The following is a 42,854-nucleotide window of genomic DNA, read 5'->3' on the forward strand; positions in this document are numbered from 1 at the left end:
ACCACTATAATGGAGAGGCTCTATATCCGGTGGAGAGTAAGGCTCGCGCCATCATTGATCAGTGGATCGACTGGCAGGCCTCTACGCTGAACCCCTCCTGGAGCTATGCCTTCCAAGCGCTGGTTAGACGGTTATCCAGCCATCAGGATCCAGAACAAATCAGCCAGAGTCATCGCCAATGGTCAGCATGTATGGCCATACTTGACGCCCAGCTTCAGAAAACCCAGGGTTATGTAGCAGGTGAAGTCTTTTCGCTTGCGGACATTCCGATCGGTCTTTCTGTGAGCCGATGGTTCGAAACGCCTGTAACACATCCCCACCTACCCGCCTTGAACACTTATTATGATCGGCTGGCTGAGCGCTCCGGTTTTCTGGTCTATGGTAGGAATGGCATTCCGTAATACAGCACGGACCTCATAACTGTAATGTCCAATCTGCTGCGTTCTGTATATGGTTGTCTCTGGAGGCATACCGTTAAGGTTACGTTGATTCTCTGACGGAGCCTTGCGCATGTACCTTCCGCCCCCTTTCAAGGAAACGGACCCAGCCGTTCTGCATCGCTTCGTCAAGGAGCACCCGTTGGGTGCCTTGGTTATACAGGGAAGTCATGGTTTGTCTGCCGAACATCTTCCTTTTTTGCTGGAAAGCGAGGAGACGGGTCTAGGCATTCTCAAGGCTCATGTGGCGCGTGCCAGCCAGCTCTGGCAGGAAGCGCTTAATGGTCATGACGAAACGCTTGTCATCTTCCAGGGGCCAAGCGCCTATATTTCACCTTCCTGGTATGCCAGTAAACTTGAAACGCACCGGGTCGTGCCGACTTATAACTATGCCACCGTACATGCCTACGGACGGATCAAGGTCAGAGACGATGCCCAATGGGTCAGAGGCCTTGTGGCTCGCCTGACCCGTGCACATGAGGCTACTCAGGACACGTCTTGGAGAATGACCGATGCGCCAGCCGACTTCATTGACGAGCAATTGTCTCGAATTGTCGGTATAGAAATCCACGTTTCCCGCTTGGAAGGAAAATGGAAGATGAGCCAGAACCGCAGCGAAGCGGACCGTAAAGGCATACTTCAAGGCCTACACCGTGAATCTACACCTCAGGCCACCGAAGCAGCAACCGAAATGCTCCGCACTTCACCAGAATAAGCCTAAACCCTCCCCCTAAAAAGCGGCAGGTTACGTCTGCGGACGATACCCCTTTAGAAAGAAGGCTACCGCCCTTTGCACGGCGGGGCCGATCAGGCTCGGGTCAATGCCGGGCTCTAACGCCAGCATAGCCTGCTCATGGAACTCGGCCTCCAGCAAAGCCTTGAGATGTAGCGCCGCTACCCAAGGATCAGAAGGTTCCAATACACCGTTATCCATGGCGTTACGGAGCACCTCTGCCATTCGAGACCAGCCAATCTTGGGTCCGTTCTCATAGTAGATAAGCCCTACCTGGCTGTTTCCGGCACTCGATTGCACCAGGCGTCGGCCCTGCATGATTTCGGGTCGAATAATGGTCTGGACATATTCATTACCAAACCGCTCCAGCATCTCGGGCAAATCGTCGTCTAGCGGAAGGTGCGCAAATATTGGCTCAAAATGCTTGGCAGCATTGGCGCGGATACATTCGGCAAACAGCTCTTCCTTGGAACTGAAATAGTTGTAGAGCGTCGCTTTTGAACCGCCTACGCGGCTGGCAATTTCAGACATGGATGTCTGATCAAAACCCAACTCCATAAAAACCTTCGAGGCAACGTCCACTATTTCGCGGCGTTTGCTTGGGCTTTTCGTTCTCATCCTGTGTCCATGATCACCATCATAATCCTGCCATGCTAAGGCAGATCGTCACACCAGGAAACTTAATAGCGTTTTAATACTCATAGGCCACCATATAAAAGCAAAGTAATAGCGCCTTGCTTTCAAAAGTGTGAACTTGTCCAATAACTAAACTGAACAGTACGGTTATTTTAAGCGCCCTTCATTTTCCAAATGAGATCAGCCTCACGCTGATTACGTAAATCCTAGGATGGACCCCACCAACATGCAGAAACCTACTCGTGTTTTTCCTGTGGCCAGCAGATCCTTGCTAGCCGTAGCCTTGGCAAGTGCCAGCTGCGCCTGGGCTGCCCCCCTCAAGCAAGGTCCGGAAGTCGAAAGCAGAGTCGAGTCGATCCTGTCCCAGATGTCCCTGTCGGACAAAATCAGCTACATCAATATCGATAACGGCTACATGATGCGTGCCATGCCGAAGTTTGGCTTGCCGGGCACTCTAGCCCGCGATTCCTCTCTTGGCGTAACCGTTGAAGGCACCATGTTCGGGGTGCAGTACCCTGCCCAGTCCGCGCTGGCAGCAACCTGGAACGTGGACCTGGCTAAAACCTACGGTCTAGCTATTGGCTACGACACTCGCGCATCGGGCGGACAGCAACTGCTCTCTCCCGGCCTCAACATGTACCGTACGCCTTACAATGGCCGCTCTGCTGAGCACCTGACCGGCGAAGATCCCTTCCTGGGTGCCGTGCTAGCTCCAGCTGTCGCCAATGGCATCGAAGCTCAAGGTATCTGGACAGGTGCCAAGCATTTTGTCGCGAACGAGCAGGAGGCCAACCGCCATTACCTGAATGTGAAGGTCGACAATCGCACCCTGCGTGAAATCTACCTGCCCGGCTTCGAGTCTCTGGTCAAGAATGCCAACCCTGCGTCGATCATGTGCGGTTTCAACAAGATCAACGGCGATTATGCCTGCGAAAGCCACAGCATGATCGCTGACATGCTCAAGGGCGAATGGGGTTTCAAAGGTTTCGTTGTTAGCGACTTCAACTCCATCCAGAACGGCTACAAGGCGGCGATGGCTGGTGCTGATCTGGACATGCCCAGCGGCCTACAGATGAACGAATCCGTTCTGATGCCGTACGTGTGGAGTGGTCAGTTACCGGTGTCAGTGATCGACGAGAAGGTCCGTCGTAACCTGCGCGCCATGATTGGCTTTGGCTTTGACAAAGGCCTGCCGACCGCATCTCACATAGGCAACGATCCGCGCAGCCTGAGCACGTCCCTTGATATGGCCCGGCAGGGCATCGTTCTGCTACAGAACGAGAAAGCAAAAGGCTCTTCCAATAACCTGCTGCCGCTGCCAAAAACCGCACGCATTGCTGTGATTGGTGATATCGCCAAGCAGCGCCCACCCTACCCCTTCGGTACCGGTTGGTCTGCCGCCAATACCTATACCACCGAGCTGCAAGGCCTGCAGCAACTGGCTCAGGATCAAAGCCAGATCACCTATATCCAGGCGCTGTCTCTCGACCCGCAAACGTCGGAATGGTATACCTCCAGTGATAGCACCGGCTCCACCGAGACCGTAGCAGGTCTGACAGCTGAATACTTCAACAATCCAAACTTCTCGGGCGAGCCCGCCGTCAAGCGTATTGAACCCGGTATAAACTGGGATTTCCTGAAGGCACAGAACGTCACGGCCAATGGCGTCACTACCATTGATGGCTTCAGCCCGGACCAGGATAATTTCTCGGCCCGCTTTACCGGCAAAATCAAACCGACCGTCAATGGCGACCAGGTATTCAAGGTACGTGGTGATGGCGCTTATAAGCTATGGGTAGACAACAAGCTGGTCATCGACTTCGATGGCAAGCCATTGTCCAACGACCTGGCGGACTCAATCTCTCACTCGGGCAAGGCATATAACCTCAAAGCCGGCCAGACCTACGACATCAAGCTCGAATATAGCCGCGTCAACGATCACTATATTCCAACGTCGGGTAGCCTGTATGGTCTGCAGATGAGCTGGGCGTCGCTGGCTGCGCCTAAAGACCTGAGCCAATATGACGCTGTCATGGTAGCCGTAGGCTTCAACAGCGAGTACGAAGGCGAAGCATCGGATCATGGATTCGATCTGCCTGAGTACCAGAGCGATCTTATCCAGAATGTCATCAAGGCCAACCGCAACACTATCGTTGTGCTGCATGGCGGTGGCGGCATGAACCTTGAGCCCTGGGTGAAGAAGTCCAAGGCCGTATTACATGCCTGGTATCCTGGTCAGTTGGGCGGTCAGGCCCTGGCGGAAATCTTGTTTGGCGATACCAACCCCTCTGCCAAGCTGCCGATCTCGATCGAAAAGCGTATCCAGGATAACCCTGCCTATGCCAGTTACCCGAATCCGGATTTGTACGTGGGTGACAATGCCCAGACCGAGATGACATATTCGGAAGGTGTATACATGGGATATCGTGGGTTGGATAAGCAGCGTACCAAGCCACTCTTCCCGTTTGGTTTCGGTCTGTCATATACCACGTTCAGCTTCTCTGACCTGAAGATTGGTCCGAAGTCGCTGACACCTGGTTCAACCATCGACGTCACCTTTACCGTCACCAACACCGGCAATAAGGATGGCTATGAAACAGCCCAGGTTTATGTCAGCCCCAAAAAGGCAATGATCGACCGTCCGAAGAAAGAGCTAAAAGGCTTTACTAAAGTGTTCCTGAAAGCCGGCCAGTCCAAGCAGGTCACCGTTCAGCTGGACGCGCGTTCGCTGGCCTACTTCGATGTGAACACATGGAATTGGCTTGCTGATGCTGGTCGTTACATGATCTCTGTAGGCGACTCTTCGGATAACCTGCCGTTGGACGGTATGCTGACCAACCTGTACCAACAGTCGCTGCCAACCAATACTAGCAACCCGCTGCCACCGAAGATGCAGAAGGCCGTACAGGTCGATACCTCACAGGCGTATTGAGTTAATCCCGCAACAGGAAAAAGGCGCCGCACAGGCGCCTTTTTTTGTTGAGGATGGAAGCTTGATCAGAAATTCCATCGCTAAAAATCAAGATGGTCGGCCTCAAGAAACCAATAACGTTCCAGGTAGCCTACCTGCTGTCATGAACGCTCAAGGATTGCCCAAGAATGCCGATCTGCTTATTAGGTAGTAGCCGCTGCCAATATCGCAGACCCAATCCTTGAGTCGTACCCATCATGACCACACACGTTATCAATTTCACTGGCCCCATCAACTCAACTACGTGTGGTCAGCTGATCGAGAAATGCTCCGTTGCCCTGCAGCAGGACGCCTCTAGCCTGCTCATAAAGATTGCGACCATGGGTGGCGACTGCAGCTACGGCTTCTCAATGTACAATTTCCTGGTATCGCTTCCGATTCCGGTCCATACGCACAACCTCGGGACCGTCGAGTCCATGGGTAACATTCTGTTCCTGGCGGGACGCCACCGCACAGCCTGTCGCCACAGCAAGTTTCTGATTCATCCATTTCACTGGAGCTTGCATGGGGCAATTGACCATGCGCGGATGTCTGAATATGCCATGAGTCTGGATTATGACCTGGACCTCTATGCTGACATCGTCATGGAGCGCACTGCGGGTGCGAGCGAGCGAATGGACATTCGTAATTATCTGAAGGCTTCTCCCCGTATCCTTAACCCTGAAGCAGCGTTGGCTACAGGCATGATCCACGCCATGGATGACGTCGCCATGCCTGTTGAAGCCGTGCACAGCTGTATTCATCTATAAGAGGTTTCACTGCATGCAACCAGGCGCGGTTCAATAGATCGCTCCTGGTTACCACAAGAGGGCGATCAGACACGTTTTTTGCGCTTTTCGTTAGTGGAACAGAACAGGGCCAGCGTCTCGCATGAAGATTTCCAACGTCTTTGGCCCGACGCCCTTGAAGGCTAGCAGGCGCTTTTCGAAATCCGAACGACTTCCGCTTTTATTTTTGATATCCATGATGCTACCGCCGTATTCAGCTTGAAGTTTCTGGCATACCTCCAGTAGTCGCGTGGCGGTAGACTCGTCATAGCGCGTGTAACGCCCCTCCCGTAACAGCCTTACCAAGCCGTGCCAACCACACGCCAATACTTTTAGCGGCGTATCATGGCCGTGAGACTTGAACATCAAACGCCATGTCTGAGCGGCAATCGTTTGCGAAATACGCTTGCCAAACAGATAACTGGCCAGAAACCAGCCAAACAGCGCTTTCTCATCTCCACTATATAGATCCAGTCCCAGCTCCTTAGCTGAAATCTCGCTTTTCATCTCGACGCCTTCTTCAGCCTTACCTTCTTGCGACTGGCATCAGACAGGTACGGTCCATCATGGAGGCCTTATACGGTCAATATCGAGACACGTTTTTACAAGTGTTTGCATGGATCTGCTTGGGATTGGGAACAACTCGATTGGGATGTCAGTCACAACCAGTAGGCTATATAAGCCCAGCATCATCGGAGATGAGACTAATTGCTAGTGCTGCCTCGCCAGGCACACCAAGCGATCCGGTGTTTTTTAAAGCTAGATCAGGAGAATCACCATGAGCCCAGCACTGCCTAAAAAATTTGCCTTCACGTGCGCCCTTTTGCTGTCAATGGGCACGGCGACTGCCTTTGCCCAAAACGCTACCCATGCTGATAGCACACACGGCACCTCCGGCCATGCACAGTCGGCTGATACCAAGAAAGCTGAGGCCATGTCGCCTGAAGATTTCGTAGACGATGCTTCGGCCAAAGGCATTGCTGAGATTGAAACAGCCAAGCTGGCGCTTGAAAAGAGCCAGTCCCAAGACGTCAAGACCTTTGCTCAGTCAATGATCGATGATCATACCAAGATGAATGAGCAACTCCAGCAACTGGCCCAACAGAAGAAACTGGAAGTCGCTGATAACGCCAAACTGATGGATATGGCCAAGAAAATGATCCTTCAGGTACGCGATGAGTCGTTTGACGCTGCCTATGCCAACAATCAGGTCGTCGCCCACGAGCAGACTATCGAAATCTTCCGTAACGAAGCCAATACCAGCAAGGATCCGGAGCTGAAGGCGCTGGCGCAGGCTGCACTGCCTAAACTGGAAGCGCACCTTGAGCATGCCAAAACGCTACAGAGCAAATATGCCGAAAAGAAATAATGGCATACGCTAACAAAAGGCAGCCCTAGGGCTGCCTTTTTTATTCTTGAGCATGTCCCATAACTGTTTGCTACAACACCGATTCTCTGAGGAATGTAATTGTGCAGCCCGGCTGGTCTTCTTAAAACGATGTGAATACACAATCAGGAAACATTTCTGTAAAGGGCTTCTCAGTACCATAGGTAACCATCTTTTTAGCCTGCGACAGCAATGCAGAGCAAAACGTATCAGGTAAATATGATAGCTGTTAGCAAAGCGCTTCTAATGCAGCGCCAGGACAATGCCACGGAAGAAGGGATTCTACTTAAGGTGTTATGGATAACCAGGAGCGCATGCAGGCCAAACATGCATTTAAGGAAGGCGCTCTGAATAGCGCGAAGACAACATCAATAAAGACGCAAAGGCCAGTCTACTAGGCTTGCATAGCTGCAATCAGGCGCGAGGTCTTACGGATTACACAGGCCCTTCGTGATCAGATCAACTCGCCTAGCGCCTCCTTCAATAAGGCAATGCTCGCCTCGTTACGCTTGTAGTATGTCCAAGGACCTATACGCTGAGAGGTAACCAGCTGGGCGCGCTGCAAGGTGCTCAAGTACAGCGAAACCGTAGGTTGGGAAAGCCCAGCTTTGTCCTGGATAATACTTACACATACCCCAGTGGTTTCAGGATCAACTTCCTGGCTTGGAAAGTGCCGGCGAGGCTCTTTCAGCCAATTCAGGATCTTGAGACGGGTAGGATTATCGAGCGCTTTAAGCGCCAAGCTGACATCGATACTCATTGCTGGTATCCGGTAACGGTTCCTTTATAGTAAACAGCCAGTCAATGTTATCACAGCGGAACCCCTTGGCATTTTTACCAAGGGGTATTTGAACAATTTCTCAGGACTCGTATCGAGAATAGTCTATGTAGCCGACCTCTGTGCCCCCATACATCGTGGCAGGATCCACTGGAGTCCACGGCCAATCATTGGCAATCCGTTCAGGCAGATCGGGGTTGGCAATAAAAGGACGGCCAAACGCAATCAGATCGCCCCACCCGGCCTTTAATACTCGCTCCGCACGCTCCAACGTATAGCGTCCCGCATAGATGATACGGCCCTTAAACGTGTTGCGGACCGCCTTGCGGAAATCATCGGGAAGCTCTGGTGCGTTATCCCAGTCTGCCTCGGCAATTGACAGGTAGGCTACTCCTACATCTTGAAGCACTTTAATGGCTTCCAGGTAGGTTTCCTGAGGATTTTCCTCAACCAGCCCCAGATACACCCGCGCCTCATCCGTTGTCTCAAAGAGCGGAGCAAAACGCACGCCCATTCGATCCTTGCCAACCACTGCAGCAACTGCTTCGGTAACTTCCCGCAGGAAACGCAAACGATTGTGCAGCGAACCGCCATACTCATCGGTACGCTGGTTACTGTGCGCCGAGATAAACTGATTGATCAGATATCCATTGGCGGCGTGTATTTCAATTCCGTCGAAACCAGCGTCCAATGCATTACGGGCTGCCTGCGCGTAAAACTGGACCAGCTCTTTTACCTCAGCCGTACTGAGCTCACGAGGCGTTGAAGGTGCACTGAGGACTCCAGTCCCAGGGCCGGTTTCGATGAATACGCTGACGTTCTCAGCGGCTATGGCTGAGGGCGCAACAGGCGCGGCCCCTTCTGGCTGCAACGATGTATGCGATACACGGCCTACATGCCAGAGCTGAGCGAAGATAATACCGCCTGCCTTATGCACCGCGTCGGTTACCAGTCGCCATCCCTCGATCTGCTCAGGTGAGTATATGCCCGGCGTCCAGGCATAACCTTGGCCACGAGGCTCGATCTGTGTTCCCTCAGTGACCATGAACCCTGCGCTAGCCCGCTGCTGGTAATAGGTTGCCATTAGCGTGTTGGGTATGTTGCCTGGCTGGGTGCTACGCGAACGAGTCAATGGCGGTAATACAATGCGACTCTTAAGTGTATAAGGGCCTAGCGTGGTAGTTTGCAGTATGGATTTGCTCATTTAAATACTTCAATATCAACGAATAAATGTGACGCTTCGTCAAAAGCCTAAGCTCACGGCTGCCCAAGTGAATCTACAGAATGGCAACCATGAGCAGATGAAGTAACTACTTTACGCATCGTATTTATAAATTTCAATATCAGGATGTCTAGTGCGCTGGCTTTACTCCTTGAATAACTACTCTAGGCTCTATACGAAAAGTACCTGCGCTCGGTGATGCTTGATTAAAAAACCGATTTGGAATGCTCATTTACAACACGTAAACTCCGCCTCCTTACCGATTCCTGCCTCGCCTGACCTTCGCTCGAAGCCTTTTCGTACAGAGCTTAGCGCCTTAACCTGCTTACTATACTAACGATGAAAAGCCCCGCGCCAATGACACAACGCGGGGTGGTCCATAAACCTTTCCTAAAGCTGAGCCTCTTGAGTCCAGCCTTATGTTGATGCGCTATTTTTGACAGTTGGCTCGGGCTGCTGACTGTTGCATTGTTCATTGAACAGTTTTTGTAGCTTCAACATACAAGCCTGCGCATCCTGGGCGCTGTCACAAAGCTTTGCTACCTGAGGTGCAGAATGCATGACGCACTGCTCCACCGCACTGGATGAAACAGGTACCTTTTGATTTGGGGATGATTCGCGTGTAGCAAGGCCTACAAGACCGCCCATAACAATAAAGGCAGCAGTAATCAGGATCAGTCGAATGACTTTAGAAAAATCGTTGCGTCGCCAGTAAGCAACCAGCGCATCGAATGGGGTACTCCCGGCTGGCAGGCGTACAAAGCAGGCGCAAGTTACTAGCCCCATGATTCCAAGTGCAATAAGCCCGGCCTTTTGCCCCATAAATAAGGCCATAACGGCTAGGGGAATACCGTTGCGTAGCAGCGTCCAGCGCGAGACTTCTGGGTTGAATAACCGCCCAGGTAGCACCTTATAAGTGAGGATCAAATCGAGCGGTTCTAGCCATTTGGCTACCGGTCGCCACAAGCGCGTGAGTAGTTTGGTTACCCATACGGCAACAAGCGGCCAAAGCGTCAAGGAATAGAACAAGGTAAATATGTCAAGACGCCCTTCCTGCCACCGCTGTGGCAAGGTATAAAGAAGTGCAAATAGAGCAGCGCCTGCCCATACCCAGCCATACGAAAGTGGCTTGCCTTCTTTAGGTTCTATCTTGACAAACGCATCGAGTCGCGCATCTGGAAAACGCTGCTTCAAACCAGGGTAGCGATGATTCAGACTATCCCTTAGGGTCTCACGCGCCGCTCTGTCTTCTGGCTTGAAAGCCTTGGCGAGACGAATCTGCTCGGAATGAGAGATAGGCCCCAGCAACAGATGAGCAGCCCTTCCTTCAGGGGTTGTCGGCTCTGCATTGAGGAGCTGTTGCAGGCGGAGGGCATAAGCCTCCTGCTCACAGCGCTCTACCAGGGCACACCATGTCTCGTACGGCGCAGGTACAATGCCCTTCCGGTCATCCCAGCCAAACAGGCAACATACGCCCTCGAACAATGAAGGGGTAAGATAGTCGGCCTCGTCCAGCATCTCCAGCACCCAACCCTGCAGTTGTTGCTGTCTGTCGAATGAACTCGCCCAAGGTTGCTTGCTCAGTACCCTGAGCTGCGCTAGAAAGCCTAGCTCGTTACCTGCTTCGCCAAGGTCATCGAGATGCTCACGCTGATGTCCCAGAAGCTCTGCAGTCAGATAGGCTTCCTGACCGGCGCTGAGCACGACACTCTGCCAGGGTGTCAGCCACTGCAGCAGTTCAACCGCAGCAAGCAGAAGCGCGGTTTCATCGTGCCTAAGACAGCGTTCGAGCAGTCCCGCCTGGAATGGAGCTGCGCAGCTCAACTCCTGTGCCTGAGCCCATTGCTGACGTAGGTTCTCGGCAACGGTTTCCTCCAGCAGACGCCTGGCATGATGTCCGGCCAAGGCCTCGGCATTCAGAGCCGGTTCGGGATAATCAGGCGCTGGGCGAGGCCGAGGTGCATCACCTGGAAAGAATGCCGGCTCTTCAACCTCGTCCGAGCCATAAGCCTGGGTTGCTTGTAGCCAGACACTATTGTCTTCAGGCAGCACGGGCTCAACGGCCGCATCGGAAAAGGTTTCTGGCGTGCGTATGGAGGGCCAAGGGGCATCCTCGACCTCCTCGACGGTTCGCTCTCTGGCCCAGCTCAGGGCTTCCTCATAAGCTTCGCGCAGCCGCTGAAACGCCTCGGCATCATCATCGGGGCGATGCACCTTGAGCAGCTTGGCGTACTGCCGCTTGATAGTACGCTCATCGGCCTCATCATCGAGACCCAGAATTTCCCAGCAGTCCATAGGGCTTACCATGTCCCCCGCTCAAGCCTGTCGAGCTGCTCTGCAATCTGCTTGCGCACTTCACTGATCTTGCGCTCGTCCTGCGTTTCCAGGATCTGTTGAAACTGGGTAGCCAGATACCCCGCGGTCTCGCGCTCGTCGCCCAACAACTCTTGGTACAGACGTTCCAGACGCGCCACCATATGGGTATTTACCTGCTGGTCGCGCGGGTGAATCTTGAGTTTTTCCAGGGCTTTGAGACGCTCCTGAATCTCATCGTGGCTCAGAACGCCGGGGTTGTTTTCAATGACCAGCCGATGGTTGGCACCCGTCAACGGAATGGTGACATCGGTTTCCAGAATACCGTTGTTATCGTAGGTAAAACGCACGTCAATGCTGACCTCGCCTGCCTTGCGAGGAGGAACATCAATCTCGAGTTCGCCCAACTTGATATTGTCCTTCACCAGTCGGCTCTCGCCCTGAAAGATCTTGAACAGGACCTTGCTCTGGTTGTCATGGAGCGTTTGTACCGACCTGACACGGCTGACAGGCACTACGCTGTTGCGCTCGATAATCGGCAGGTAATGCCCGCTTTCACTCTGCTGACCAAACGTGATTGAGGTTTCGATGCCAAGCGTATAAGGGCAGACATCGGTCAGGACAACCTCCTCAAGGGCTGCGTCACGACTTTTGAGGGCCGCCTGAACGGCTGCTCCCTGAGCAACGACCTCATCAGGGTTGAGGCTGATGGAGGGGAAACGGCCAAACAGCCCTGCTGCCAGCTTGCGTACCAAGGGCATGCGGGTCGTACCGCCGACCAGCAGCACTTCATCAAGGTCAGCCACACGGATTCGCGCATCCCGCAGTGCACGCTCAATCGGGCCCCGCAGGCGCTCCAGCAGCGGAGCGAAGAGTTCGGCAAGCTGTGCCTGAGTAAACGTCTGGCGCCACTCCTGCTCGTTATACCGCAGGACAAATTCGCTACTGGATTCCTGCGCCAAGGTTTTACGTACGCGCTCCGCCTCACGGCGCAGCGGCTGGCGGACCTGCTCCAGAGTAGGAAAGCCGCTCTGCTGGCCTTGAAGCGCGACGAAACGTTCCATGAGCATGAGATCGAAGTCTTCTCCACCCAGGAAGTTATCGCCTGCACTGGCGCGTACTTCCATGACTCCGTCGTATAACTCAAGAATGGAGACATCAAAGGTGCCGCCGCCGAGGTCAAAGATCAGAAATGAGGTTTCGCTATCTTTCTGGTGAAGCCCATACGCCAAGGCCGCAGCTGTCGGCTCGTTGATCAACTTTTCGACCTTGAGTCCTGCCAGCTCGCCCGCGATGCGGGTAGCCTTGCGCTGTGCATCGCTGAAATAGGCCGGAACACTGATGACCGCTTCGGTCACCGGCTCGCCGTATTGACGCTCGACGTCAGCCTTCAGGCTTTTAAGCACCAGTGCGGACAGCTCTTCCGGCCGGAAGGTGCGCTCACCCAGGCGAACCTCCTGCGCGCTTCCCATGTACCTTTTGAACAAGGCGGCCGTTCGTGTGGGGTGGGTATGCAGCCGCTCACGTGCTGTCTTACCCACCAGTATCTGCCCCTCATCGTCGAGGCCGACTACACTAGGCGTCAGCGTATCTCCCAACGCATTCCTGACCAGCTCCGGCGCACCCTCACGCCAGACGGCGACCAGACTATTGGTGGTTCCCAGGTCTATACCAACGATCATACCAAGCGAGCTCCCTGCTAGAGGCCCTTTCCCTTGCGTAGCCGAAGCGTCGGCACTCAGGAGACAAGACCCAAGACACTATCCCTATAAATGGGCGTATTGAAATGAATGGCTATTGTAGCGAGACCACTGCGCGCAGGCATCTCTTTGATACAGAGATCAACCAGGGCGTGACAGACGCCCGCAACTGGGTAGTCACCCTGGCTGTAAAGCCAACAGCGCTGAGCTGGATATGTCCGCTTGGAGAGTCAGTGCACGGCGAGTACCGTGCACTGAGGAGAGGATCAGACGCGGAAGCGGCTGACCATGGATTGCAGCTCATTACCCAGGCGCGCCAGCTCAACGCTGGAGGCCGCGGTTTCTTCGCTTGCCGCCGCCGTCTGCTCGGACACATCGCGAACATTGACGATGCTGCGATTGATCTCGTCAGCCACGGCGCTCTGCTGTTCAGCCGCCGCCGCAATCTGCAGGTTCATCGACTGGATGTTGGATACCATCTGAGTGATGTTTTCCAGCGAGCCGCCTGCCTTGCGGGCAAGCTCGACGCTGCTGTCAGTCAGCTTGCGGCTATCGTTCATCATAGACGCGACCTGTTGCGTACCAACCTGCAATCCAGCCACCAGCCCTTCGATTTCCTCTGTAGACTTCTGAGTACGCTGAGCCAAACCGCGAACCTCATCCGCCACCACCGCAAATCCACGACCGGCTTCACCAGCACGCGCGGCCTCAATGGCAGCGTTAAGCGCCAGCAGGTTGGTCTGCTCAGCGACAGACTTGATGACATCCATCACGCTGCCGATCTTGTCACTTTCCTTCTGCAGATTGGTCATGGCCTCGGAAGAACGGTTTACTTCAGAAGCCAGACGCTCGATTTGTACAATCGCCTCGTTGACCACCTTGTCACCCATGCGGGCCTGCTTGTCCGCCTCGCTAGCAGCCGTGGACGCATCACCGGCATTACGGGCTACTTCCTGTACGGTCGCGGCCATTTCATGCATGGCGGTAGCCACCTGATCAGTTTCGCTCTTCTGGCCGTTTACACCTGCGCTGGTCTGCTCGGTCACGGCGGAAAGCTCTTCGGCAGCACTGGCGATCTGGGTCACACCATCGCGGATACCGGTAATCAGCTCACGCAGTGTATTGCCCATGTTCTGGATACCCTGCTGAAGAACACCCAGCTCATCGCGGCGGGTAACACGGGCAGAAGCCGTCAGGTCACCCGAGGCAATACGCTGAACTTCACCCAGTGTTTCTTTCAACGGCTGGGTAATCTGGCGGGTAATCACCCAGGCAGCCAGTACACCCAACAGCAGAGCCAGAATCGTGCTGCCGATCTGCAGCTGACGCGCATGGCTGCTTTCAATTGCCAGACGATCCAGCTGGAACTGATACAACTCCTCACTGATCTTGACGATCTCATTGCCCTGATCGGTCATTTCCTTACGAGCCTGAGCAATATCCGCATTGGCCTTCTTGTAGCCGGCGACAGCCGTGCTATAGCGATTCAGCGAGTCCTTTACCTGCTGGGCCGTATAACTTAGCTCATCCTTGAACACGGACATCATGTGATCAATGCCCTTGCCCGTTGTCTCGATCTGAGCCAGCAGTGCCTGTTCATTCTCGGACGTTGAATTAGCGGCATAGACACTGACCAGGAACTGCGTTTTCAGCAAGTCTTCCTTGGTCTTTGAGATAGTCTGAAACTGGGAGAAGCGACGGTCATCATAGCTGGGAAGCAGCAGGACGCTATTGGTCATCTTGTCGATCAGCTTGGCCGCGTCAACCGACTCGCTCTTGATCGTCTCACGAGCCGAATTCGCAACCTTGTATGCGTCACGCATGTTGCCCAGGGACTTCTGATAATCGCCGTTGATGCCGTCCTGCTTTTTCAGCAGCACAACATTGGCCGGGTTGGTAAAGCTACCCAAGAGCTTCTTTTGCTGCTCAAGGTAGATACCCAAATTCTTCTGCAACCGCTCGGTGCTGGTTTCATCCCCATTCGCCAGCATGAATTGCAGACGTGCGATACGCAGGTCTGTCAGCGTTCTGTTCAGCTTGGAAATCTCCGTCATCCAGAGGCTTCGCTGAATGACGCTTCCCAAACCACTCCAGCCGCTCCAGGCAAGAAACAGCGTCAATGCCAGTACCACACCGAACCCCAGCGTAAGCTTGCGCGTAACGCTGATATTCCCAAACCAGCTATTCATAAGTCCTTCCGTCAAATGTCGTTTTGAGTCACTCAGCTGGTGTGTTTGTTCTTTTTTGGGCCAGCCTATCTATCTATGCGGAAGGGCTATCGGCAGCTGCCGGGATAACTGAAGAAGGAAATACCACAAAAAATCTGACGGAATGCGTCAGGGGCAACGCCTACAGTGATATTTCGATACCGCCGCTTAGTAGTCGCGCCTGCTCAGCTGCACGTCCGTTAGATCGACACTGGGTGACAGAACCATGTGTCGATCAATCACTTGCCTGTCGAGTTCTTGAGGGAATAACCCATAAGCACTCTAGCCATAAGGCCTGTGCACTGCAGACAAGCGTAAAAAATTAGCTTTAATAGATCTGCTATTTGCTAATTAACTGAGCAAGAACATAAATCAGTTACGACAGCACAAACTTATCCATTTATAAAGCTCTTTTCTTCTACCCATACAAGCCTATCTTTCATAACGAACATCACACGCTGCTTTGTTTGGCGTTCTTTCAATTGATTTTTTATTCATTAAGTGACCACTCAGTCATCTGGATATAATCCAAACCAAGTCAAAAAATATTGAAAAGAATTAATGCCGTTTATCGGATTTTTTAGCCATACGTTATACTGATCCATTCATACAAGAGAGCCAATCAAATTATAAATACATTATTTATCAATAACTTATAATTAACATAACATGCGCTCATGCCATCACTTTTTTCATTTTGAATCTCAATTCAATATCACAAGAATGGCATTTAAAGAGACACCTCAAGCAAACAGTCAATACACCTGATTTAAAAAACGAGACGTTAATTCTATATTCGTATCAGGAAAAACGAATCTGGGCGTATCGTTAATCCTGCCTGGCTAAATCTCTAGATAAAGCGAAGGACCGGAATAATGCTCTCATCCAAACAACCTATTTTTTTATTAGTTTCGCTTTTTGTAGGGGGAGTCTGCGGTATTGCATACGCTGCCGAAGACACTGCATCGTCACAAGCCGCACAAAATGTTCAGAATGGCAGCGACCCACTGTTCATTTACCAGTGGCATTTACGCAATAGAGGGCAAAAGGTAATCGGTGATGTCACGCCACTTGCCGGCGTGGATCTGCGGATGGGTGTATTGCATGAGCTGGGTATACGAGGGAAGAACGTCATTGTTGGGGTGGTGGATGATGGCTTGGAAATACGTCATGAAGACTTGTCAGGTAACGTCGTGCCAAATGGCTCGAAGAACTTCGTAAACGGATCAAACGATCCGACGCCGAGTGTCGATACCGATGAACACGGCACCTCGGTGGCAGGCATCATTGCCGAAATGGGATGGAACGGAAAAGGAGGACGAGGCATCGCACCCGAGGCGAAGCTGAAGGGCTTTAACTTCCTGGCCAGCGATGCAGACCCGGCAAGCCAGGATGCAAACATTCTGTACGCCTGGGGCAGCGGCAACGAATCCAAGGATGTAGCCGTCTTCAATAATAGTTGGGGCAGCAGTACACCTTACTATCCTGCATTTTCTACTAGCGAGCAGGCCGCCTGGGAGCGTTTGATGCAGTCCATGCGTAATGGCAAGGGCGGAATTTATGTCAAGTCGGCAGGTAACTCCTTCAAGGAGTTCTTTACCTATACTGCGTTTGGCCGAGTCAATATCTGTTCTGAAAAGGCAGCCGAGCTAAATGTGACTTGCGCGTCTTCAACGGTTGATCCGAACAACAACCTGATCACGATTATTACCGCCGCCGCCGTGAATGCTCGAGGACTACGCTCGTCCTACTCTACAGCCGGATCGTCGGTGTGGATTTCAGGTTTTGGTGGCGAATTTGGCAATCAAAGGGCCTATAACCCGGACCTTACCAATGTACGGGAAGCGATCAGGCCGACCTACTATTCCCCTGCCATCGTAACCACTGATCTGATGGGCTGTTCACGCGGAGCCAATACCGCGAATACTGTTTCCAATGCCTTGGAAGGCAGTCAGTCGCCTATCGACAACTCCTGCAATTACTGGGGACGCATGAACGGCACCTCTTCAGCCGCACCTACAATTTCAGGGGTAGTGAGCCTGATGCTGGGCGCCAATCCCAAGCTGACCCAGCGTGATGTGAAATATATCCTGGCCAGCACTGCGCGGCCGCTTGATCCTTATCAGCCCGTAGTAAGCTACGGCGGCACAGTGATCGAGCCGGGATGGATCACCAACGCGGCAGGCCATCACTTCAGCAACTGGTATGGGTTTGGATTGGTGGATGCAACCGCGGCCGTCAATAAAGCCATGAGCTCCAAGCTACTGCCGGCGATGAAAGATACGCAGTGGAAAGCCTCTAGTGATCCTGCCAGCCCGATTGGCGGTGTGAATGCTCCGGCAACATTGCGCGTGCGGATCAATCAGAGCATCAAGGTTGAGACGGTACAGCTCAGCTTCCAGACCAGCCATATGAAGCCTTCAAACCTGAAGGCTGTTCTAACCTCGCCAAGCGGTACCAAAAGCTATGTCATGACGCCTTTCTCGACGCTATCGGATGTTACATCCGGGACCGGGTTCACCGTTTCACTGGCGGCGAGCAACGCGTTTCTGGATGAGCCGGCGACGGGTGACTGGACGCTTTCGTTAACGGATGTGGTTGATGCGGGGGGTAATGCCGCCAAGCTGCAAGACTTCAAACTTCGCGTGGTGGGGCACTGATCATGAAAATAGCCACTTTATTCTTCTTAACCGTTACCCTGGCTGCAACACCTCTGGTACAGGCGCAGACCACAGACGCGGCGCGCCTTCAGCAGGCGGCAACCGGGGCCAGCTTCAATGTCGGAAACACCCCGTTTCGCCTCGTGCCCAACGCAACGGTTCAGCGTATCGACTCCACTGCCTCTGCTCAAACGCCGTCAACCACGCAAAGCCAGAGCCGCCAGCAGACGCTACAGGCAGACAGCAATGTGGTGGGACAGATAGGGCCTTATGCGATCAGGCTGTCGCAAGGTAATCAGGCTCAGCTCAAATCGCAATCCGCGGCGGCAGCCAGCACTGCCTCAGGTCCGAGCGAGATGGGCGTCGCAGTGAACCTGACCTCTGGGCAAGCCGTGCTGGTGCCTCCGCGCCTGAAGGTATTTGTACAGGATGCGGCTGTTATCGAGCGGGTTGCAAAAGCTACTGGCGGTACGATGGTACAAGCCTCTTCGGCGGCAGGCATGGGCGTCATCCATTACAGTTCGGTAGACGCTGCTCAGTCAGCCCTGAGCAAGGTGAAGGGCATGCAAGGTGTGAACGACGTGTCACTGGATATCATCCAGGGCTTCATTCAAAAGCAGTAAGTCCATGCTAAACACCGCGCTGCCGTCAAGAGACGTTCAGCGCGGCGTTTATTTTCATGGTTAAACGTTACTGCTGGGTAATTGTTGCGCGGTTTGCCGTACCTGTTTGCGTAATGCCTGCCGTGTTGCCATAGAAGGTATCGCCACCCTGAGTAATCAGCGCCTGGTTGGCGATGCCGTTCTGGGTAAGCGACACTGAGTTTTGTGTCTGATATCCCACCTGATCGATCTGGGCGATATTCAGATCCCCGGTTTGGCTGTAGTTGATAGTGCTGGTGTCACTGTACTGGTTGATTTCAACGTCGTTATCATTGCCAACAGTGGAGCCAGAAAGGTTGGAGCCTCGTGTCCCTTGCACGACATAAAGCTCGTTATTCGAGCCTTCTTGTGAGACACCCAGGCCGCCAAACATATTGCTCTGTCTGACAGAGGCAAAATTGTTATCACCCGACTGAGATATCCCCCCGTTGGCGAACTCACGCGTGGACTGTTCCAGCGAAGCGCTGTTGCCATTGCCATATTGGCTAATGCCAGCACCACCACCGCCTGACTGTCTGAAGTAAGCCGTATTGTTATCGCCTTCCTGCGTAACACTGCCTGATGTGGTGCCGCCGTACTGCACAGCTTCGACCCAGTTGTTATTGCCACGAGAAGTAACACCGAGCACCGTATCAAACCCGTTTTGGGTTACGTGCATAGTATTGCCTGTTCCTTCCTGGGTGGCTCGCAAATCAGCGACTTGCGCTATTCCGCTACCCTGATTCAGCGTGGCCAGGTTCGAATCGCCCCGCTGCTCAAGCGCCACACTGTTATCTTGGCCGCCGCCCCCCTGGTAGATCTGCCCTTCGTTGGCAGAACCTTCCTGAGTAATTGATACCTGACCGTTATTGACCTGTTGCTGTTGGATAACCCCAATATGACTGCTTCCCAGCTGATTGATAGAGGCCTGGCTATTGATAGCGGTACCGGCCTGTTCAAGGGTTGCCGTGTTGTTTTCTCCGTCCTGCATAACGTCGGCAGTATTCACTTCAGCCCATGAGGGCATGGCGAAGGCCAGCAGGATGGCAGCAGCGAGCGGTTTCAAGCGGGACATACGATTTCCTTTCCTTGTATCCATAGGGGTCGCTAACTGGCGACCCGGTTAATCGACCAGATCAGCACCGGTTGGCGTGCTGAAGAATGGCGTGTTCCTGGCTATCCGTAACGCGGTATTGCCCTGCGGTAGATGAACCTTGTGCATGGCTTCCACCTGCGAGTGCATCACCAAGACGCCGGTCGATTCTTCAAGGAAAAGGCTAAATATAAAATCGATCCAAAGGATGTAAACGAACCGCTTTTGAGCCTTCTGGTATTAATTCCTGTTACGGCACCTTTGAGATGCATGGCTATTTGAGACTTTCGAACAGAACATGCATCTCGATAGGTGACTGTGCCGCCCAAGGGACCACGGCGAGCTGTTGGCGACTACGCAACGGTGGCGCTAGGTTGATAGCTGAGTCGCCGCGGCATAAAGCCGAACTCCAGCCGCGAAGGCTCTTTGAACATGGAGGCCAGGTTCTTTTCGATATTGCTGCACAGCGAGTTCATCTGGATCTGGTGCTGGCTGTTGGCAAACGGGGTTTGCAGATCGGTCCCGATCCGCTCGATCGCCAGCAACATGAAGCCTACGACGGTAGAAACCAGTGGCGTATACCACCCCATAGACGACACCAAGCCAACCGGAACGATCAGGCAGAACAGCGAAATGAACAGCCGCGGGAAATACACATAGGGAAAGGGTAATGGCGTGTTGGCAATACGCTCCATTCCACCCTGATGGTTCGAAATCTCCACGAGAGTAGATTCCATACGGGCCAGACGTATGCTGTCCAACCTACCCGCCTGGTACTCCTGCGCCACAATCGCTGCGGAGGCGTTCAGGATATCGTTGGGAAAGTTATTGGTGTCATGTCGGCGGGCAAACTCATCGGCAGGTAGCAGCGTCGCGACATCCGCGGGGCAAGCTTGGCCCTTGAGGTGAGCGGAAAGCGCCTTGAGGTAGGCCACGTGTCGGCGAAACAGCAGCGCTTTGATTGGATTTCGCCTATCGTCTTGATCATCAATCAAGGTCAGTACCTGGCGACCAAAACTCCGTGAACTGTTCACCATGGCGCCCCACAAGGTACGTGCTTCCCACCACCGGTTATAGGCGCTTGTATTGCGAAAGCTGATCAGGACGACCAGCGCTGAACAGAGCAGCGTCAGCGGCATAAGAGGCAGGTTTAGCCGATTGTTCATCAGCAACATCGAATCGGCCGTAACGATGACATCCCAGATAAACAACCAGAACAGCGGCCAGCCGACGTAGGAAAAAACCTTGTGCATCCAGGTCAGCGTTCTCGAAATCCGAGCAATCATGAAACGACTCCCTTGGTGACTGATCTGGAGATCAGTGGCTGTATATCGTTCAGAACGGCGTTAACGCAGCTGCTGCCGGGTTTTCCGCGTGTCGTCAGCAAAAGCCAGGACCCAAGTTGTCCAGATAGATATAGGTGATCTCATGTGATGCATCCTCAATGCAGCTTTTGATGTGATCACGCTAACGAGGCTGGCTTAATTCTTCCTTAAAGGTTGCAAAATGTTTTAAATCAGGATGAATAGTCGTTATCCAATGGACATAAGAGGCATGCATCCACATGGCGCTCACTGCGTTCTTGAACGGCCTGAACTTCTTTCTTGCGGATGTTCGTGACGGGCTTGGCCCATTCCTTGGAATCTTTCTTCAGCAACAGGGCTGGACCGCGGACCGAATAGGACTGGTCATGACACTAGGCGGGTTAGCCGGCTTGCTCCTGACCACACCGCTGGGAATGCTGGTGGACGCACTACAGGCCAAGCGCGGTATTGTTGCATGGGCTGCTTTGTGCATTCTTGTGGCCTGCGCCCTCAATTATTTTCTACCTACTTTTCTCTTTACCAGCATCGCGCAGATGGTTGCCGGTATCGCCGGTGCCGCTATTCCACCCGCCATTGCAGGACTTACCCTGGGCCTTGTAGGAACACGAGGGTTCGACCATCAGCTAGGTCGAAATGAAGCGTTCAACCATGGTGGTAATGCCTTTGCTGCAATCGGCGCTGGCGTATTCGGCTACTGGTTTGGCCTGGGCGCTGTATTCGTCCTGATGGGCGTTCTGACATTGGCCGCCTTGTATATGCTAGCCAGGATACGGGCTGACCAGATTGATCACGAGGCAGCCCGCGCTGGCTCGCCGGATCATGCGCAAAAGCTTTCCTGGTCAGCCCTTTTCCGCAACCGCTCCCTTCTAACCGTGGCAGTTACAGTGCTGCTCTTTCACCTTGGCAATGCGGCAATGCTCCCGCTGCTGGGCCAGGCAATGGTAGCGCGCGGCACCGCTGGCGACCCCAGTGCCTATACTGCGGCTACGGTAATCGTGGCTCAGGCCACCATGATCGTCATGGCACTGCTGGCGGCCAGATTGGCCCAGACCAAGGGCTATTACATCGTGTTTATACTGGCACTGTTGGCCTTGCCTCTTCGCGGCCTGCTGGCCTCATTCATCCAGGCACCCTGGGTTCTGATCCCTGTCCAGTTGCTCGACGGTATTGGTGCGGGCTTGCTGGGCGTAGCCGTACCGGGGTTGGTAGCCCGCATTCTGGATGGTTCCGGGCGATTCAACACCGGCCTTGCTGCCGTCATGACAGTACAGGGCATCGGTGCTGCCTTGAGTACCAGCCTGGGCGGATTTTTCGCAGCCCGTTACGGCTATGCTGAAGCGTTTAAAATACTGGCGCTGGTCGCCAGCGCAGGTGTGCTGTTGTGGCTCTGTGCGTCTTCCTGGATGTACCCTCTCTGCACGCAGCAAATAGCGCCTCGTGGTGCCAAGCAATGAGTCCGTCCGGCTGCTCAATCAGAGGGGTCATAACGTGTTTCACATTCGCAAGGCAAACCGCGCAGACACGGCGGACACCTGGACAGTCCGCTGTGAGGCCATTCGTCATCAATGCCCATCGTCCTACAGTGACGAGCAGATCCGGATCTGGACCAGTGGCACCTTTACGCAAAGCTATGAAAATGATGTCGAGGACCATTTCCATGTCCTGGTCTCGGATGAGCGCATCATCGGAACAGGTATGGTTGACCTGACATCCGGCAAGATCGACGCAATCTTTGTATTACCCCACTACATGGGACAAGGGGCTGCGCGCCAGATGCTGGAGCATCTCGAAACGCTTGCCGTTCAGGCAGACCTGGACTACCTTCACCTGGATGCAACCCTGAACGCGGCGCCGTTCTATCGAAAGTGTGGTTTTGTAGGTGAAAAGGTATCCACTTACCATTCGCCTCGTGGTCTTACGCTGGACTGTATACCGATGTACAAGATGCTTCGGCCAACCGGAGATATCCCTCGGTAAAGCCACAGATAAAAGTCTGCCAACGCACCACAACAGAGATCGTCCACGCATGTTAACCATTCGACGTGCACAACCTGACGATGCCGGCTACCTCCAACGGCTATACAGCCAACTTGTGGACAGTGCGTTCATTACTGTGCTTCCGGCTCGTCTGGAGGAGCTTCAGCATGATCCTGTCCATGAGCTTTTAGTGGCCGAATATGGCGGCACCGTTATCGCCAGCGCGTTGCTGATCTTCTGCAAGGATGCAATGTTTGGTTTTCAACCGTTTGCGGTGGTAGAGAATGTAATCGTTGACGAGGCGCAACGCGGAACGGGCGTCGGCAGGCAGCTGATCAGAGCCATCGAGCAACGCTGTATCAAAAAGGATTGCTCTAAGATCATGCTAATGAGTTCAATACACCGGACTCAGGCCCACGCCTTCTTCGAGCGGGCAGGCTTCAAGGGTGACAGCAAGCGCGGCTTCGTCAAATATCGGCGAGACTTGCTGGCATCTGGCTTGCCACCTGACTAGTCAAGCCAGACGCAGAATCATTGCCCCTATAGCCATGACACATACCGCCGCAATTCGACCCCGACTCATGCGCTCTTTCAGAACAAGCACGGAGATGAGCGCCGCAAATATAATCGAGGTCTCTCGCAAGGCAGCGATAACGGCCACAGGCGCCAGGGTCATCGCCCAAAGCGCCAGGCCATAAGACGCCAATGTTCCAGCTCCCCCTACCAGTCCCACCAGCCATTGAACGCGGAAAAATGATACGAAGGCATGGGCATTGCGCCAAAGCATCCAGGCCGTCATAACCGCGCCTGTCAGAAGAAAAATCCATAGGGTATACGCCAGCGGTGCACCCGACATTCTGACGCCCGCCCCGTCTACCAATGTGTAAGTAGCAATAACCAAAGCGTTAAGTAGCGCCAAACCCACCCCTGCCCTATGACTGGAGACACGTCTGCGCGCCATCAACAAAATACCCAGACAAATCGTGCCGATACCCACCCAGGCCGTCGTGCTCAGATGCTCGCCTAATCCCACCGTGCTGATGACCGCTACCAGCAGCGGCGCCGTTCCCCGCATCAACGGGTATGCCAGGTTCATTTCAGCGACGCGATAAGTCTGTGCCACCAGGTTGTAATACACTACCTGCAGTACAGCAGATGCTCCAATGAAACCCCAGCTGGGCGCTGCCGGCGGAGGGACAAATGGCAGGATCAAGGCTGCTATCAATGCCGCTGCAGCGGTAATCACTGCAGTGATAAGGATCTTGTCGCTTCCACTTTTGACGATTGCATTCCAAGTGGCATGCAAGGCCGCCGCGAACAAGACGACACCATAAACGGTTACAAGCATCTGTACCTCTGCAGGATGATTGGGCCTGTCGCACCAACGACTCAACCGCTTCAGGCGTAACGTTCACGCGCGGCGCTTTTGATTGCCTCCAGAAATGCGCGCACTCGCTGGGGCAGCTGAGTACTGGCATAAACGGCATGTATCTGTGGGTCATGCCCGGTTGAGGAAGTCAGTCGATAATGGCTGCATACCCGGACTAAACGTCCCGCCTGCACCGCCGGTTCTGCAAGCCAGTCCGCCAGCCGGCAGATACCAAGACCTTGGACAGCAGCGTTATATAACGCTACGCCTGAACTGAGACGGTAACGGGGCTGGGCCTTATAACGGACCTGGACATCGCCCTGCCTGAAATACCAATCCTTGAGAATTCTTGGGGAGGTATGCATCAGCAGGTCATGCTCGACAAGCGCCTCGGGCGCTTCAGGCACACCACGTATGGCGAGATATGTCGGACTTGCATAAAGGTAACGCCGATAGCTCCACAACGGCGCGCCGATCAGCTCGCTGGGATAGGCAAAGCCTCCACGAATGGCAAAATCCAGTTTGTCGGCAATAGGATCATGCGCCGCATCGCTTACCTGTATATCGATGCTGATCTGGGGGTTCCGCCGCCCAAACTCCGCCATGACGCTGGGCAAGAAATCCATCATCAAGCTTTCAGGGGCGGAGCAGCGAATCCACCCTTGCGCCAACGTACCCTGTACCGAGAGTGATTCCTCTGCCTCGGCCTGCAGCGACAGCATCTGCCTGGCATAGCCATAATACGCTTCCCCCGCCTCTGTCAATCGGACCTGCTTTTGTGAGCGCTGCAAAAGCTCATGCCCCAGCTGTGCCTCAAGGCTTTGTATGGCCCGCGTCACTGTACTGGGAGAGCGTCCCAGCAGGCGCGCCGCACTCACGAAACTATGGCGATCCACTACTGCGCAAAAGGCCTGTAGTTCCCATAACTGAGCCAGTGACATACCGCCTTCCTTGTTGCGATTTCTGCAATACCACATTGCAACACAAAACCCGGCATTGCTCTATCGTATCCGTCTCGCGTCATCAAAGGATGTTGAAATGGATGTAGTGTTGGATCCCACCTTTCTGCTATTACTCGGGCTGGTTGCCTTTGCGGCAGGCTTTATCGATACGCTGGCAGGTGGCGGCGGGCTGATTACCGTGCCTACCTTGATGCTAGCTCAGATCCCACCGGTACAAGCCATTGCAACCAATAAACTCCAGAGCACCTTTGGGGCGCTAATCGCCACATTGACCCTGCTTCGTAAACGCAAGATCGCCTGGGCAGATGTCAAAAAGCCCTTCTTGACCTCCTTTATTGGCGCAGCCGTGGGCGCCGTGGTTATTCAGCGTGTAGATGCCTCCGCTCTTGAAGTCCTGGTGCCTTTCATATTGGGTGGTATTGCGTTGTACTTCCTGCTTGCGCCAGGCGCAGGTACTGTTGAGCGCAAGCCGCGAATGGGGGATCGGCTGCACCGTCTCCTGGTTGTCCCCCTTATCGGGTTTTACGACGGTTTTTTCGGTCCTGGCACGGGCTCATTCTTTTCACTCAGCGAGGTAGCCTTGCGGGGCCGCGACCTTATTACCGCTACGGCAACTGCCAAGTCCCTTAACCTGGCGAGCAACCTTGCATCCCTTGCAATCTTCATCATGGGCGGCAAGGTACTTTGGCTGGTAGGTGGCATCATGGCAGTCGGACAGCTTGTGGGTGCCTATCTGGGCTCACTGGCCGTTATCGGTGGCGGTGCCCGACTGATCAGGCCTCTCATCGTAGCCATCTGCTTTGTAATGATTGGCCGTTACCTTTATCAAAACGGTTACCTGTCTTCTATAGCGCATGTATAAGATCGCACTCAGAGACCATGCAGAGCGAGCCCAGCCATGATGAGCAACAGGATTCCGCACAGGGCATGGCTGGCTCTATGCCAGTTTGGCGAGCTGGCACGCCGGAATCCCTCAACAAGCGCTGCCGTCAGAAAGCAGCACAAAATGGAGGCACTCATGACTCCGCTAAAGAACATCGCTGTGTTTGCAATACTGGGAGTGTCGCCTGTTATACCCGACAAGGCGCTTCCCAACGCACCCCAATACACAATGTTTTTTGGATTAGTCAACGAGATGGCAGCACCCGCCATCAAGGCGCCCTGCTGCGGTTGACCTGATTTACTTGTACCGACCGGCAGGCGCCACGCATCCTTGAGACTCTGAACGCCTAGCCAGGCCAGATAAACCGCACAGAGTAGCGTTAGGGGTATGCGAATCGGCTCATGGCCCAGCAGGACTGACAGCCCTACCAACCCTAATACAGCCCACACGGCGTCGCCCAGCAAAGATCCTACCTGAACCATTAGGGCCGGCCTGAAACCATTGGACAAGCCACGACGCAACGTTTCAGCCAGGACAGGTCCAGGCGAAAGGCAGAACGCAGCGCCAAACAAAAAGGCCGATAGGAAGATTGTCAGCATATCAGGCGTCTCGGAAAGAAAGGGCGATCAGTATGGGTTGCCCCTGCTCAATAATCTTGAACAGGATTGCAGGACCTGTAGAGGCGTTGATATTGGCCAGGCGGTATTCCATAAGCCGAACGAAAGTGGCGACTCAAGTGGCTCTGATCAGCAAAGCCAAGCGTATAAGCAACATCCGTGGCGGGCATACCCTGCCGCAGCAGTCCCCGTGCTCGCCGCGTTCTCAGCTGCATGGCCCATTGATGTGGGCTCAACCCCGTTTCCTTTTGAAATGTCCTCAGCAATTGATACTTGGATCGCTGGGTCAAAAGGGCTAGTTCGTCCAAAGTAGGCATTTGCGCCAAGGAGTCGGCAAGACACTCCTGAATACGAAGAACCACCTCTGGCTCGGCTGAATGCGTGGTCAGTGCAACACCACTCAGCTCCGTGATCTCTGCGAGTAACAGGACCAACGCCTGATGAACGTGTGGGTTGCTCATGGAGCTGCCTCGTAACGCCATTTGCACCACGCAGGCAAAGCGGTTTGCAATGGCTGGCTGATAAAGCAAAGGACGCTCGAACTCAACTTGATTGACCCCAAGGCTTTGGGCCAGCCAGTCCGCCGATACATAAAGCCCTACGTAGCGCCAGAAGGCTCCCTCATGGGCCCCGCCGCCTTGTATTTGGCCGGGGTTATACAGAGTGATGGATCCCTTGCCGGCATTGAATATCCTGCCATCCAGCCAGATGTGCTCCTCGCCTTCCAAATTAACGCCAATTACACACTCATCATGGCTGTGCTTGGCGAATCGGTGACCCGTACCGCTGGCATCCACCAGCTCAACGGGACCTGACCAGGCATGCCGCAGGGTAAGCACGTCTTATAGACTCTCATCCGATTTGAAGAGACTACAGCTTAAGCCAAACGAACGTACGATAGGTTGATTGGATACCCGCTCGCGTTCGGACCTACTGTTTCAGCTGATGTTCGGGGTTCTCGCTTTCTGCCTGCTCACCCCCGGTTGCATTGAACGTATCCCAGTCTTCACCAAACAGCTCAACCGGATGCATGGTACGGCTGGCGCCATTACCGCAGGCTAACGAGTTTGCAGGACAATACATATCGCACCCCCAACAGATGCGCTCCGGATGCTTAGGCTGCAGAGGAAATTTCTTGGCCATCCGAGACTCCTGAACGTATGAGGTGAACCCCTAACGTATCGAAATCTGGATAAACGTTTTTGATCTCGCTCAAGTGTTACGACGATTATAGCGGTGTTGATACCCACCCAATGATATAACCCTACTGTGTGACTTGTAGCAGCTTGGCATGCTACGACTGTCTAAGGACTCATCGCACACCAGCGAACAGCCATACATTTTGTTCGATAGAAGTCGATGCTGACGATGTATCAATGGATTTAAACGTTGAGACAATGGGGTTTGCACGAGGGAATGCATACGTGCCCACTTCATAGGCAAACGCTGACTTATCAAATGCAACCACAAACTATGTAGTGATCGTTTTGAGGGCCAGGATTTGGTTATGAGGCCACATGCCAGGAAACCTTTAAAGGTAACATTTACACGTTATAATCCTGAACGGTTTGTCAGAACTATTACACAACTGTCTGACTTTTTAGTCTGGTTGAGTCGGTAGCATGTACGATAAATCCATGCCTGCCGGTATACCTAACCAAGCAATAGCGGCTATCTCAATGCTCAGGTTGCCAAACCTTAAAGATACGCCAACCATGGCACTTCACTGATTCAATACCTTCGACGTAACTAAGTGATTGAAAAGCCGAATTTTCTAACTATTACTCACTGGTCACCTATCTGGAATGAATGATAGCGCTTTTACTGTAGCGTCAAGTTGACTTCATCTGTAAACTTACCGCCCACCTTGAAGCTATGGACTGGCTTCTGTGAAAGATTATGGATGATCTGGGAAAGATTTCTCTTGCATTGCTTGCTCTCATGGCAAATAGCAGCTCTGCGCAATCATCTGTTCTTTTACTGATTCCCTATCCTGAACTTCATTGTTTTTTAGGATGCTGGCGTTTTACGCCAGGCTTGTATAAGGAAGATGTAACACATGGAATGGTATCTCTCGGTAGTCAGTAACTACGTCAAGTTTGATGGCCGTGCTCGACGGAAAGAATATTGGATGTTCGCCCTGTTCAGCGCGATCATTACCGTTATGCTTGCCGTTGTAGATGGAGTAATTAGCTGGGGCCCTTGGTTATGTGGTGTCTATACCCTGGCTATGATTCTTCCAAATGTGGCCGTCACTATCCGACGCCTTCATGATACCAACCGAAGCGGTTGGTGGGCTCTTATCAGTGGCGTTCCAGCAGTAGGCGGAATCATTTTCCTGGTGCTTATGTGCCTGGAAGGAGATCTTGTCGATAACCGCTTCGGGCAGAACCCTAAAAACGTCTAAGCCTAATATAGGGTTATGCAATTGAAGTTTTGAAAACCGCTCATTGCGTACCAGATCGGACATGAATTGATCATGTCCGATTATGCTCCATCTACTTTCCTTGATTGCTCGTCAAAAATATCCCCTGCTAAATAACAGGCACCTCATGCGCAGATAAGAACAGTCTTATCTTCCAAGGTTATTTAATTCACGAGTAGCAACAGTGTTGAAAACGATAGCGCTTACACTAATGGGTGCGTTTTGATAGGCAGGCTTGTTGGTGGTGCGTTTCTATGGGTTGGACGCCAGCCCAGGGTATCGGCGGTAAACATTCAAACCCCAGGCGGCCAGTTAGATATAAGCCGAGATTACGCTTACTTAAATTCCACGACGATTATTGATTGCCGTCAGCCCTTTCACGATTCGATAAATCGTCCAGATTGCCCAGCCAAGCAGCACGAACCATCCGATGATAAGCAGGGTTGAAGCAAACCCCAGTACAAGCCACAGAAGCCCCCACCAGAATGTACGAATCTGATAATCCAGGTGCGAACGAGAAATCGGATCTGCCGTATCTCTGTTGACATAGGCCAGGATAAGTCCAATCAGCGCGGTAACGCCGTTGAAGAAACCTACGATGTACAGAACATAGACGATGCCAGCCATATTCGAATTGCTGACAATCGGCTGCTGCAATGGAGCAGGCTGGACGGTTTGATTGATATCGGTCATGGCTAAGTCCTTTTAATGATCAGGTGAAACGCGCACTCCAAATGCGCCTGTGCACATGATAATACGTTCCAGGACATCAAACTACCCTGGCCTCTGTATTAGCAACCTGAAGAGTTGTTCTCGGAACATTTGACGGCCGTATTGAGGCGTTTTGACAAGCGATGGCGTCAGCCGGAATGCTTACCCTTTACCGAAAGGCTGAACCTAAAACGGCAATGTCATTGATCTTGGTCCGGGCTTGACAGTAGCGCATGTACCTTTCGTACGACTCAATGTTCTTTGGCTCCCTATGTGTTCTTTAAACGGTAAATAGACACCCCTAAGCGCAAATAACCACACAAAAAAAGCGTGTAATTACAAGAGCCTAGACGTATCTATCTTCCAACGTCCTCAAGTGCATGCTCGCCACAAAACGTGCCAACTTGCTTCGCTCGACCAATACCGCTTATCGGAATTAAACACTCCTATTCGCGAAGCAAAATAGTCGTTGCTAGGCTCGAAAGGACCGAGACAAGGGAGCCGACGTTTTGAGCCAGTTCGTTGATCGACTACTGTTCTTCAAAAAGTACAAGGGATCTTTCTCGGAAGGTCATGGAGTAACCACTGACGAAAATCGCGCCTGGGAGGACAATTATCGGTCCCGCTGGCAAAGCGAGAAGATCGTACGATCTACCCATGGCGTCAATTGCACAGGCAGCTGTAGCTGGAAGATCTATGTCAAAAATGGATTGGTGACCTGGGAAACTCAGCAGACCGACTACCCGCGGACCCGTCCTGATCTTCCCAACCATGAGCCGCGTGGCTGTCCCCGTGGCGCCAGTTATTCCTGGTATCTCTACAGCAGCAACCGCATCAAATATCCGATGGTACGCGGTCGCCTTCTTGCGCTTTGGCGCGAAGCACGCAAGACGCTTTCCCCTGTTCAGGCCTGGGAATCCATCCAGGGCGATGCTGCCAAACGGCGGAGTTACCAGGAAGTGCGAGGCTTGGGTGGCTTCGTACGAGTGGATTGGGATGAGATCAACGAACTTATCGCCGCTGCCAACATTCACACAATCAAGGCCTGGGGGCCTGATCGGGTGGTCGGGTTTTCACCGATTCCCGCCATGTCGATGATCAGCTATGCGGCCGGCACACGCTATCTCAGCCTGATCGGAGGCACGTGCCTGTCCTTTTACGACTGGTACTGCGACTTGCCACCCTCATCACCTCAGACCTTTGGCGAGCAGACAGACGTTCCGGAAAGTGCAGACTGGTACAACTCTGGCTATCTGCTGCTCTGGGGCTCCAATGTGTCCATGACACGGACGCCCGATGCTCACTTCTACACCGAAGCCCGGTATCGCGGGGCCAAAAGTGTGGTGATCGCGCCAGACTTCATCGAGGTGGCCCGCTTCGCCGACTTGTGGCTACATCCCAAGCAGGGCACCGACGCGGCCCTTGCCCTGGCCATGTGTCATGTAATCCTCAAGGAGTTCTTCGTCGACCGGCAAGTGTCTTACTTCCAGGAATACGTCCGTCAATACTCAGACCTGCCCTTCCTGATTGTGCTCGAACCTCATCCCGAAGGGCTCGTTGCTGGCCGCATGCTTCGTGCCGCCGACTTTGCCGATAACCTCGGCCAGGACAACAACCCCGACTGGAAACCCGTTGTGATTGACGAAATGACCGATGCTATCGTAGCGCCACAGGGCAGCGCCGGGTTCCGCTGGGGTCAGAAAGGCAAGTGGAATCTGGAACCCAAGGATGGCGCCAGCGGAGCAGAGATCTCCCCGCGCCTCACTCTGCTAGGCGAGGCGACTGCAACCGTTGCTTTCCCCTACTTTGGCAGCGAAGGCAAGTTTGGTCTTACTGACCATGCCCCTATTCAGAAACGCCGGATACCTGTACGTCGTGTGACGCTCAAGGACGGACGCGAGGTCGAAATCACGACTGTGTTCGACCTGATGCTTGGCAGCTATGGCGTCAGTCGCGGACTGGGCGAGGACGGCGCAAGCAGTTTTGACGAGAATATTCCAGGAACGCCCGCCTGGCAGGAGTCGATCACAGGCGTTCCGCGGGATCGTTGCATTGCCGTAGCTCGTGGTTTTGCAGCCAATGCCGAAGCGACCCAAGGACGTTCCATGGTGATCCTCGGTGCGGGCTTGAACCACTGGTACAACATGGACATGACCTACCGCGGCATCATGTCGATGCTCATCCTGTGTGGTTGCGTAGGGAAGTCCGGAGGCGGCTGGGCGCATTACGTCGGGCAGGAAAAGCTGCGGCCTCAAGCCGGCTGGCTGCCGGTCGCGTTTGCGACAGACTGGTCGCGTCCCCCACGGCAGATGAACGGGACGAGTTTTTTCTATGCCCACACTGATCAGTGGCGCTATGAGCGTATGGAGTTACGCGAGCAGATCTCGCCACTGGCAGATCCCACGGCGTGGTCTGGAACCATGCTCGACTGCAATGTTCGAGCCGAGCGCATGGGGTGGCTGCCCAGTGCGCCGCAGCTCAAGACCAATCCCTTGCATGTAGCGCGTGCCGCACGCGCTTCAGGCCAAGACCCGGCTGCGTACGTGGCCGACGCCCTTCATGCAGGCTCCCTGCAAATGGCCTGCGAAGATCCAGACGCGCCCGAGAATTGGCCACGCAACCTGTTCGTCTGGCGCTCCAATCTGCTCGGCGCTAGCGGCAAAGGTCATGAGTATTTTCTGAAACACCTGTTAGGTGCACGCAACAATGTACTTAACGAGGAAAGCGATCAGCGGCCCGAAGAAGTGGTTTACCGAGAGCAGGCTCCAGAGGGCAAGCTAGACCTGTTGGTTACCATCGATTTTCGCATGAATACCACCACGCTCTTCAGCGATGTGGTCCTGCCAACTGCCACCTGGTACGAAAAGGCTGACCTCAACACCTCCGACATGCATCCTTTTATCCATCCACTGCAAGCCGCGGTGGACCCGGTTTGGGGCGCACGCACGGATTGGGCCATTTTTCGAGAACTGGCGAATACGTTCCAGCGGCTTGCGCCTGGTCAACTGGGCGTTGAGGAAGACGTAGTGCTGACCCCAACCCTGAAAGACACGCCATCCGAACTGTCCCAGCCCTATGGAGGGCAAGACTGGAAGCATGGAGGACCGGCTGGCATTCCAGGGCGCACCATGCCTGCTGTTACCCTGGTTACCCGCGACTATCCCGCAACTTACGACCGCTTTGTCAGCGTGGGTCCCCTGCTTGAGGAACGCGGTAACGGTACCAAGGGCATGGTGTGGGATACGAAGGCGGAGGTGGCACACTTGCGTGACGTCAATCTACCTGACCCCGGCGCAAACAATCGCCCACGCATGCGGTCGGATCTCGACGCGATCGAAACGGTGCTGGCGCTGGCACCCGAAACCAACGGACAGGTAGCCTATAAAGCCTGGCAGGTCCTCTCGGAGGTAACCGGCCGTGATCACACTCACCTGATTGAACGACGTGCCGGTGAAAAGATCGAGTTCCGTGATATCGCCGCCCAGCCCCGCCCCATCCTGACATCGCCGGTCTGGTCGGGCATCGAAAGCCATGAGATCTCCTACAACGCTGGCTGGACGAACGTGCACGAGCTGATCCCATGGCGAACACTAACCGGACGCCAACAGCTCTATCAGGACCACCCCTGGATGCGGGATTTCGGCGAAGGCTTCGCCACGTATCGCCCTCCGATCGATACGCGCTCGGCGTCTCTTGAGCTTGCTCAGGCGCATGACAACGGCAATCCGCCGCTTGCCCTCAACCTCCTCACACCTCACCAGAAATGGGGCATCCATAGTACCTATACCGAAAATCTGATCATGCTTACCTTGGCGCGGGGTGGGCCAATCGTCTGGATCAGCGAGCGTGATGCCGCCAAGGCAGACATTGAAGATAACGACTGGATTGAAGCATTCAACCGCAATGGTGCACTGGTCGCACGCGCGGTCGTCAGCCAACGCATACCTGAAGGGGCCGCGTTCATGTACCACGCGGCCGAGCGTACGGCAAATGTGCCGGGCAGCGAGGTTACGCAGAATCGCGGCGGTATACACAACTCCGTCACCCGTGTTGTGCTTAAGCCCACGCATATGATTGGCGGCTATGCCCAGCTGTCCTGGGGATTCAACTATTATGGCACCGTTGGATCGAACCGGGACGAGTTTATCGTGCTGCGCAAGATGAGAAACGTCGACTGGCGCGATCGACCGCTGTCCGAAAAGATCGCCGTGATGAAAACCGAAGAGGAATCTCGCGTGGAAGGGCAGCGGACATGAAGGTCAGGGCGCAGATCGGCAAGGTTCTCAATCTCGACAAATGCATTGGTTGCCACACCTGCAGCGTGACCTGTAAACAGGTCTGGACGACCCGCCAGGGAATCGAATACGCCTGGTGGAACAACGTAGAAAGCAAACCGGGCATTGGCTTTCCTAAAGACTGGGAAAACCAGGAGCGCTGGCGTGGTGGTTGGGTGCTTGGCAAGGGCGGCGAACTGCGACCGAAGACCGGCGGCAAATGGCGGATTCTGTCCAAGATATTTGCCAATCCGGAGTTGCCGGAAATCGATGATTACTACGAGCCGTTCGATTACGAATATTCCTATATTCATGGCGTAGGTGAAAGCGAGGCTGCCCCAACGACTCAGCCGGTTTCGATTGTGACTGGCGAGCGGATGGAAAAGGTCAGCTGGGGGCCCAATTGGGAAGAGTCACTCGGTACCGAGTTTCACAAACGCTCGCAAGACTACAACTTCAAGGAAGTCGAGAAAGCGATCTATGGAGAGTTTGAAAACAGTTTTCTGATGTTCCTCCCTCGTCTGTGTGAGCATTGCCTGAACCCTACTTGCGTTGCCGCGTGCCCGTCAGGGGCTATTTATAAGCGCGAAGAAGATGGCATTGTCCTGATCGATCAGGAGAAGTGCCGCGGCTGGCGCATGTGCGTAACCGGGTGCCCTTACAAGAAGGTTTATTACAACTGGCATACGGGCAAGTCCGAGAAGTGCATCTTCTGTTATCCGCGCATCGAGAGCGGTCAGCCGACCGTGTGTTCGGAAACCTGCGTAGGCCGTATTCGCTACCTGGGCGTGATGCTATACGACGCCGACCGAATTCTTGAAGTCGCCTCCCAAACCAATGTTCAGGATTGCTATCAGGCGCAGCTGGACATCTTTCTTGATCCGCACGACCCGGCTGTAATCGAGCAGGCTCGCAAAGACGGCGTGTCGGATAACTGGATCGAGGCGGCCCAGCGCTCGCCCGTTTATAAAATGGCCTGTGAGTGGAAGGTGGCCTTCCCGCTTCACCCTGAATACCGAACCGTTCCGATGGTCTGGTACATCCCTCCCCTGTCGCCGATTCAGGAGGCGGCCGATGCAGGCGCCCTGGCTACCCTTGAAGGCATCCCGGATGTAGACAGCCTGCGTATCCCGGTCCGCTACCTGGCTAACCTGCTGACGGCGGGAAAAGAGGAGCCCATCCGCGACACGCTACGCAAGCTGCTGGCGCTGAGAGCCTACATGCGTCGGCGCAATATCGAAGGGATTGTCGATACCACCATGCTCGATGCGGTCGGTCTGACAGAGCGACAGGCCGAAGAGATGTACCGCGTAATGGCAATCGCCAACTACGAGGACCGGTTCGTGATCCCGACCTCGCATAAGGAAGTGGCCGAAAATGCTTACGACCAGCGCGGCATTGCCGGCTTCCATTTCGGGCAGATGACTTCCGAAGGGAACAGCCGTTTCATGCTGTGGGGCCAGGACACCCGCAAGACCCGGGGTGAGCGCTTCCCTCTCGACAGGAAGTAACGTGATGATAACGTGCAAGGCACTTGCCGGACTGTTGCTTTACCCCGACCAGGCCCTCATGGAGGCCCTGCCGGATATTCGATATATCCTGAATGACTCACCGCTACCCGTCACACAGCGTGACCAGGTCATCGCCTTTTGCGACCATCTGGCAGCGACTGACCCTATACAGGCGCAAGGGAATTATGTGTCGCTGTTTGACGGTGGCTCACGCGCCCTCTCGCTCTATCTATTCGGTCATGTGCACGGTGACTCACGGGACCGGGGCCAGGCCATGGCCAACCTCGTCGAAGACTATCGGGCCGTTGGGCTAGAGCTGTCAGGCGATGAGTTGCCCGATTTTCTACCGGTCTTTCTGGAATACGTTTCGTGTCATGCACCCTCCGACGCCGCCGTCCTACTCGGTGAGATTGTAGAGATCGTTGCGCTTCTGGCCAGTCGTCTCGAGAAACGCGGAACACCGTATGCTGCAGTGCTGCGCGCTATCGAGGCGTTAGGCTCACGGCCAGCAGACACCGAGGTAGTCGCCTCCAGACTGGCCGAGGGAGAACAGGAGGATACCCCTGAAGCACTGGATGCCCGCTACGAAGAAGCACCTGTCAGCTTCATGGAGCCCGCAGTTGCCGATAGTGCCTGCTCGAACGCAGCCGCCTTGGTTGCACAGTTCGAACGTGATGTGCAGGTTTCACCCATCCGTCTCATAGAACGCTAGAGGTATGCCGCATGAATTGGCTCAACCAGTTCCTGTTCGGGTTTTACCCGTACCTGTGCATGATCTGTTTTTTTCTCGGCAGTTGGGCACGATTTGACCGCAGCCAATTCTCCTGGCGAAGTCAGTCCAGCCAGTTTTTGAGACGCCGCCAGTTGGTCTGGGGCAGTAATCTCTTTCACATCAGCATTCTGGGCCTTTTTGTCGGCCATACTGCAGGATTACTCACCCCGCCTGAGGTCTACCATGCGCTCGGCCTGACCGTGAAAGCCAAGCAGATCCTAGCTATCGTGACGGGTGGTGCGCTCGCCGCCCTCGGCGTAGTGGGCGGAATTTTGTTGATCCATAGGCGCCTGACGGATGCCCGCATTCGCCAGACCAGCAAGCCGACCGATATCTTCATCCTGCTCTTCATCTTCTTCCAACTCTGCCTCGGGATCAGCACGCTGCCCGAATCGTCGCAAAATCTGGACGGCACCTACATGCTGGTGCTTGCCGAGTGGTCTCGCAGCATTCTCTTGTTCCGCCCGGGCTCGGCGCAGCTGGTGGCCGACGTGCCTTGGGTCTATAAGCTGCATCTGGTTTGCGGTATGACGCTGTTCCTTCTTGTGCCTTTTACCCGGCTCGTCCATGTCTGGTCTGCGCCTGTCTGGTACCTGGGCCGCCCTGGATGGCAGATCGTTCGCAAGAACGCCAACATTTCCAAGGAGGGCGTATGACGCCTTCCCAGCATATGCTCTGGCTGTTATCCGGTGTTCTGTTCATGGAGGCAGCCCTGGCAGCGGGCGCTGCCGATGATGTAGCGCCGCAGCCGGGGATCGCGCCATTCGGGGATCAGATTGCCGAGCAGCGATTGCCGCTTTACCACCGTGTTGCGCCGCTGGTGGCTATCGCTGGACCGATTGAGGACGAGGGTGTGGTTGAAGCCAAGCGCGTAGGTTTCGCCATGATTGTGGATCTGAGGCCAGCGGAAGAAATCGCATCCGAAAAACAACATGCGGAATTCGCACGCATCCGCTACGCCAACCTTCCCGTTCAGGACCTGCCGACACAGGAGCAGGTCAAGCAGTTTTCGGACTTGCTGGCCGATCGCAGTAACCTACCGCTGTTACTGCACGGAGGAACTACCGACCAGCCCGGTGCCATGTGGGCCTTGTACAGGGCCTCGCTCGGCGTTCCGCCCAACATTGCGCTGGACGACGGCATAACAGCCGGACTACAGCAGAGCACTTCTGCTGTCCGTACCCGGCTCGACGAGCATAAAAAAAAGTAGGGACATGACAATGATCACCGTTGACGGTATTGCCATTACTGATGACCTACTTTCGCTGGAGGCCCAACTGCAGGACGCCGATGACCCAGCCGCTGCCTGGGAACAGGCCGCACGCGCACTCGTCGTTCGAGAGCTGCTTTTGGCCGAGGCTACACGGCACGGTATCACCGGTCAGGATGCTGAGCCCGGTGAGGAGGCCGACGAGGCCGCCATCAGGCGTCTGCTCGAAACTGAGCTGAAGCTTCCAGAGCCAACCGAGACAGAGCTGGAGCGCTGGTACCAGCACAACCTTGATCGTTTGAAGCGTCCTGACCTTTGGCAGGTCCAGCACTTGCTAATCGCAGCGAACCCCGGTGATGAACGCGCCATTGGGGCGGCACGGGAAAAGGCAGAAACGATGCTTGCAGAAGTGCTTGATGACCCGACAGCACTGACCGTGTTGGCGGCCCGCTTCTCTGACTGTCCATCAAGCACGCAGGGCGGCGATCTGGGATTGATCGAGCGTGGAAGCACAGTGCCGGAATTCGAAACCCACCTTGCCGGACTGGCAGCAGGTGAGGTATGCCCCACAGTTGTTCAAAGCCGGTTCGGCCTGCATATCATCCGTGTGCTGGCTTGTCATAAAGGACGGGTACCGCCACTGCAGGCAGTACGCCCGCGAATTATCGCCTTTTTGCAGGAAACCAGTTGGCGGCAGGCCGTGCAGGGCTATATCGCCTCACTGGCCGCACGCGCCAGCATCAAGGGCTTCGACCTTTTTGCAGGCGAGAGCGCCCCTGCTCGACCCTCAGCGTGGCCGGCAGGATCATCGTGCACCGCAGCGGACGGTTCCGCTGGCCACGGCCCGAACCGAGACCCTGTGATCATTCCCGCGAGGAACTGCTCTTGAAAACCGGATCGGCAGCAATCGCATCCTCAACCAGCACCCAGTCCTTGCGTGTGCTGGTGATGAGCACCTTGGCATTTCTGATCTCCTTTGCCGTCTGGATGATGTTTGGCGTGATCGGCATCCCTATCCAGACCTCCCTGGGCCTCAGTGCATCTGAGTTCGGCCTGCTTACCGCCACGCCAGTCCTGACCGGCGCCATTTTCCGGTTGCCGCTGGGTATCTGGACAGACCGCTTCGGTGGTCGAACAGTGATGACCCTGCTGCTTCTGACGTGCACCGTTCCTCTCTGGCTCGCCTCCTACGCAAACCAACTCTGGCAATTCCTGTTGTTGGGGCTGGCACTCGGACTTGTGGGAGCCTCATTCTCGGTTGGAACGCCCTACGTGGCTCGCTTTTTTCCCAGCGAGCGCAAAGGATTTGCGATGGGGGTATTCGGGGCAGGTACCGCTGGCGCCGCCATCAACATGTTCCTGGCGCCCACCCTTGTTGCCCGCTACGGCTGGGAGAGCGTGCCGCGTGTGTATGCCGTGGCGCTTCTCGTGACGGCGGTTCTGTTCTGGATAATTGCCGCACCGGATACCAGAGCCCCTGGACGCTCCGTTCCGGTTAGACAGCAGCTGGCTGTTCTGCGGGATGGGCGCGTCTGGAAATATTGTCAGTATTATTCCGTTGTATTCGGGGGCTTTACAGCGCTCTCGATCTGGATGCCACAGTATTACCTGAACGAATACGGTCTCTCGATTGCTCAGGCTTCACTGCTGGCAGCCTGCTTCTCCCTTCCTGGAGGTGCCCTTCGAGCGCTCGGCGGCTTGCTGTCAGATCGGCTTGGTGCTCATGCTGTAACGTGGTGGGTATTGTGGATCGCGTGGATCAGTCTATTTCTACTTTCCTATCCGCAAACCGATTTTACTGTTCAAACTATCCGGGGACCGATGAACTTTCATCTTGGCCTTCCGGTTTGGGGAGCAACAGCACTGCTGTTTATTCTAGGTATCGCTTTTGCCTGCGGCATGGCTTCTACCTTCAAGTACATCGGCGATGATTTTCCACAAAACATGGGCATCGTTTCAGGCATCGTCGGCATGGCGGGAGGACTGGGAGGGTTCCTGTTGCCTATCCTGTTTGGCACACTGCTCGACTTCCTGGGTATCAACTCAAGCTGCTTCATGCTGCTCTACGGCATCGTGTGGGTGTCGCTGATCCTGATCTACATCACCGAAGTACGACGATCACCTCCATTGGGTACCTCCTCTAAAGAGCAGACCCATCATTCGTAGCCGGGCAAAGGGCAGTTCTCCTCTGCCCCAACGCGGTAACAGGTCCGTCTTGCGAGTGCGCCTGATTACTCAAATAGCAGGTAATCAGGCGATTGCACTGCTGGCATCCGCCAGGTGTATAGTCGCTGGGAGCGACCCTAGCCACTACGCGCCTTCAATGACAGCTAATGGGCAGAAGCAGCGGCCCTGGCACGTGCCGTATGCAGTTTCTTATAGCTGTCGATCAGTCGCAGGTGTCTATCCAGCCCCTCCAGCTTCATGCTGGTGGGCGTCAGGCCAAAGAAGCGGATGCTTCCATCCACTGAGCCCAGCACTGCATCCATGCGCTGATTGCCAAACATCCTGCGGAAGTTGACTTCATAGTCGGCCAGCTCCAGCTCCTCGTCCAGCGATACCTCAAGTACTGCATTCAAAGCCTGATAGAACAGGCCACGCTCAACGGTATTGTCGTTGAACTGCAGGAAGGCACCGACCAGTTCATGCGCTTCCTCGAACTGCTTCAGTGCCAGATAGATCAGCAACTTCAATTCAAGAATCGTGAGCTGTCCCCAAACCGTGTTGTCATCAAATTCGATGCCGATCAGGGTAGTGATGTCGGTGTAATCATCCAGCTCGCAGTTTTCCAGGCGCTCAACCAATGCTTCCAGAGCGGCGTCATCCAGACGGTGCAGATTCAGAATATCAGCGCGAAAGGACAGCGCCTTGTTGGTGTTATCCCAGATCAGATCCTCTACCGGATAAATCTCCGAATAGCCCGGCACCAGGATACGGCAAGCCGTTGCCTCCAGGTCCTCATATACCGCCATGTACACTTCCTTACCCATATCCTCGAGGATACCGAACAGCGTCGCGGCTTCCTCAGCATTGGCATTTTCACCCTCGGCTGAAAAATCCCATTCGACAAATTCGAAATCCGCCTTGGCACTGAAGAAACGCCACGACACTACACCGCTGGAATCAATGAAATGCTCAACGAAGTTGTTCGGCTCGGTCACGGCCTGGCTTTCAAACGTAGGCTGAGGAAGATCATTGAGACCTTCGAAGCTGCGCCCTTGAAGCAGTTCTGTGAGGCTGCGCTCAAGCGCTACCTCCAAGCTTGGATGCGCGCCAAACGAGACGAATACGCCGCCGGTACGTGGATTCATCAAGGTGACGCACATCACCGGGAACTCACCTCCGAGCGATGCATCCTTTACCAATACCGGGAAGCCCTGCTCTTCCAGTCCTTGGATGCCAGCCAGAATAGCCGGGTATTTTGCCAGCACGTCCTGCGGTACGTCAGGCAGGGCAAGCTCCCCTTCCAGGATTTCACGCTTCACCGCGCGCTCGAAAATTTCCGACAGACATTGCACCTGCGCTTCAGCCAGCGTGTTACCAGCACTCATGCCATTGCTCAGGTACAGGTTTTCGATCAGATTGGACGGGAAATACACCACCTCGCCGTCCGACTGACGTACAAAGGGCAGCGAACAGATGCCGCGCTCGACGTTGCCGGAGTTGGTGTCATACAGATGCGAGCCGCGTAGCTCCCCATCAGGGTTGTAGATTTCCCGGCAGTATGCATCGAGAATTTCAGATGGCAATGCATCCTTACGGCCTGGCTTGAACCACCGTTCGTTCGGGTAATGCACGAACTCTGCATTGGCAATGTCTTCACCCCAGAACTGATCGTTGTAGAAGAAGTTACAGTTCAGACGCTCGATAAACTCACCCAGGGCTGACGCCAACGCGGCTTCCTTGGTGGCCCCCTTGCCATTGGTAAAGCACATCGGCGAATGAGCGTCGCGTATATGCAGCGACCACACGTTGGGAACGATATTTCGCCATGAAGCGATTTCAATCTTCATGCCCAGGTCGGCCAGAATCCCCGACATGTTGGCAATAGTCTGCTCAAGCGGCAGATCCTTGCCTGCAATAAAGGTGTTCGTGTCAGAGGCCATGCTCGGTATCAGCAGCGCCTGAGCATCGGCATCCAGGTTGTCCACTTCCTCAATGACAAATTCCGGGCCGGTTTGCACCACCTTCTTTACCGTACAACGGTCGATGGAGCGCAAAATGCCCTGGCGGTCCTTGTCAGAGATATCTGCCGGCAACTCGACCTGAATCTTGAAAATCTGCTGATAACGGTTTTCAGGATCAACAATATTGTTTTGCGAAAGACGAATGTTGTCAGTAGGGATATTGCGTGTCTGGCAATACAGCTTCACGAAATACGCAGCACATAACGCTGATGAAGCCAGGAAATAATCAAAAGGCCCAGGCGCCGAACCATCCCCCTTGTAGCGGATAGGCTGATCGGCTATGACCGTGAAGTCATCGAACTTAGCCTCAAGCCGAAGGTTATCGAGAAAATTGACCTTGATTTCCATGCAAAACTACCGAAACGTGAATAAGCGAATTGGCTGCCATTATCCCGCATCTCGACAAGAAGTTTTTGCTTTTGGACGAAAGCGAAAATAGATCATGAAAATATTCAAGAAATATCGAGCCGGATAGGCGAAAGCGCCAGAATGGTCTCGCCTGAAAGCCAGATTTCTGACTGCCCAACGGGTCCCTTCTTGACCAGGCACTGCCTACTCGACCTGAAAAATCAAACCCGATGAACGGTCTTCCTGCTGAAAGCATTGCGCCATCAACTATTTAGCAAAGCTATCAGGACTTTAATCCTAAATGTTTCCTTATATGTAAAGGTTTTGGCACGTCACTTGTAATCAAGGGCACAAGCGTCAGGATGCGCCTCTTGGTATCTCCCAGTACCAAGACCTCACTACTTTTTATTTAGGGCAGCCCCCTCGTATTCATGGACGCGAGACCTAGCCCATCACTAGCAGAGCAGTATGGTGATTATGAGCACGTCCATTCATTTTTCTAAGCGATTCTTCAAGAGCCTGCCCCTTCTCGTGGGTCTTACCTTTGGCTCGGTAGCCGCCCAAGCCGAACCGGTCGATCTGGTTAGTCTGAACCTGTCCGGTGCGGGATTTGCCCCCCATGTCTTACCTGGAATCAATGGCACCAACTATATTTTTCCAGTGGAATCCTATTTCCAGCAGTGGAGCGCCAGGGGTATCAAGACCTTCCGCTTCCCCATTATCTGGGAGCGCCTGCAA

At 54.2% G+C, this 42,854-nt stretch carries 35 protein-coding genes and 2 pseudogenes (1 of these 37 only partly in view); 20 read left to right on the forward strand and 17 right to left on the reverse strand.

Features of this window, described 5'->3' with window-relative positions; all coding sequences use genetic code 11:
* Positions 1-401: the 3' portion of a glutathione S-transferase family protein gene (locus GM154_RS11255; RefSeq protein ID WP_219652276.1), read on the forward strand. It extends 223 nt beyond the left edge of the window; the window shows 401 of its 624 coding nt (coding positions 224-624); its start codon lies off the left edge, out of view; the stop codon is at positions 399-401.
* A gap of 109 nt (positions 402-510) precedes the next feature.
* Positions 511-1,152: an FMN-binding negative transcriptional regulator gene (locus GM154_RS11260; RefSeq protein WP_219652277.1), complete on the forward strand. Its 642-nt coding sequence runs from the start codon at positions 511-513 to the stop codon at positions 1,150-1,152.
* Positions 1,153-1,182: 30 nt separating this feature from the next.
* On the opposite strand, the gene GM154_RS11265 is transcribed toward GM154_RS11260, so the two are convergent.
* A complete protein-coding gene (locus GM154_RS11265; protein ID WP_219652278.1) occupies positions 1,183-1,788 on the reverse strand; it encodes a TetR/AcrR family transcriptional regulator in 606 nt (201 codons plus the stop codon).
* Positions 1,789-2,032: 244 nt separating this feature from the next.
* Between GM154_RS11265 and GM154_RS11270 the strand changes: the two genes are divergently transcribed.
* Together GM154_RS11270 and GM154_RS11275 are read left to right on the forward strand one after the other, a co-directional pair.
* Positions 2,033-4,738 (forward strand): glycoside hydrolase family 3 protein, encoded by a 2,706-nt coding sequence (locus GM154_RS11270; protein WP_219652279.1) that lies wholly within the window; start codon positions 2,033-2,035, stop codon positions 4,736-4,738.
* 236 nt (positions 4,739-4,974) lie between these two features.
* Positions 4,975-5,526 carry an ATP-dependent Clp protease proteolytic subunit gene (locus GM154_RS11275; RefSeq protein WP_219652280.1) on the forward strand — a complete coding sequence of 184 codons (552 nt, stop codon included), beginning with the start codon at positions 4,975-4,977 and terminating at the stop codon, positions 5,524-5,526.
* A 90-nt stretch (positions 5,527-5,616) separates the two neighbouring features.
* On the opposite strand, the gene GM154_RS11280 is transcribed toward GM154_RS11275, so the two are convergent.
* Positions 5,617-6,051: a DNA methylase gene (locus GM154_RS11280; RefSeq protein WP_219652281.1), complete on the reverse strand. Its 435-nt coding sequence runs from the start codon at positions 6,049-6,051 to the stop codon at positions 5,617-5,619.
* Positions 6,052-6,322: 271 nt separating this feature from the next.
* Here GM154_RS11280 and GM154_RS11285 point away from each other — a divergent pair, with 271 nt between their 5' ends.
* On the forward strand, positions 6,323-6,913 hold the full coding sequence (locus GM154_RS11285) for a DUF4142 domain-containing protein (protein ID WP_258019809.1): 591 nt from the start codon (positions 6,323-6,325) through the stop codon (positions 6,911-6,913).
* A gap of 472 nt (positions 6,914-7,385) precedes the next feature.
* Here the strand turns inward: GM154_RS11285 and GM154_RS11290 are convergent, their stop codons facing one another.
* The 6 genes and pseudogenes from GM154_RS11290 to GM154_RS25955 all read right to left on the reverse strand — a co-directional run.
* On the reverse strand, positions 7,386-7,691 hold the full coding sequence (locus GM154_RS11290; RefSeq protein ID WP_010798560.1) for a helix-turn-helix transcriptional regulator: 306 nt from the start codon (positions 7,689-7,691) through the stop codon (positions 7,386-7,388).
* Between the two features lie 100 nt (positions 7,692-7,791).
* Positions 7,792-8,913, reverse strand: a complete 1,122-nt coding sequence (locus GM154_RS11295) for an alkene reductase (protein WP_219652282.1) — start codon at positions 8,911-8,913, stop codon at positions 7,792-7,794.
* A gap of 435 nt (positions 8,914-9,348) precedes the next feature.
* Positions 9,349-11,226 (reverse strand): J domain-containing protein, encoded by a 1,878-nt coding sequence (locus GM154_RS11300; protein WP_219652283.1) that lies wholly within the window; start codon positions 11,224-11,226, stop codon positions 9,349-9,351.
* A 5-nt stretch (positions 11,227-11,231) separates the two neighbouring features.
* On the reverse strand, positions 11,232-12,926 hold the full coding sequence (locus GM154_RS11305; RefSeq protein WP_219652284.1) for a molecular chaperone HscC: 1,695 nt from the start codon (positions 12,924-12,926) through the stop codon (positions 11,232-11,234).
* Positions 12,927-13,210: 284 nt separating this feature from the next.
* Complete coding sequence (locus GM154_RS25950) at positions 13,211-14,074, reverse strand: methyl-accepting chemotaxis protein (RefSeq protein ID WP_371106396.1); 864 nt, start codon at positions 14,072-14,074, stop codon at positions 13,211-13,213.
* Positions 14,066-15,133, reverse strand: a pseudogene (locus GM154_RS25955) (methyl-accepting chemotaxis protein); the annotation flags it as partial. The pseudogene GM154_RS25955 and the gene GM154_RS25950, both read right to left, overlap by 9 nt.
* 893 nt (positions 15,134-16,026) lie before the next feature.
* On the opposite strand from GM154_RS25955, the gene GM154_RS11315 reads away from it, so the two are divergent.
* On the forward strand, positions 16,027-17,811 hold the full coding sequence (locus tag GM154_RS11315) for a S8 family serine peptidase (protein WP_258019810.1): 1,785 nt from the start codon (positions 16,027-16,029) through the stop codon (positions 17,809-17,811).
* Between the two features lie 2 nt (positions 17,812-17,813).
* On the forward strand, positions 17,814-18,434 hold the full coding sequence (locus GM154_RS11320) for a hypothetical protein (RefSeq protein WP_219652286.1): 621 nt from the start codon (positions 17,814-17,816) through the stop codon (positions 18,432-18,434).
* A gap of 67 nt (positions 18,435-18,501) precedes the next feature.
* On the opposite strand, the gene GM154_RS11325 is transcribed toward GM154_RS11320, so the two are convergent.
* Both GM154_RS11325 and GM154_RS11330 read right to left on the reverse strand, forming a co-directional pair.
* Complete coding sequence (locus tag GM154_RS11325) at positions 18,502-19,527, reverse strand: hypothetical protein (protein WP_219652287.1); 1,026 nt, start codon at positions 19,525-19,527, stop codon at positions 18,502-18,504.
* Positions 19,528-19,898: 371 nt separating this feature from the next.
* The gene (locus GM154_RS11330; protein WP_150346405.1) at positions 19,899-20,831 is read right to left on the reverse strand and encodes a bestrophin family protein; all 933 of its coding nucleotides are present in this window, start codon (positions 20,829-20,831) and stop codon (positions 19,899-19,901) included.
* Between the two features lie 278 nt (positions 20,832-21,109).
* Between GM154_RS11330 and GM154_RS11335 the strand changes: the two genes are divergently transcribed.
* Genes GM154_RS11335 through GM154_RS11345 form a run of 3 tightly spaced genes read left to right on the forward strand, consistent with a single transcriptional unit; the run spans position 21,110 to position 23,361 of the window.
* Positions 21,110-22,324 (forward strand): MFS transporter, encoded by a 1,215-nt coding sequence (locus tag GM154_RS11335; RefSeq protein ID WP_219652288.1) that lies wholly within the window; start codon positions 21,110-21,112, stop codon positions 22,322-22,324.
* A 34-nt stretch (positions 22,325-22,358) separates the two neighbouring features.
* Positions 22,359-22,847: a GNAT family N-acetyltransferase gene (locus tag GM154_RS11340; RefSeq protein ID WP_010798570.1), complete on the forward strand. Its 489-nt coding sequence runs from the start codon at positions 22,359-22,361 to the stop codon at positions 22,845-22,847.
* A gap of 49 nt (positions 22,848-22,896) precedes the next feature.
* On the forward strand, positions 22,897-23,361 hold the full coding sequence (locus GM154_RS11345) for a GNAT family N-acetyltransferase (RefSeq protein WP_219652289.1): 465 nt from the start codon (positions 22,897-22,899) through the stop codon (positions 23,359-23,361).
* On the opposite strand, the gene GM154_RS11350 is transcribed toward GM154_RS11345, so the two are convergent.
* Together GM154_RS11350 and GM154_RS11355 are read right to left on the reverse strand one after the other, a co-directional pair.
* Positions 23,362-24,195, reverse strand: a complete 834-nt coding sequence (locus GM154_RS11350) for a DMT family transporter (RefSeq protein ID WP_219652290.1) — start codon at positions 24,193-24,195, stop codon at positions 23,362-23,364. It abuts the gene before it with no gap.
* A 50-nt stretch (positions 24,196-24,245) separates the two neighbouring features.
* On the reverse strand, positions 24,246-25,157 hold the full coding sequence (locus tag GM154_RS11355; protein WP_019363899.1) for a LysR family transcriptional regulator: 912 nt from the start codon (positions 25,155-25,157) through the stop codon (positions 24,246-24,248).
* Between the two features lie 97 nt (positions 25,158-25,254).
* On the opposite strand from GM154_RS11355, the gene GM154_RS11360 reads away from it, so the two are divergent.
* Positions 25,255-26,040, forward strand: a complete 786-nt coding sequence (locus tag GM154_RS11360; RefSeq protein WP_219652291.1) for a TSUP family transporter — start codon at positions 25,255-25,257, stop codon at positions 26,038-26,040.
* Positions 26,041-26,048: 8 nt separating this feature from the next.
* Here GM154_RS11360 and GM154_RS11365 read toward each other — a convergent pair whose 3' ends face one another.
* The 3 genes from GM154_RS11365 to GM154_RS11375 form a co-directional block, all read right to left on the reverse strand.
* The gene (locus GM154_RS11365; RefSeq protein ID WP_219652292.1) at positions 26,049-26,660 is read right to left on the reverse strand and encodes a LysE family transporter; all 612 of its coding nucleotides are present in this window, start codon (positions 26,658-26,660) and stop codon (positions 26,049-26,051) included.
* A gap of 47 nt (positions 26,661-26,707) precedes the next feature.
* On the reverse strand, positions 26,708-27,517 hold the full coding sequence (locus tag GM154_RS11370; protein WP_219652293.1) for an AraC family transcriptional regulator: 810 nt from the start codon (positions 27,515-27,517) through the stop codon (positions 26,708-26,710).
* A 91-nt stretch (positions 27,518-27,608) separates the two neighbouring features.
* Positions 27,609-27,821 carry a DUF3079 domain-containing protein gene (locus GM154_RS11375; RefSeq protein WP_074825628.1) on the reverse strand — a complete coding sequence of 71 codons (213 nt, stop codon included), beginning with the start codon at positions 27,819-27,821 and terminating at the stop codon, positions 27,609-27,611.
* Positions 27,822-28,737: 916 nt separating this feature from the next.
* Between GM154_RS11375 and GM154_RS11380 the strand changes: the two genes are divergently transcribed.
* A complete protein-coding gene (locus tag GM154_RS11380) occupies positions 28,738-29,085 on the forward strand; it encodes a DUF805 domain-containing protein (protein ID WP_125889291.1) in 348 nt (115 codons plus the stop codon).
* Between the two features lie 357 nt (positions 29,086-29,442).
* On the opposite strand, the gene GM154_RS11385 is transcribed toward GM154_RS11380, so the two are convergent.
* Positions 29,443-29,796, reverse strand: a complete 354-nt coding sequence (locus tag GM154_RS11385; protein ID WP_010798579.1) for a hypothetical protein — start codon at positions 29,794-29,796, stop codon at positions 29,443-29,445.
* A 527-nt stretch (positions 29,797-30,323) separates the two neighbouring features.
* Between GM154_RS11385 and GM154_RS11390 the strand changes: the two genes are divergently transcribed.
* Genes GM154_RS11390 through GM154_RS11420 form a run of 7 tightly spaced genes read left to right on the forward strand, consistent with a single transcriptional unit; the run spans position 30,324 to position 39,747 of the window.
* Positions 30,324-34,070 (forward strand): nitrate reductase subunit alpha, encoded by a 3,747-nt coding sequence (locus GM154_RS11390; protein ID WP_219652294.1) that lies wholly within the window; start codon positions 30,324-30,326, stop codon positions 34,068-34,070.
* Positions 34,067-35,599, forward strand: a complete 1,533-nt coding sequence (narH, locus tag GM154_RS11395) for a nitrate reductase subunit beta (RefSeq protein WP_219652295.1) — start codon at positions 34,067-34,069, stop codon at positions 35,597-35,599. Before GM154_RS11390 ends, narH begins: the two co-directional genes overlap by 4 nt.
* Before the next feature lie 4 nt (positions 35,600-35,603).
* Positions 35,604-36,311, forward strand: a complete 708-nt coding sequence (gene narJ / locus GM154_RS11400) for a nitrate reductase molybdenum cofactor assembly chaperone (protein WP_258019821.1) — start codon at positions 35,604-35,606, stop codon at positions 36,309-36,311.
* 11 nt (positions 36,312-36,322) lie between these two features.
* Positions 36,323-37,027, forward strand: a complete 705-nt coding sequence (gene narI, locus GM154_RS11405) for a respiratory nitrate reductase subunit gamma (RefSeq protein WP_010798583.1) — start codon at positions 36,323-36,325, stop codon at positions 37,025-37,027.
* The gene (locus GM154_RS11410) at positions 37,024-37,581 is read left to right on the forward strand and encodes a hypothetical protein (protein WP_074825621.1); all 558 of its coding nucleotides are present in this window, start codon (positions 37,024-37,026) and stop codon (positions 37,579-37,581) included. The genes narI and GM154_RS11410 overlap by 4 nt, the downstream gene beginning before the upstream one ends.
* 4 nt (positions 37,582-37,585) lie before the next feature.
* Entirely contained in the window at positions 37,586-38,470 is an 885-nt protein-coding gene (locus GM154_RS11415; RefSeq protein WP_219652297.1) for a peptidylprolyl isomerase, read from the forward strand.
* A gap of 59 nt (positions 38,471-38,529) precedes the next feature.
* Positions 38,530-39,747, forward strand: a complete 1,218-nt coding sequence (locus tag GM154_RS11420) for a nitrate/nitrite transporter (protein ID WP_083603263.1) — start codon at positions 38,530-38,532, stop codon at positions 39,745-39,747.
* A 164-nt stretch (positions 39,748-39,911) separates the two neighbouring features.
* Here GM154_RS11420 and GM154_RS11425 read toward each other — a convergent pair whose 3' ends face one another.
* On the reverse strand, positions 39,912-42,116 hold the full coding sequence (locus GM154_RS11425) for an OsmC domain/YcaO domain-containing protein (RefSeq protein WP_219652298.1): 2,205 nt from the start codon (positions 42,114-42,116) through the stop codon (positions 39,912-39,914).
* A gap of 477 nt (positions 42,117-42,593) precedes the next feature.
* Here GM154_RS11425 and GM154_RS11430 point away from each other — a divergent pair.
* A pseudogene (locus tag GM154_RS11430) lies at positions 42,594-42,854 on the forward strand (glycoside hydrolase family 5 protein); the annotation flags it as partial.

It is taken from the genome of Pseudomonas sp. MAG002Y (assembly GCF_019400845.1).
Classification (GTDB): domain Bacteria; phylum Pseudomonadota; class Gammaproteobacteria; order Pseudomonadales; family Pseudomonadaceae; genus Chryseomonas; species Chryseomonas luteola.

Excerpts from the sequence above, each read along its gene's own strand:
- GM154_RS11260 (WP_219652277.1), top strand. The coding sequence starts at position 511 with ATGTACCTTCCGCCCCCTTTCAAGGAAACGGACCCAGCCGTTCTGCAT.
- GM154_RS11265 (WP_219652278.1), bottom strand. The coding sequence starts at position 1,788 with ATGAGAACGAAAAGCCCAAGCAAACGCCGCGAAATAGTGGACGTTGCC.
- GM154_RS11270 (WP_219652279.1), top strand. The coding sequence starts at position 2,033 with ATGCAGAAACCTACTCGTGTTTTTCCTGTGGCCAGCAGATCCTTGCTA.
- GM154_RS11275 (WP_219652280.1), top strand. The coding sequence starts at position 4,975 with ATGACCACACACGTTATCAATTTCACTGGCCCCATCAACTCAACTACG.
- GM154_RS11280 (WP_219652281.1), bottom strand. The coding sequence starts at position 6,051 with ATGAAAAGCGAGATTTCAGCTAAGGAGCTGGGACTGGATCTATATAGT.
- GM154_RS11285 (WP_258019809.1), top strand. The coding sequence starts at position 6,323 with ATGAGCCCAGCACTGCCTAAAAAATTTGCCTTCACGTGCGCCCTTTTG.
- GM154_RS11290 (WP_010798560.1), bottom strand. The coding sequence starts at position 7,691 with ATGAGTATCGATGTCAGCTTGGCGCTTAAAGCGCTCGATAATCCTACC.
- GM154_RS11295 (WP_219652282.1), bottom strand. The coding sequence starts at position 8,913 with ATGAGCAAATCCATACTGCAAACTACCACGCTAGGCCCTTATACACTT.
- GM154_RS11300 (WP_219652283.1), bottom strand. The coding sequence starts at position 11,226 with ATGGACTGCTGGGAAATTCTGGGTCTCGATGATGAGGCCGATGAGCGT.
- GM154_RS11305 (WP_219652284.1), bottom strand. The coding sequence starts at position 12,926 with ATGATCGTTGGTATAGACCTGGGAACCACCAATAGTCTGGTCGCCGTC.
- GM154_RS25950 (WP_371106396.1), bottom strand. The coding sequence starts at position 14,074 with ATGGGCAATACACTGCGTGAGCTGATTACCGGTATCCGCGATGGTGTG.
- GM154_RS11315 (WP_258019810.1), top strand. The coding sequence starts at position 16,027 with ATGCTCTCATCCAAACAACCTATTTTTTTATTAGTTTCGCTTTTTGTA.
- GM154_RS11320 (WP_219652286.1), top strand. The coding sequence starts at position 17,814 with ATGAAAATAGCCACTTTATTCTTCTTAACCGTTACCCTGGCTGCAACA.
- GM154_RS11325 (WP_219652287.1), bottom strand. The coding sequence starts at position 19,527 with ATGTCCCGCTTGAAACCGCTCGCTGCTGCCATCCTGCTGGCCTTCGCC.
- GM154_RS11330 (WP_150346405.1), bottom strand. The coding sequence starts at position 20,831 with ATGATTGCTCGGATTTCGAGAACGCTGACCTGGATGCACAAGGTTTTT.
- GM154_RS11335 (WP_219652288.1), top strand. The coding sequence starts at position 21,110 with ATGGCGCTCACTGCGTTCTTGAACGGCCTGAACTTCTTTCTTGCGGAT.
- GM154_RS11345 (WP_219652289.1), top strand. The coding sequence starts at position 22,897 with ATGTTAACCATTCGACGTGCACAACCTGACGATGCCGGCTACCTCCAA.
- GM154_RS11350 (WP_219652290.1), bottom strand. The coding sequence starts at position 24,195 with ATGCTTGTAACCGTTTATGGTGTCGTCTTGTTCGCGGCGGCCTTGCAT.
- GM154_RS11355 (WP_019363899.1), bottom strand. The coding sequence starts at position 25,157 with ATGTCACTGGCTCAGTTATGGGAACTACAGGCCTTTTGCGCAGTAGTG.
- GM154_RS11360 (WP_219652291.1), top strand. The coding sequence starts at position 25,255 with ATGGATGTAGTGTTGGATCCCACCTTTCTGCTATTACTCGGGCTGGTT.
- GM154_RS11365 (WP_219652292.1), bottom strand. The coding sequence starts at position 26,660 with ATGCTGACAATCTTCCTATCGGCCTTTTTGTTTGGCGCTGCGTTCTGC.
- GM154_RS11375 (WP_074825628.1), bottom strand. The coding sequence starts at position 27,821 with ATGGCCAAGAAATTTCCTCTGCAGCCTAAGCATCCGGAGCGCATCTGT.
- GM154_RS11380 (WP_125889291.1), top strand. The coding sequence starts at position 28,738 with ATGGAATGGTATCTCTCGGTAGTCAGTAACTACGTCAAGTTTGATGGC.
- GM154_RS11385 (WP_010798579.1), bottom strand. The coding sequence starts at position 29,796 with ATGACCGATATCAATCAAACCGTCCAGCCTGCTCCATTGCAGCAGCCG.
- narH (WP_219652295.1), top strand. The coding sequence starts at position 34,067 with ATGAAGGTCAGGGCGCAGATCGGCAAGGTTCTCAATCTCGACAAATGC.
- narJ (WP_258019821.1), top strand. The coding sequence starts at position 35,604 with ATGATAACGTGCAAGGCACTTGCCGGACTGTTGCTTTACCCCGACCAG.
- narI (WP_010798583.1), top strand. The coding sequence starts at position 36,323 with ATGAATTGGCTCAACCAGTTCCTGTTCGGGTTTTACCCGTACCTGTGC.
- GM154_RS11410 (WP_074825621.1), top strand. The coding sequence starts at position 37,024 with ATGACGCCTTCCCAGCATATGCTCTGGCTGTTATCCGGTGTTCTGTTC.
- GM154_RS11415 (WP_219652297.1), top strand. The coding sequence starts at position 37,586 with ATGACAATGATCACCGTTGACGGTATTGCCATTACTGATGACCTACTT.
- GM154_RS11420 (WP_083603263.1), top strand. The coding sequence starts at position 38,530 with ATGAGCACCTTGGCATTTCTGATCTCCTTTGCCGTCTGGATGATGTTT.
- GM154_RS11425 (WP_219652298.1), bottom strand. The coding sequence starts at position 42,116 with ATGGAAATCAAGGTCAATTTTCTCGATAACCTTCGGCTTGAGGCTAAG.